The organism is Pelagibius sp. Alg239-R121 (genome assembly GCF_947331435.1).
Lineage (GTDB): Bacteria > Pseudomonadota > Alphaproteobacteria > Kiloniellales > Kiloniellaceae > Denitrobaculum.
In genome coordinates, this window is the sequence record NZ_CAMZOF010000018.1 from 1 (window position 1) to 57671 (window position 57671).

General features: G+C 53.1%; 50 protein-coding genes and 4 pseudogenes (1 of these 54 running past the window's edge). 31 read left to right on the top strand and 23 right to left on the bottom strand.

The window, feature by feature from the left end; translation table 11 throughout:
• The 3 genes and pseudogenes from QMZ18_RS35195 to QMZ18_RS35205 form a co-directional block, all read left to right on the top strand.
• The coding region (locus QMZ18_RS35195) for an RHS repeat-associated core domain-containing protein (protein WP_282611134.1) at positions 1-1224 on the top strand (1224 nt) is incomplete at its 5' end.
• Positions 1221-1607, top strand: coding sequence for a hypothetical protein (locus QMZ18_RS35200; protein WP_282611135.1), 387 nt, complete (start codon positions 1221-1223; stop codon positions 1605-1607). The genes QMZ18_RS35195 and QMZ18_RS35200, both read left to right, overlap by 4 nt.
• Before the next feature lie 7 nt (positions 1608-1614).
• Positions 1615-1932, top strand: a pseudogene (locus tag QMZ18_RS35205) (DDE-type integrase/transposase/recombinase); the annotation flags it as partial.
• A gap of 18 nt (positions 1933-1950) precedes the next feature.
• Here the strand turns inward: QMZ18_RS35205 and QMZ18_RS35210 are convergent.
• Complete coding sequence (locus QMZ18_RS35210; RefSeq protein ID WP_322097642.1) at positions 1951-2322, bottom strand: SprT-like domain-containing protein; 372 nt, start codon at positions 2320-2322, stop codon at positions 1951-1953.
• 537 nt (positions 2323-2859) lie between these two features.
• Between QMZ18_RS35210 and lpxA the strand changes: the two genes are divergently transcribed.
• On the top strand, positions 2860-3657 hold the full coding sequence (lpxA, locus tag QMZ18_RS35215; RefSeq protein ID WP_282611136.1) for an acyl-ACP--UDP-N-acetylglucosamine O-acyltransferase: 798 nt from the start codon (positions 2860-2862) through the stop codon (positions 3655-3657).
• Positions 3658-3784: 127 nt separating this feature from the next.
• Here lpxA and QMZ18_RS35220 read toward each other — a convergent pair.
• Positions 3785-3979, bottom strand: a pseudogene (locus tag QMZ18_RS35220) (integrase core domain-containing protein); the annotation flags it as partial.
• A 256-nt stretch (positions 3980-4235) separates the two neighbouring features.
• On the opposite strand from QMZ18_RS35220, the gene QMZ18_RS35225 reads away from it, so the two are divergent.
• The 4 genes from QMZ18_RS35225 (at position 4236) to QMZ18_RS35240 (ending at position 7986) form a co-directional block, all read left to right on the top strand.
• On the top strand, positions 4236-4973 hold the full coding sequence (locus tag QMZ18_RS35225) for a hypothetical protein (RefSeq protein ID WP_282611137.1): 738 nt from the start codon (positions 4236-4238) through the stop codon (positions 4971-4973).
• Between the two features lie 1109 nt (positions 4974-6082).
• Entirely contained in the window at positions 6083-6454 is a 372-nt protein-coding gene (locus QMZ18_RS35230; RefSeq protein ID WP_282611138.1) for a hypothetical protein, read from the top strand.
• A gap of 140 nt (positions 6455-6594) precedes the next feature.
• Positions 6595-7443 (top strand): THxN family PEP-CTERM protein, encoded by an 849-nt coding sequence (locus QMZ18_RS35235; RefSeq protein WP_282611139.1) that lies wholly within the window; start codon positions 6595-6597, stop codon positions 7441-7443.
• Positions 7444-7602: 159 nt separating this feature from the next.
• Positions 7603-7986, top strand: coding sequence for a helix-turn-helix domain-containing protein (locus tag QMZ18_RS35240; protein ID WP_282611140.1), 384 nt, complete (start codon positions 7603-7605; stop codon positions 7984-7986).
• 488 nt (positions 7987-8474) lie between these two features.
• Here QMZ18_RS35240 and QMZ18_RS35245 read toward each other — a convergent pair whose 3' ends face one another.
• On the bottom strand, positions 8475-9953 hold the full coding sequence (locus QMZ18_RS35245; protein WP_282611141.1) for a methyl-accepting chemotaxis protein: 1479 nt from the start codon (positions 9951-9953) through the stop codon (positions 8475-8477).
• Between the two features lie 567 nt (positions 9954-10520).
• Here QMZ18_RS35245 and QMZ18_RS35250 point away from each other — a divergent pair.
• Positions 10521-10670: a hypothetical protein gene (locus QMZ18_RS35250; RefSeq protein ID WP_282611142.1), complete on the top strand. Its 150-nt coding sequence runs from the start codon at positions 10521-10523 to the stop codon at positions 10668-10670.
• Between the two features lie 53 nt (positions 10671-10723).
• Here QMZ18_RS35250 and QMZ18_RS35255 read toward each other — a convergent pair whose 3' ends face one another.
• The 8 genes from QMZ18_RS35255 to QMZ18_RS35290 all read right to left on the bottom strand — a co-directional run bounded on the left by QMZ18_RS35255 (position 10724) and on the right by QMZ18_RS35290 (position 21240).
• Positions 10724-11425, bottom strand: coding sequence for a copper resistance protein B (locus QMZ18_RS35255; RefSeq protein ID WP_282611143.1), 702 nt, complete (start codon positions 11423-11425; stop codon positions 10724-10726).
• Between the two features lie 3 nt (positions 11426-11428).
• Positions 11429-13174, bottom strand: coding sequence for a copper resistance system multicopper oxidase (locus QMZ18_RS35260; RefSeq protein WP_282611144.1), 1746 nt, complete (start codon positions 13172-13174; stop codon positions 11429-11431).
• A 69-nt stretch (positions 13175-13243) separates the two neighbouring features.
• Positions 13244-13789: a cupredoxin domain-containing protein gene (locus QMZ18_RS35265; RefSeq protein WP_282611145.1), complete on the bottom strand. Its 546-nt coding sequence runs from the start codon at positions 13787-13789 to the stop codon at positions 13244-13246.
• A 1232-nt stretch (positions 13790-15021) separates the two neighbouring features.
• Positions 15022-15936 (bottom strand): cyclopropane-fatty-acyl-phospholipid synthase family protein, encoded by a 915-nt coding sequence (locus QMZ18_RS35270; protein WP_282611146.1) that lies wholly within the window; start codon positions 15934-15936, stop codon positions 15022-15024.
• A gap of 68 nt (positions 15937-16004) precedes the next feature.
• Positions 16005-16445 carry a MucR family transcriptional regulator gene (locus QMZ18_RS35275; RefSeq protein ID WP_282611147.1) on the bottom strand — a complete coding sequence of 147 codons (441 nt, stop codon included), beginning with the start codon at positions 16443-16445 and terminating at the stop codon, positions 16005-16007.
• A gap of 973 nt (positions 16446-17418) precedes the next feature.
• The gene (locus QMZ18_RS35280; RefSeq protein WP_282611148.1) at positions 17419-17790 is read right to left on the bottom strand and encodes a response regulator; all 372 of its coding nucleotides are present in this window, start codon (positions 17788-17790) and stop codon (positions 17419-17421) included.
• A 23-nt stretch (positions 17791-17813) separates the two neighbouring features.
• Positions 17814-20018, bottom strand: a complete 2205-nt coding sequence (locus tag QMZ18_RS35285) for an ATP-binding protein (protein WP_282611149.1) — start codon at positions 20016-20018, stop codon at positions 17814-17816.
• Between the two features lie 271 nt (positions 20019-20289).
• Entirely contained in the window at positions 20290-21240 is a 951-nt protein-coding gene (locus QMZ18_RS35290) for a sensor histidine kinase KdpD (protein WP_282611150.1), read from the bottom strand.
• Between the two features lie 561 nt (positions 21241-21801).
• On the opposite strand from QMZ18_RS35290, the gene QMZ18_RS35295 reads away from it, so the two are divergent.
• Positions 21802-22410, top strand: coding sequence for a hypothetical protein (locus tag QMZ18_RS35295; RefSeq protein ID WP_282611151.1), 609 nt, complete (start codon positions 21802-21804; stop codon positions 22408-22410).
• Between the two features lie 363 nt (positions 22411-22773).
• Here QMZ18_RS35295 and QMZ18_RS35300 read toward each other — a convergent pair whose 3' ends face one another.
• Positions 22774-23034 carry a hypothetical protein gene (locus tag QMZ18_RS35300; protein ID WP_282611152.1) on the bottom strand — a complete coding sequence of 87 codons (261 nt, stop codon included), beginning with the start codon at positions 23032-23034 and terminating at the stop codon, positions 22774-22776.
• Between the two features lie 522 nt (positions 23035-23556).
• Between QMZ18_RS35300 and QMZ18_RS35305 the strand changes: the two genes are divergently transcribed.
• The 5 genes from QMZ18_RS35305 (at position 23557) to QMZ18_RS35325 (ending at position 34571) form a co-directional block, all read left to right on the top strand.
• Positions 23557-23706, top strand: a complete 150-nt coding sequence (locus QMZ18_RS35305) for a hypothetical protein (protein WP_282611153.1) — start codon at positions 23557-23559, stop codon at positions 23704-23706.
• 108 nt (positions 23707-23814) lie between these two features.
• Positions 23815-24231, top strand: coding sequence for a helix-turn-helix domain-containing protein (locus QMZ18_RS35310; protein ID WP_282611154.1), 417 nt, complete (start codon positions 23815-23817; stop codon positions 24229-24231).
• A 344-nt stretch (positions 24232-24575) separates the two neighbouring features.
• Positions 24576-26660 carry a methyl-accepting chemotaxis protein gene (locus tag QMZ18_RS35315; RefSeq protein ID WP_282611155.1) on the top strand — a complete coding sequence of 695 codons (2085 nt, stop codon included), beginning with the start codon at positions 24576-24578 and terminating at the stop codon, positions 26658-26660.
• 872 nt (positions 26661-27532) lie between these two features.
• Positions 27533-33823 carry an RHS repeat-associated core domain-containing protein gene (locus QMZ18_RS35320; protein ID WP_282611156.1) on the top strand — a complete coding sequence of 2097 codons (6291 nt, stop codon included), beginning with the start codon at positions 27533-27535 and terminating at the stop codon, positions 33821-33823.
• Positions 33824-33827: 4 nt separating this feature from the next.
• A complete protein-coding gene (locus tag QMZ18_RS35325) occupies positions 33828-34571 on the top strand; it encodes a hypothetical protein (protein WP_282611157.1) in 744 nt (247 codons plus the stop codon).
• Positions 34572-34583: 12 nt separating this feature from the next.
• Here QMZ18_RS35325 and QMZ18_RS35330 read toward each other — a convergent pair.
• Positions 34584-34784: pseudogene (locus QMZ18_RS35330) on the bottom strand (IS630 family transposase); the annotation flags it as partial.
• A 321-nt stretch (positions 34785-35105) separates the two neighbouring features.
• On the opposite strand from QMZ18_RS35330, the gene QMZ18_RS37165 reads away from it, so the two are divergent.
• Both QMZ18_RS37165 and QMZ18_RS35340 read left to right on the top strand, forming a co-directional pair.
• Entirely contained in the window at positions 35106-35375 is a 270-nt protein-coding gene (locus QMZ18_RS37165; RefSeq protein WP_367575970.1) for a DDE-type integrase/transposase/recombinase, read from the top strand.
• A gap of 18 nt (positions 35376-35393) precedes the next feature.
• Positions 35394-35834, top strand: a complete 441-nt coding sequence (locus QMZ18_RS35340; protein WP_282611158.1) for a MucR family transcriptional regulator — start codon at positions 35394-35396, stop codon at positions 35832-35834.
• Positions 35835-36084: 250 nt separating this feature from the next.
• Here QMZ18_RS35340 and QMZ18_RS35345 read toward each other — a convergent pair whose 3' ends face one another.
• The 5 genes from QMZ18_RS35345 to QMZ18_RS35365 all read right to left on the bottom strand — a co-directional run bounded on the left by QMZ18_RS35345 (position 36085) and on the right by QMZ18_RS35365 (position 42219).
• Positions 36085-36537 (bottom strand): methyl-accepting chemotaxis protein, encoded by a 453-nt coding sequence (locus QMZ18_RS35345; RefSeq protein ID WP_322097644.1) that lies wholly within the window; start codon positions 36535-36537, stop codon positions 36085-36087.
• A gap of 285 nt (positions 36538-36822) precedes the next feature.
• Positions 36823-40050 carry a methyl-accepting chemotaxis protein gene (locus tag QMZ18_RS35350; RefSeq protein WP_282611159.1) on the bottom strand — a complete coding sequence of 1076 codons (3228 nt, stop codon included), beginning with the start codon at positions 40048-40050 and terminating at the stop codon, positions 36823-36825.
• 580 nt (positions 40051-40630) lie between these two features.
• The gene (locus QMZ18_RS35355) at positions 40631-40996 is read right to left on the bottom strand and encodes a helix-turn-helix domain-containing protein (protein WP_282611160.1); all 366 of its coding nucleotides are present in this window, start codon (positions 40994-40996) and stop codon (positions 40631-40633) included.
• A gap of 327 nt (positions 40997-41323) precedes the next feature.
• A complete protein-coding gene (locus QMZ18_RS35360) occupies positions 41324-41638 on the bottom strand; it encodes a hypothetical protein (RefSeq protein ID WP_282611161.1) in 315 nt (104 codons plus the stop codon).
• On the bottom strand, positions 41638-42219 hold the full coding sequence (locus QMZ18_RS35365) for a recombinase family protein (RefSeq protein WP_282611162.1): 582 nt from the start codon (positions 42217-42219) through the stop codon (positions 41638-41640). The genes QMZ18_RS35360 and QMZ18_RS35365 overlap by 1 nt, the downstream gene beginning before the upstream one ends.
• A gap of 342 nt (positions 42220-42561) precedes the next feature.
• Here QMZ18_RS35365 and QMZ18_RS35370 point away from each other — a divergent pair, with 342 nt between their 5' ends.
• The 9 genes and pseudogenes from QMZ18_RS35370 (at position 42562) to QMZ18_RS35410 (ending at position 50802) form a co-directional block, all read left to right on the top strand.
• A complete protein-coding gene (locus tag QMZ18_RS35370) occupies positions 42562-42807 on the top strand; it encodes a hypothetical protein (protein ID WP_282611163.1) in 246 nt (81 codons plus the stop codon).
• Positions 42808-43113: 306 nt separating this feature from the next.
• Positions 43114-44751 carry an FAD-binding oxidoreductase gene (locus QMZ18_RS35375; protein ID WP_282611164.1) on the top strand — a complete coding sequence of 546 codons (1638 nt, stop codon included), beginning with the start codon at positions 43114-43116 and terminating at the stop codon, positions 44749-44751.
• Positions 44752-44769: 18 nt separating this feature from the next.
• Positions 44770-46020, top strand: coding sequence for a diaminopimelate decarboxylase (gene lysA / locus QMZ18_RS35380; protein ID WP_282611165.1), 1251 nt, complete (start codon positions 44770-44772; stop codon positions 46018-46020).
• Positions 46021-46023: 3 nt separating this feature from the next.
• On the top strand, positions 46024-47190 hold the full coding sequence (locus tag QMZ18_RS35385; RefSeq protein ID WP_282611166.1) for a class II histone deacetylase: 1167 nt from the start codon (positions 46024-46026) through the stop codon (positions 47188-47190).
• A complete protein-coding gene (locus tag QMZ18_RS35390; protein ID WP_282611167.1) occupies positions 47165-47650 on the top strand; it encodes a GNAT family N-acetyltransferase in 486 nt (161 codons plus the stop codon). Before QMZ18_RS35385 ends, QMZ18_RS35390 begins: the two co-directional genes overlap by 26 nt.
• Before the next feature lie 4 nt (positions 47651-47654).
• Positions 47655-48212: a GNAT family N-acetyltransferase gene (locus QMZ18_RS35395; protein WP_282611168.1), complete on the top strand. Its 558-nt coding sequence runs from the start codon at positions 47655-47657 to the stop codon at positions 48210-48212.
• 5 nt (positions 48213-48217) lie between these two features.
• Positions 48218-49462 (top strand): MFS transporter, encoded by a 1245-nt coding sequence (locus tag QMZ18_RS35400; RefSeq protein ID WP_282611169.1) that lies wholly within the window; start codon positions 48218-48220, stop codon positions 49460-49462.
• 77 nt (positions 49463-49539) lie between these two features.
• Positions 49540-50289 (top strand): annotated as a pseudogene (locus tag QMZ18_RS35405) (IS6 family transposase); the annotation flags it as partial.
• Positions 50290-50514: 225 nt separating this feature from the next.
• Complete coding sequence (locus QMZ18_RS35410) at positions 50515-50802, top strand: DNA-binding transcriptional regulator (protein WP_282611170.1); 288 nt, start codon at positions 50515-50517, stop codon at positions 50800-50802.
• A 398-nt stretch (positions 50803-51200) separates the two neighbouring features.
• On the opposite strand, the gene QMZ18_RS37170 is transcribed toward QMZ18_RS35410, so the two are convergent.
• Both QMZ18_RS37170 and QMZ18_RS37175 read right to left on the bottom strand, forming a co-directional pair.
• Positions 51201-51305 carry a hypothetical protein gene (locus QMZ18_RS37170; RefSeq protein WP_367575971.1) on the bottom strand — a complete coding sequence of 35 codons (105 nt, stop codon included), beginning with the start codon at positions 51303-51305 and terminating at the stop codon, positions 51201-51203.
• Between the two features lie 21 nt (positions 51306-51326).
• Positions 51327-51491: a hypothetical protein gene (locus QMZ18_RS37175; RefSeq protein ID WP_367575972.1), complete on the bottom strand. Its 165-nt coding sequence runs from the start codon at positions 51489-51491 to the stop codon at positions 51327-51329.
• 489 nt (positions 51492-51980) lie between these two features.
• Between QMZ18_RS37175 and QMZ18_RS35420 the strand changes: the two genes are divergently transcribed.
• From QMZ18_RS35420 to QMZ18_RS35440, 5 genes are all read left to right on the top strand, one after another.
• The gene (locus QMZ18_RS35420; RefSeq protein WP_282611172.1) at positions 51981-52400 is read left to right on the top strand and encodes a rhodanese-like domain-containing protein; all 420 of its coding nucleotides are present in this window, start codon (positions 51981-51983) and stop codon (positions 52398-52400) included.
• A gap of 36 nt (positions 52401-52436) precedes the next feature.
• Positions 52437-54674, top strand: coding sequence for a methyl-accepting chemotaxis protein (locus QMZ18_RS35425; protein WP_282611173.1), 2238 nt, complete (start codon positions 52437-52439; stop codon positions 54672-54674).
• A gap of 58 nt (positions 54675-54732) precedes the next feature.
• The gene (locus QMZ18_RS35430) at positions 54733-55041 is read left to right on the top strand and encodes a hypothetical protein (protein ID WP_282611174.1); all 309 of its coding nucleotides are present in this window, start codon (positions 54733-54735) and stop codon (positions 55039-55041) included.
• 256 nt (positions 55042-55297) lie between these two features.
• Entirely contained in the window at positions 55298-55447 is a 150-nt protein-coding gene (locus QMZ18_RS37180; RefSeq protein WP_367575973.1) for a hypothetical protein, read from the top strand.
• 147 nt (positions 55448-55594) lie between these two features.
• Positions 55595-55747: a hypothetical protein gene (locus tag QMZ18_RS35440; protein ID WP_282611176.1), complete on the top strand. Its 153-nt coding sequence runs from the start codon at positions 55595-55597 to the stop codon at positions 55745-55747.
• 288 nt (positions 55748-56035) lie between these two features.
• On the opposite strand, the gene QMZ18_RS35445 is transcribed toward QMZ18_RS35440, so the two are convergent.
• The 3 genes from QMZ18_RS35445 to QMZ18_RS35455 all read right to left on the bottom strand — a co-directional run.
• Positions 56036-56209 carry an XRE family transcriptional regulator gene (locus tag QMZ18_RS35445; protein ID WP_282611177.1) on the bottom strand — a complete coding sequence of 58 codons (174 nt, stop codon included), beginning with the start codon at positions 56207-56209 and terminating at the stop codon, positions 56036-56038.
• A 760-nt stretch (positions 56210-56969) separates the two neighbouring features.
• Complete coding sequence (locus QMZ18_RS35450) at positions 56970-57173, bottom strand: DUF3955 domain-containing protein (protein WP_282611178.1); 204 nt, start codon at positions 57171-57173, stop codon at positions 56970-56972.
• A 119-nt stretch (positions 57174-57292) separates the two neighbouring features.
• Positions 57293-57671 carry the 3' portion of a PEP-CTERM sorting domain-containing protein gene (locus QMZ18_RS35455; protein WP_282611179.1) on the bottom strand. It continues 290 nt past the right edge of the window, so the window shows 379 of its 669 coding nt (coding positions 291-669); the start codon falls outside the window, past its right edge — the gene reads right to left on this strand; it ends in the stop codon at positions 57293-57295.

A 57671-nucleotide genomic window follows, 5' to 3' on the forward strand; every position in this document is an offset into this window, starting at 1 on the left:
ATGAACGGCCGAGTCTACGACCCGACCCTGGGACGTTTCCTCTCGGCCGATCCCAATGTGCAGGCGCCGGACGATACCCAATCCTTTAACCGTTACAGCTACGTCAAGAACAACCCGCTGAGCTATACCGATCCATCTGGGTTCTTCTTTAAAAAGATCTTCAAAAAGATCAAAGACGCCTTCTCAAAAGCCTTCAAGGCGGTTGGGAACCTGATCAAAAAGGCGCTACAGAACCAGTACATTACCTCTGCCATCCAGATCGGGATAAACTTCATTCCTGGCTTGCAAGGTTGGGCGACGGTGCTCATATCGGCGGCATTTTCGGGACTGGTGACACTCGCCAACGGAGGTGATCTCGGACAAGCGTTGATGTCGGCTGGGATAGCCGTGGCAACAGCTGCAGCTTTCCACGGAGTTGGCACAGCTTTCGCGAAGGTCGACACCAGCTTCTTTACGGCAGGACATATAGCCAAAACCATCGCTCATGGCGCTGTCGGTGGTGTTTCAAGCAAGTTACGCGGAGGTAAGTTCCACACTGGTTTTCTCTCTGCAGCTGCGGCCCAGTTCGCAGCACCTGGCATTGATCTCATTGGAGAAGGAGATACGAGTCCAGGTGCCGTTGCTGCGCGTACGGCTGCTGCCGCAGTTGTAGGCGGCGCTGTTGCCGAGCTCGGAGGTGGCAAGTTTGCAAATGGCGCCGTCACGGGAGCTATGAGCCGGTTCTTCAACGATGAACATGGTTTGAAAAAACTTGGATTGTTATCCGGAAAAGCTCGTGAAGACATTGGCTTTCTTGGCAATCAAATTCGTGAAAGACTAGATACAGAATTTGGAAAGCAATTGTTTGAGAGGTATTGGAAAGGTGAAGGGGATCTGACATTGTCTGAAGAACAGTTTCAAAGAATGATCGCGGCTTTGTCTCCAAGCGCACCAATCCTAGAAAGTGCTCATTTCAATACTGAAAACGGGGCGTTTCACGCCTATAAGCGCGACTTTTATGGGACTCAATATGACGAGTCCCTCGGGAGTGCCTGGGTAGTTTATGATAAGAATTACTCCGCAGTTGGATTGATTGATAGATACAACTTTCACATGAAACCTTTTGCCGATAGGCCAATAATGGGGCACATCAAAACCATGATGGTTGTAGCCGCCAAAGCACTGAATTCGAGCGAAAAAGCATTTAGTGTACGATACGGAGTAACGTTGGACGCACTACGATGAAGAAGGTACTAATCTTGCTATCAATTTTGGCAGCGTCATTGGGCGTAGCGACTTTTGGTGTAAGTTACTATCGAGAAGTACTTTTAATAAAACAATCTGGATTAAATTTATCTCGGTTTTCGCTCACGTTACTATCTCATGACGAGCGAACAATGCGATTAGGAGCGGAAGGCCGGTCTGTATTTGAGTTTGAATTACCTTCTAATTTTCGAGGACTCACGCGGTGCGGAAGAGATGGGTATTCTCAGGCAAAGAAAATAACTAATCTCAATGAAATAATGATAGCGGAAGAAGGGTGTTTTTACAATTTCAATAATAATGAAGGTTCAATATACAAATTTATTCTCACTGAAAGGAAAATTATTGTATTTGTAATTACTTGATTAATAAGGGAATGCACCGAATAAAGTGGCAACCGATAGACTGCCGTCCTACGGGGCAGCATTGCGTGATCTCGGCACGATGGAGAAACACGTTACTGGCGGACGGAGCAACAATCGGGCGGAAAATTCGTACCTGCCGATTCGACAACGAGAACGAAGGATGCAGGGTTTCAAGTCAACAGGATCGGTGCAGAGGTTTCTCTCCACCCACGCCGCCATCTACAACACCTTCTATGTCCAACGTCATCTGATCACTCGCAAGACAATGCGGCTTTTTCGCAGTGAATCGATGAATACCTGGCAGACCGTGATTGCAGCTGCTTGAGCCGCTCAGTTCAACCATTCAACTGCGACCTGCCTTCGTTAAGTTGACAGCATCTGAAAAACGATCTGCCCAGGGAATATCGAAAGCCTCGCCCAAGAGAGCCTTGGCGACCATCAGAAACGCGCTGCCAGGAATCGGATAATCGTTCATCCGGTCGCCAATCCGCTTGCCGCCAGGTCGTCCAGTGCTCGACGGCATCAGACCGATAGACTCCATCTTGTCGGCCCATTCTTCGTTGTGATAGCGGCCCCGGCCCGGGTTGCCGAAGTGGTGTTGCCAGAGGTGGCACATTTCATGGACAAGCGTTTGCAGAACCTCGATGACGCGCTCCTTGCCGAAGAACTCTGGGTTCATGGCAATCTCGTCGGTCGCGGTACGGTCTTCGGCCACGAAGGGTGCCGCGAGAAATAACCCATAACCTTCTTCTGGCGCTGCAAGGTGATCAGGCAGGGCGGCAGTTCCCCCGCAAAAAGCTGTTCGTTGAAGCTGTCGTATGCCCGCTGCAATCGCCCGTATTGTTTCGGGGTCGGGGGTGTCGATGATTCCGCATGTGCCATATCTATCTCCGCGTATTGTATCGTACGATACATAATCAACGGCAATCGGGAAAAGGCGGCGGGGAAGTGCGCAGACGAGGACCCTTCCCCTCGCAATTCAAGCCTTGGTCGGTGAGGACTAACCTCCTTTAGGGGGCAGCTGCTGGAGGGGCCGGAATCCTACGATAAGAGTTCCCTTCCATCTTAGTTGTCTGTCTGACCAACATCTGGAACAGATGATACCCTCAGAGCCAAACTATCCTTCCTACGTGTAGTTTCACGCGAAAGCAGGACGAACAATGGACTTTCGGTAACATCTGGTAACAAAACGCGATTTGTCATTCGCACATGCCGTGGTTACTCACCTTCCCAAATGCTATTGGAGGATACTGTGACTGACATACACGCCACAGCAATCGTTTCAGAGGGCGCAGAGATCGACTCTGGATGCTCGGTGGGACCGTACACCTGCATTGGTCCAAACGTTACGTTGGGTAAGAACAGCCGCGTTGGATCGCACGTAGTGATAGATGGATACACAGAGTTAGGAGAAAATAACACCGTGTATCAATTTGCGTCTGTTGGAGCCGCGCCACAGGACACAAAATGGCAAGGTGAACCAACTCGCTTAGTAATCGGAAATAATAACGTAATTCGCGAATACGTCACTGTTCAGCCCGGACTGGAACAGTTTGGTGGTATTACACGAGTCGGAAACGAAAACCTTTTAATGGCGTGCTGCCATATCGCACATGACGTAGTCATGGGTAATCAAAACTGGGTCGCAAACTCAGCAGCTTTAGCCGGGCATGTTGAAGTGGGGTCTCATGTGATTTTTGCCGGGCTAAGTGGTGCACACCAATTCTGCCGAATTGGTGATAATGCTTTCATTTCTGCTGGTTCAATGGTTGCGCAAGATGTCCCTCCATATTGTTTGGTACAAGGTGACCGCGCGCGGCTTAAATCAATTAACAAAATAGGACTGGAGCGTGCTGGGTTTACCCAAGAGAGGATTGTAGAAATCCAAAGAATTTTTAAAATGTTATTCGTGTCTAAAGAGTCTCTTGAAAAGAAGATATCGGATGTTGAGGTCAAGTATTCCGACTCATTTTATGCAAAAAAACTAATCGAATTCATCAAGTCCAGCGAACGAGGTATTGTCTCATGGCGTCGATCTAACAAGAGATAATCGCTTGAGCGCATTCAAGCTTTTGTCCCAATCAAAGTTTAGTCCGTTCAGGACAAAATCGGCATCAATAATAACAACGAATTAGGTGTGTGGGACCTGACTCTGTCTGACGTTTTCGGATTGTATTTTATCGCGCTGTTAGCTTCTGTCGAAGTCTCTCATATGGCGTTTCGCCTCCCAGGGCGGCATGAGGGCGCATAAAGTTATAGAAGGCCTCCCATTCGCTGAGTTTTTGTGCGAGGTCAACATCGCCTTTGTAATCAATGAGCTGATAGAACTCCTGCTGATCGGTCAGGCGTGATCGCACAACTTTTCCGTTAAGTGTAGCACAACCTATAATTTTTCTTGTTACTGATCAACGATTATCTATAATTGTACTCGGTGTCCCCCAAGACGCCGAAAATGAGTCTCTCTTTGACTCAATGTTGTTTTTGTAAACTAAGCAGGGCCGGACCTCGCACCGGTCCTGTTTTTTTGTAAGAGACCGTTTCTCGTCGGGATTAACAGACCCAACTTCGGGCCAGTTGGGGTTGATTCCGGCAGGGGCAGAAGCGAGCAATTCACGAAGGAAAGATGCAATGCGTGTCGATTCGCTTGTTGTTATTAATCTTAGCGATAATTTTGGCGGCACCGTACCCACTGAAGACCGGGAAGCTGCGCATGGGCTCTATACGAAACACACAACACGGACCGATGGCGGCAATCCAAAAGCTGCCTGGTGGATTGAGATAAACAACACAAAGGAAACAGGAGATAAGACCGAGTTCACACTGGACATTGACTACAAAATTATGGAGGGCGGTCCACTACCAAGCAAGATTGATGCAGGTAACACCGGCATCTACTTGATTTTTCACGCTAAAGAATCATCAGACCCAAATATTTTTGGTGTCGTGAGCCTCGGAAAAGCCGAGAAAAAATCCTTGCAGGCAAGTCGCTTAGTCGGAGCATTGGAAAAACTTCGGATCGAGAAAGTCCGAAAACTGTCCCTTATGGCCTGCAATGTGACCAATACCAAGACAGCGGCCTCAAGGAACTTCTTGGTGACTATCTGTAAAGAGTTCGAAAGCAGGTGGAATAGCTCCGACCGCCCCATGATAGCGGGGTATGACGATTACGTGTATGGCAGTAAATCGGGCAAAAAGTATTTGGATTCCGGTTCTAATGAACCAATGACCGGATCCGGTCACAAGCAGGTATGGGTCTGCAAATCTGGATTGCTAACCGGTGGGTACAAGCAAATTTCTCTCGAAAAGTCCGGTTGGTCCGACAAAGAGCACTTCGAAACAAACTTAAAGACGACAACAGTTTTATAAGAAACTGTGGCTAAGCGTATAAGGCAATCAATCACCTATTCGTCGTCACGCGTTATCTGAAAGAGTGCAGATCACATCAAATTCAATCGGCCCCCTACCTCTTCTTGATCGCCGATCATCTTCTGGCGCATAATTTAGCCTGTTCCGACCCACCAAAGGGAACGACAACATGTGTGGTTCACTCGATACGGCAAACCTCTCTTGGCAAGACACCGTTGACCTGGTGCGTCTGACGACAAATGAACCTTTATCGAGTCTTCAGCGGAAAAGACCGCTTTTCGATGCACAAGAAGACGAAGGCAACGGAAGAATGGAACGGAATCCCGATCATCCGAGACGGCACTTTATGTCCGCTTATATCGTTAAAGTCGGTCTTCCTCGGAATATTCACAAGCGCATCCACAATAGCAGCATGTGAGCGCGTAACAATAAACCATGAGTTTTGTTCTCGCCTTGAAGATGAGCCCTCTGCACTGGATACACTTCGTCAGCTCCTGACAATTTCCGAAATTTCCCGTCAACAGCCTGCTTGCAAATCCCAAGCCCAAACGAGTCTCACCACATGCTGAGCCACCCAACGATTGTGAGGCAGCCAGCAAGGCCAAGTCGAAGCTCATTGCCGCATGGAATGGAGCGTCGCCTGACTATTCTCATCACAGAAATCTACAGGGCTTGCGATCGTATACGTGACAACACCAACCGCAAGGCACCGATAGACTCAGTGATTAGTTAGGGGTGTCGTCCCGAACTGACTCACTCTTGTTTTGAAATTCAACCGACATAAGAATTCGTGGCGACGCGTTGGAAGCCTTCCGCAACCAGTGTCAGGGCCTAGGTTGGCAAAAGGACAAGTGATTCCAATTCGTTCTTCGTTCGATTGAATTGGAAAACATACACTTAAAACTTGTTCCAAAAATAGCGTTCTAATATTTGGTACGAAAAGTACAAAAATAGTTTTTGCTTAACAAATATAGTAAAAAATATCGATTGTATGATTTTTGTTGACTATTTTATTGAGTTTATAGATAACTTCGCGCGGTTTAAAGATCTGAGCGCGAGCAATGGCGAGTCTGGTTTGTAGGCAAAGAGTGGAGGCGAGCTTCGGCCGTATGGGGCGTCTGCTGTCCTTTCTTTCTGTCTTCTATGTCGCCGTTTTTCCTCATTCGGTGCATTCCTACATTCTCCACGACCATGCCAACGGCGAGCATGATCATCAGGTTGTCGTTCATCAAGAAAAGCTGTCCTTGAGTGAAGGCTCCGAGTTTGAACTTCCTGAAGCAGATCATTCCGAAAGCGAGCACGACGAAAACGACGAGGCAAGGGCGCACGAGGATTGCTCGTATCATTCTGAATTCACGCTGCCGGCATCAGAAGACTATATGCCTTCGTATGTAGTTACTTCGACCAGGACGTGGTTCGTCCTGCGCCTCTGGGCACACGCACTTTCTTCAGACCCGCCCCCACCCCGAATTCAATCCTGAAACTCAAATTGTGCGCCATAAGCCCATTGGGGTTTCCGCCGCTTAGTGGCGGAGACTCGAATGTCGGGCGCCGACTTTTGCAAGAATTAAAAACAACCCGAAGAACCCATACGGCTGTATGGGTAAGGATTGAATGTATCATGTCCAAATTTTTGAAATCCCTGAGTGGAGCCACTGTCGCTGCTGCGATTATTGCCGGTTCTAACCAGGCTGCTGCGGCACCTGTAACCGAGTGGGATTACTCGGTCACGGCTGGATTTTCTGGCTTTACTCCACGAGCTCCTGATCAGGAATCGGATCCGGATCGGGAAACTAACAGAGGCGTTGTCGGTGACGAAGATTCTTTTAACGGGCCAACCCGATTGAGGTGGGGCACTCCGCTCATATCCGAGAGCGACCCGCATAGCGCCCTATATGTCACTCCTGCCACAGGTGGCGACGGACATCGGATCACCACAAACGGAGAGGCTACGGAAAGTTTTACGCTGACGCACGACAACAGGCTTCTCCAAGGACCTTATGGTAACCTTGACAGCTTTCAACTGGAAGTTGGGCTCGAGTTTCGCCCGGACGGGGGGATAGTAGAATACATTCCGATAACTCTCGAATTTAGTTATCGTGAGCAACGCACAGCTGATTGTGAGATCAATGACCCCCTGTGCTTCGATGTTTTAGTGCTGGAGAATCCGGAAGAACTCGTGCAGTCATTCGTTCTCGACGGCGTGCTCTACTCGGTCGAGGTCTTGCTCGCTGACTTCGGGCCTCTATCGGACGAGGCTTGCGGACTTGCCGGTGCGGCCTCCGGATGCTTTGGGACCGCGACGCGTGAAACCGGGGATGAGGTCAGGGAGTATGCATCGTCGATCAGAGTAAGTTCTGATGCGATGGGCCCGACAGTCTCTGTTCCCGAGCCGGGAACTTTGGCGCTTTTTGGCTCCAGCCTGCTCTTCCTCGGGCTGGCACGCCGACGCAGAGTTCTTACGCGTTAGCAGCTTAGAGGCCTCCGGGTCAGGGCGTATGTTCGCGCCTTACCGGAGGCCTCTCCATTCAAACATGAAGATCCGTGTTGCGCTTCCGGCGTCGCTGCCACAATGGAAATTTGAACTGGCCGCGTCGGTGGCACAATCCTCAGCTATCGAGGTTTCATCATGCCACTAAAAGTCCATGAACCACTAAATGCTCAGATTGCGCAGCGTATACGTGCCCGTCGTCTCGCACTTGGCTTGACACCAGCAGACGTTGCCGAAGCCCTTGGCGTTTCTTTTCAACAGCTCCAAAAATACGAAAGCGGCGTAAATCGGATTAGTGCCGGACAACTTTACACTCTGGCCAATTTACTCGATGTATCGATCGACTTCTTTTTTCAAAATGGCGACGTTGATCAATTGCTTTGCAGCGGCATTGATCAAGATCTTGCCAGATCAAACCAATCGGCACATCTGATTCAGGCATATTATGCTATTCCACCTGCAAAGGTGAGTGGCAGCGTGCTCAGGTTCCTTTGTTCGCTCAACGATACCAAGAAACAGTAGGGCTCGAGCGTTCGCTCGACCTTTCAGGCAATACTATCGGTCTGCGAATCTTGTGGGCCTCTTTTTGATCGCAACGCTTCCGCTATTGCAGCTTTTCTTTGCGATACAGCCGTCTCAATTTTTCCTGGTTCGCCTGTCAGTGAAAACCTCTGGGTTCGTAGACTTCTTGTTTCCCAAAATCGAGGCAAGGAGGCACGTTATTGCGCAGAGCCATTTGATTGGGTTTTTAACCTAATAAGAACGTAATCCGGTTGATCTCTGCAACCGTCGTCCCTCTTTTAATAGGAGCGGTTGCACCTCGCGAGCAGAGCGGATTCACACGTTTTGCCGGCACCGACTTATGGAATCTTCGAAACATGTGAAGCCGCTCTATTTCAAATGGTTAGAGTAGTAGATTTACCGTGATGTTAAGGTTACCGTTGGCGCGCCCGTCTAACTGGATCCACTACAGGCCAATTGAAAAGAGAGGGCTTAAAGTACTTCCCTTATCAAGCAGCTCCGATACTCTCCAGGAACTCCTGAGTCTCGCCCTGCAGGAATTCAGCCTGCTTGGAAAGCTCATTGGCGGCAGACAACACATCGCTTGCAATGCGATCCGTCTCTGCCGAGATCTGTGAGACCTCAGCAATGTTGCTCGAAACTTCACGGGTCGCGGCGCCCTGTTCGTCAATCGCAGAGGATATGCCGGTAGCGACCTCGCTGATCTCCAAGATCTTCTGGGAAATCGATTCGTTTGCCGAAACCGCCACGCCGGTCGCGGTCTGGATCTCCGAGATCTGCTGCGAGATTTCTTCCGTCGCTTTCGCGGTCTGATTGGCGAGCGCCTTGACTTCAGCAGCCACAACCGCGAAACCCTTGCCGGCTTCGCCTGCACGCGCCGCTTCGATCGTGGCGTTGAGCGCCAGCAGGTTCGTCTGCTCTGCGATATCTTGAATCATGTTTACGACTTCGCCGATCTTCTGCGACGCTTCGACTAGTTCCTTGATCTGGTCGCTCGACTCTGCAGCGGCTTCAGTCGCAGTCTGCGCCATATTGGTCGCCTGAGCGATCTGCGCAGCAATTTCGGAGATCGAGTTGTTTAATTGTTCCGCAGCCGATGCAACAGCACCGGTACGACTGTCCGCTTGTTCAGCGTTGCCCTGCATCGAACCGGCGCTGGATTGCATTTCCGTCGCAGCGGCCGACACGCCGGCGACGATGTTCTGAACGTTCTCCGCCATATTGACGTTGCTGGTCACCACCGACCAGGACAGCAAAGGACCAATGTAGTCACCTGACTTGCTACGCAGAGCCGAAACCTGCAAGTCGAGGTTCTCATCTCCCAGTTTGATAACTGTCCGATGCGGTAGGTTGGAGGAATCCGCCAGCAGGTTACGTTGGTGCTGTGGGTTCTTGTGGAAGATATCGATGCACCTTCCCTTTAGTTCCGCAGCCGGCGCCGGCAGCAGATGATTCAACGGTGTCAGCGTCTCGATGCTGGTTTTGTTAATGTAGGTTATCTCGAGGGTTTCTCGGTCAGCCAGCATCACATTGATTGGCATATTGTCGAGCATTTGCAACAGGCGCGCCGTCTCTTCTTCCTTCGCGACCTGTTTTGTGATGATGCTCCAGGTGAGCATCGGTCCGACGTAGTTTCCCTTGCGGTCATGCAAAGCTGTCACATTGAGGTCCAGCCATTCGCCGCCGACCGTGATCCGCGTCTGGTGCGGCAGATTGGATGGATCCGAAAGAAGTTGACGCTGATGTGCTGGATTCTTGTGAAAAATGTCAATCGACTGACCAACAATTTCGTCGGCTTTTACCGGAAGCACCTCTTCGATGCTTTTCAACGCAACAAGCGACGATTTATTCGCGTAGGTGATGGTGTATTCCTCAAGATCACAGGTCATCACGCTTACAGGCATTAGATCGAGCATCTGCCCAAACATTTCGTTCGAGCCCGACTGTTTTTTGTTCAACGAAAACATAATCACTCCACTCCTACCACAGATTTTGACCACGTTAATTTGCCTCGATGTAAGGGGTGAAAGGCCTAATTTTTTACTAAATTCGGATAGTAAAAGCCGAAAATTGTGTCGCTGTTTTGTTCTAAGTTTGCGAATTTTATTATATGTATTTCAGATCAGGTTGTATTTTGACAAAACATACATGCGTATGTGCGTTAATTACTTGATTTGTGTTAGATTGTGAAAAATCGCAGGCAGGTAATGACCAAAACGAGGCTTGCTCATTTTTGTAAGACGCGCAGAATCCGCGCCGGTTTCTAAGCTCTTCGTCAAATTCACTCGAGGGAGCAGAGGAAATCCACTACTGGAGAAATTATGGATTGAATTCTCTCGCGAAAACAACGTTGATGAATGCTCGATATACGAGAAAAAAATTCATGATATGCGACTTTTAGGCCAAGCTTTAGACTGAGCGTGGTGCTTTTTTTTCCCGAACTTTTTTGAAAAAATACTTACCGGCTACTGTCGAAAACAAGCATATGACATTCAAGGCATTGATTCGCGGTTTTGTATAATCGTGAACACATCGTGTCATTGCTGCCCGGAAAGGGCTGTAATGCGGAAGCCAAACGGGACATACTGGCCAAAGCCGTGGTCGAAGGACAGGTGATCCGAGAGATCGTTGTTTTTGCACCTGCCAATCATCATGCAATGAATCTCTATGCGTACCACCTCTAGCAAATTCAGGTCCCGGCGGCGTACTAGGCGTATTAACCGCCGGGATTCATGTTTCAGAACAGGATGCGGGTTCCTATGACGAAAAAGACAGCGCCATCGTCTTCGCCGTCATCTCGTGCGAGATCAGCCGTTTCACCGAACGCTCGCTCGTAGTGCACACCGATGTAAGGAGAAATCGCGCGATCGATGAGGTCGTAGCTGAGGCGAGCGCCGACCTCCAGCGTCGGTCCCCAGGCCCCGGTTCCGATATCTTCGTCATCAGTAAAGGGCAGATCGACCTCGATGCTGGGCACCAGGGTGACGCGGTTGGTTATCAGGCCCTCATACTCCACCTCAAAGCGGGCTGACGGATCTTCGCCGAGAAACAGATCGGCATCGACCTCGAACCACTGCTTCGCCAGGCCGTGAAAACCGAGGACGCCATAGACCCTGTCCGGTCCGCCAGGGGTATCCACCCTGACCCCGGCGACCGCATTGAAGAAATCGGATATCGGCACTTGAAGCCGTGCCTGATTCTCCAGTGTCTCGAAGGCATCCTCTTCGAGCGAGAACTCCGCCTCGCTGCGCCAGACGAACTTCAATTCGTCCGTGCCTGCAATAGCATCAAAGTCCCAGGCCAGGACATCATTGTCCTCGCCTATCCGGTATTCAAGCTGCTCGCCTTGTATGCCCCAGAGAAACTGCTCCGCCGAAACCGGCGATGCCAGGAGGATTGCCGGCGCAAGCGCACCGGCTAACAACAGACGCTTCCCCATGTCTCATCCTCCGCTTACGGCTGCAGCAGAGGCTTGTTCGCCACCGGGGCCGCCTTCCACCACGACCTTTCGGAACATTCCGCTGTCGGCGTGGTAAGACAGATGGCAATGGAAGGCCCATTGTCCTTCGGCATCCACTTCCGTCTCCATGTAGACGGTGGTTCCCGGCGCCACGTTCACAACGTGCTTGATTGGATCTAGAGCGCCATTGCCGGTATCGATGATGGACCACATCCCGTGCAGGTGCATGGGGTGACTCATCATGGTCTCATTCACGAACTTGAAGCGGACACGCTCGCCGTATTGAAGCCGTATCGGCTCCGCATCCGAAAACTTGGTCCCGTTGATGGACCAAATGTAGCGTTCCATGTTACCCGTGAGCCGAAGCTCGATTTCCCGTGTCGCCTCTCGGTCTTCGTACAGCGGACTCTGTGCCTTGAGATCGGCGTAAGAGAGGAACTTTCCGCCGTTTGCGGCGGTCGGGGCGATTCCGCTGCCTGGCGCATAAAAGGGATCGCCGGACGCCATCTTCATTACTCCGTGCATGGAATGATCCATGCCTTCCATGGACATCCCTTTGCCCATGGCGTGTCCGCCAGCCATATTCGCATGTTTCATCCCACCGTGGCTCATCCCGCTGGGCATGCTGTGATCCATCGCTGCCATCGCGCCATGATCCATGCCCTCATGAGCCATCCCCATATCCGCCATGGTCAGCAGCGGAGCATCCCGCAAGGCGGGCACGGCCGCGGACATTCCGTCGCGGGGGGCCAGTGTCCCTCTTGCAAAGGCGGTCCGGCCCATTGACTCGGCAAAAACGGTGAAGGCCTTACTTTCCCGCGGCCTGACAATCACGTCGTAGGTTTCGGCCACCGCGATGCGAAACTCATCGACCGTAACCGGTTGCACGTTGTTGCCGTCCGCCTGAACCATCGTCATTTTGAGGCCCGGGATCCGCACGTCGAAGTAGGTCATGGCGGAGGAGTTGATGAAGCGCAGACGCACACGCTCGCCGGGTTTGAAGAGGCCCGTCCAGTTTTGATCCGGTCCCTTACCATTCATCAGCGCCGTAAATCCCTGAAGGTCTTCGACGTCCGTGGGCATCATCCGCATTTCACCCCAGGCACGACGGTCGGCGAGCGCCTCATCGAACCCCTTATCCTTGGCATCATCGAAGAAATCGAAAAGCGTGCGCTGCTTACGATTATAGTAATCGGGCATCATCTTTAGGTTGCGCATGATCCGGTCGCCAGAGTGCGGGTGCGCATCTGTGAGTTGGATGACGTATTCCCGGTCGTAACGGAATGGCTCCCGGTCCTTGGCTTCGATGATGATTGCTCCGTAGGCACCATCGGGTTCCTGAAAGCCGGAGTGGCTGTGGAACCAATAGGTGCCGTTTTGTACGATCGGAAACCTGTAGGTAAAGATCTCGCCCGGTGCGATACCTTCATAGCTGATTCCCGGAACGCCATCCTCCTGATAGGGCAGGATCAGACCATGCCAGTGGATCGAGGTCGCTTCCGAGAGATTGTTTTTGACATTGATGGTGACCTCTTCACCCTCCTTGAAACGCAGGACAGGTCCAGGCGAGGCGCCGTTGAAACCGATCCCCGACTTGGTAAATTCGCCTGTGCTCATCTCAATCTTATCGACAGTCAGGTTGTAAGTTTCAGCTGAGGCGCTGCCGATCAGGGCGAGTAGAACTGCGGCCCCGAGCACGCCCGCTCGGGGTAACTTCAAACTCTTCATCTCAATTTTCCTTTTGTAATGATCGTTGAGGGCGCGCGGTGCCCGGTTTTGGCCGCCGCGCGCGTTCACTCAATGCGTCAGATTGATTTCGCCCATCATTCCGGCGTCGTAGTGGCCTGGAACGTTGCAAGCAAACTCGAGTGTGGCGTGCACCGGAAAACTCCAGATGACTTCGCCACTTTCTCCGGGCTCGAGAAGGGTGCTGTTCGGATCGTCGTGCGTACCATGCCCCATCGACGCTTGCATCTTCCGTGCAACAGTCCAGTTGATCCGATCAGCTTCCAGCACGCCATGCTCGACCATCATCATCATCTCATCCTGATGCGCGGCGTGCCCCTCGGTCGTACCGATGTTGAATTCATGGACAAGATCACCTTCGTTTTTGATGACGAAGCGGACGGTTTCGCCTTCCTGTACGTCGAGACTTTCGGGTTCGTAGTAGTTGTCATACATCGTTACTTCGATGGTCCGCGTTGCGTCGGATGCAATACCTGGCGAGCCGAGGTCCGCGCTGCTACTGTGGCTGCCGGCGGCGAACACTTCAGTCGCGAAAAGGGGGATGGAAACAACCACCATGGCGGCCGTAAGGGTTTCGTTCACGAACTTGAAATTCATGTTAAATCCTCATGGAATTCGAGTGCAGTCGCTCTCGACGCGATAGGTCGAGTCCGGATTTCACTCGCTAATTTTCTGATGGGGAGCCCAACTGAATTCCTTTAACTCAGGAAAAACGGTTGGATTCAAAATACACCGATTGCATGTCTTGCCAGGGCGGCGAGCGACCTGCTCCCGAAGCTAAGAAAAGCAAACACCGAATGTCCTCAAGATCGAGGCGGCGGCGTCTCTGATTCGGGCCTGAGGCCGCTGATTAATGTATCTGAACTGGGCGCAACAACGTTAACGGACCAATCGACCGTGATCACGTCGGACATGTCGGGTTGGAACAATGAGCCGGAACAGTGTCCTGTCGTCGTATGGCACTCCTCGTGATCCTCATTCGCACGACGGTTTTGATCTGCGCAGTCAGGCCCTTCGCAGTCCGCATCGGCCAGGCCGAGAGGAATTTCCCCGTGGGTGGCTGCCGGCGCGTGATCGTGTGGGAACGAATAAGCCGTCGCGAGAGGCACGACGGCTAAGACCAGAATCGAAATAAAAACAATCATTCGCCGAATCATTTTCAAGATATGGGGCTTCCCCCAACTGGAAGGTCAAGGGCCTTCTTGCTATTTGTCCAGAGAATGCGCGTTGGCTTTTGGAGCGGCCAGAAAGGTGCGCACTCAAAGCTGCATACGGTATCAAATTGACGTTAAATGTTACGAGATTACAGACGGTTGTAACCTCACTAGGTTAGATGACTCCTGCCTTTCTTCGAGTAAATGTTTCTTATCTGCTCGCGCATTCGTTTGGTTGGAAAAACTCCTCCTCTCTGATGGTCGTCAAGATTGCTTCGCCCTTGGTGTCGTCGTCTCATCACTCAGTGAGTGCGCGGATCGAGGTAGTCACAATCACGCAGAAAACGGTGTTGTGAGGATAAAGCTGTAAAGCGCTTTGAGCTGAACCGCTCTACCTTGGCTGACTGGGTGGACCGTTCAGTGGCGTTGCTGGAGTCTTTCGCAAATGCAATTGGCGGCCATGTGATGGCGGGTCGGGCAATTCTCTTTGATTGCTTTGCGATTAAGTGCCGGTCACGCTCAATGGCGGAACGTCGAGTTTGCTGGGAAGTTAAACAGCAACTTGTCAGTGTCTTCTCGGGGCCGCCGCGGTTAAGTTGTCAATGCCAGCCAGTTACCGTGAATGCACCAATCCCGGTCCGCTCGGTCAAGAGCGGGATGCAGCCAAATCCTAGCCTACCAGTCCGACAGCAATGCCGTCTTTTCTTTCTGACAGAGAACCTGCAGCACTTGCAATTCGCCGCTGTCAATGGCTTTCACGCGACTGGCCCATAATTCGACGTCCGTCGCCACCGTTCCGACTAACTCTTTGTCTAGGCCCGTTTGTGAGGCTTTTTGCGCGTAATTGAACCAGCCGTCTATCACCCTTGCTCTAAAGGCTTTTGTGATGTCGGTTGCCTTACGGATGTTTATCTTTAGGCGGGAAAGAGCAATGTCATAGTCCTTAAGACTCCAGACATTTGGTGTTTCGGGCTCTGTCCTGATCCATTCAAAAAGGTCATCGCCGTTAGAGATCTCCTCCGGTTTCACGAAATCCGTAAACAAAAACTGGCCACCGCTCTTCAGGCTGTTACCCAGCCTGCGTAAGAGTTCGTTTTTGCTTCTGACGGCATAGAGGAATTCCTTTGAATAAGCGCAGTCGAAAGATTGTTCTTCAGATCTGAAATCGTCTGGATCAAAAACGGTTATCCGGGCTCTTTTTGCTAAACCGGTAGCGCTGCAGAGTTGCATGCCTGCCTCTGCCAAAGCCTGATCACTTTCAAAAGCGGTGACACGAACGCCGAAATGTTCTGCCATGAGGCGACTTGCGCCGCCGAGCCCTGCACCGACTTCAACGACATTCATGGAGGGCGATAGTTTTAGCGGCGCAAGCATCTCCAGGAGGTAATCCCAGTCGCCCGGAGATGAAAACCCCTCTCCCCAAAGTTCTTGGATGAAGAAAACTCTTGCTGACTCTCGGGAGATGTTGCTGATCCTTGTCCTGCCGGCGTCGACTTTCGCTCCGGGGGCGCTGGTTTCGTTCAACGATTCCAGCATGCGTTGGCGGAGGGTCGCTTGTGCCTTCTGGGGTACAAGCTGCGAGGCAGCCATGATAAACCTCCCTTTGCATAAACCTGTTAGGGATCAAGAGGGTTGGGCTTCAATCACTCCAGGACGAGTCAGTTTCCACGTTGCCGCGCCGGTCGCCTAAACTTGATTCCTAAGCCTATTTCTTTTGCGAGTTTGCTGCGCTTCTGGGAGTAATTAGGAGCAACAACGGGGTAGTCGGTTGGCAGATTCCATCGATCCCGATAGGCTTCTATGGATAGACCGTAGTTCCTTTTGAGGTACCGCTTCAAGACCCTGAGCTTCTTACCATCCTCCAGGCACACGATGTAATCGGGTGTGACAGATTTTGAGATCGGAACTGCTGGCCGTGGCCGTGATTCCGCCTTTGGTTGCGGATTAATGTTGGCGAGAGCACAGTGGACCTTTCTCAGCAGCTGCGGCAGCTCGTTCGTCGAAACTTCATTATTCGAAAGATGTGCGACGACCACATCGACCGTGTATCTCAAGAGCCCGCTTGCTTTTACTTCTTCGAATTCTGTGTCGTTGTTCATAGCTCGTTTTCCGCTAGGCACGTCGTCACTAGGGGTGGATTCACAAGGTTTTTCATCGTTTACTAACTGTAACATTATTTCAACACTCTGAATTATGTTTAAACAAGAAAACAATGTTTACATAATTTCACTAAATTTTCCTTTAAATTTACCAGCGCCGTTGGATTAATCCGCCAAATGAAGGCGTCGACAGCTTTGGGACAGAGGGCAGGTGATGTTTGATCCGCCAGCACCCTAGTGACGGCATGTCGGCGGATTTTTTTTGAGAGGCAGTTCCGCAATTTTCTTCTGTGCTTTCAGCAAACCCATGCGCTTTTCTGCATTTATTGCGAATTTGACTTGGTGCCAGTGTTTGAGGCGATATGTGTTAGCTCGCCTTATCAGAGGAAAACGATTTGCTTGATGAACACGCTGCATGAATTCTTCTGGGCCGTCGCGCGGAACAATCTTACAATTTTCAAGAATCCTCGGATCAGAAGCTATGTACGTCCAGGCCGTTTTTGAAACTGTGTCGTTGGCCAGTCGACCTATTTCGCATAGGAATTGTATTCGATCGGATGTTCCAAAATTTGCTGCAGTCTGATAGCTTCCCACAACTTGAACAGCGTGATGTCGAGTTCTTGCGCAACCAGTTCCTCGAAGAAGGCTTGATGCGGGGTAAGCTTGCTCGTCCAAGCGTACGTCCTTGAGGGGTAGGGTCAGCATGCCTCCGGGTCCGGGTTTGCCGTGCCCATCGGGCTCAGTGGCCGTCGAAAGCTCCAAACGCAGCACCGCTACGCGCCCGCAATAACCTTACTTAATATGCATCGGAGTCCACGTACATAGCGCAGATGGCAAAGGTGCTGACATAATTAATCCTCCCAATCAGGATGAACCGCAAAAAACGACTCAACGGGAAGAAATCTCGCGGTTCTGGTTCAAATCGAATTGCTTTAAAATTCTGTTTGTGTGCGATTGCAGTATTGTTTGTTTATCATTTCTTTCCGAGGCACTTTTCGACAGCTTGCAACAGTGCGTCATTGTCCAGGGGTTTGTAAAAAGTGGCGTTCGCACCGAATTTCTCCGCCATAGCGAGGAAGTCGAAATTGCCTATACGTGATCCTCCCGAGATCGCAATCACGTTCACATCAGGATTTTGTTTTCTCAGCTCGGTGATCGTTTCAAGGCCGTCTTTTTCCGGCATGACGATATCTGCGATGACGAGGTCGATTGGTAGCTTGCTCGCAATCTCCATTGCTTGGACTCCGTTACTCGCAGTTGTAATGTCATGGCCAGCGCGCGAAAGAAAAACCTCCAGCATTTCGCAGATCAGCGGCTCGTCGTCTACTATCAAGATTTTTGCCATCTCGTCCCTCCGCACATATAGCATCACTTCGAACTCTCCAGATTAACATGCGGAGCTGGATCCACCCCAGAATAGATTGGAAAGTAGATCTCGAAGGTGGTTCCGCGGTCGACGCACGTTAAAATTACAGTGACGCCTTCGTGTGCTTTTACAATGCCGTGCACAACGGCAAGCCCGAGACCGGTTCCTTCGCCAACTGGCCTCGTCGTGAAAAATGGGTCGTAAATTTTAGGGAGAATCTCATCCGAAATACCGCAGCCCTGATCAACGACGGATATGCGAACATGCGGACCCGGATTTAGTCCTAGATGTTGGTCCGCAAAGTGTTGATTGATTTCGACCTGAACCAAGTTCAGGGTTATAGTTCCCTTCCTATCCATGTGAGCCTGATAGGCATTGGTTACCAGATTTACGGTCAGTTGCTGAATTTGCGATTTGTCGGCGAGGACGGTCCCGCAGTTGTTTTCGATCTCCACATTCAGAATCATTGTAGATGGCAGGCCCGCCCGCAGCAGGGTCAAGGATTCCTCTACGGCCAGGCTAATGTCTATTGGGACGCGGTTTGCTACTTCCTGCCGGCTGAAAAATAGGATCTGATCTACAATCGATTTTGAACGATGCGCAGCCTTTTCAATCCTTGACACCAGCTGCGCCAATGAGCTGCCATCGGGCAGCTCTTTCAGAGCTATATTTGTGGAGCCCAGGATGACGTACAGCATGTTGTTGAAATCATGGGCAATGCCACCTGCGAGCGTGCCTAGGCTATCTAGCTTTTGTGCGTGTACCAGCTGCCGTTCCAATGTATGCCGCTGTACAAGTTCCTGTTCCAGATCTCGATTTGCTTCGTCGAGCTCGCTGGTTCTCTGCTGCAATTCGGCGGTGCGCTGCCGAACTTGGTGCTCGAGATGGTCGAAGGTGGTTCTGAGCTGATCGACCTCGTCGCCTGTTCTGGGTAGCGGGGTTAGAGCCGGACCGTAGCCTTTTCCAAGTGAGGCCATGGCGCTGGTCAGATTTTTAATTGGCCGAACCACTGTCAGTACGATAAGGCCGAGGAGCGTCACGGAACCGATGAGTGCTAGGATCAAGAGCGTCAGGATTGTCGTTCTGGCCTGATCAACTGCCTGTTCTGCGGCGTCGTCTGCTCCATCGCTGATTGCATCTGCCGTTCCGGCTACCTTGTCCAGAGCTGCGACAACGTTATCCGCATCCGCTTCAAGACGTTCGGCAAGTACCATGGTTAGGGTTTTTGCATCCAACATCGACTGATGCGTGTCAAACAACCGGCCCTTGCCATGTGCTAAGATGACCCAGTTCTCGAGCATGATTTCGAGATGAGCGGCATCGGCAATGTCCTCCTCAGATTCAGCCAAGTTCGCCAACACCTCGAGATGTGGCTTTACCTCCTGATAGGTTGTCAGAAAACTACCCTTTACCATCTCCAACTCGCCGGGCCTTTGCTCCGCAAGGTATTCGCCGGCAGTATCTTGTAACTCGATGATCAGTCGCTGCATCTTCAATGCTGCTTCGACGACGGGATAGTCTTTGTCGAAGAGTTTTCCGAGCACTGCGTTGACTGCTGCGCCGTCGGCACCAGCCTGCTCGAGTTTGTCGCCTTTCTCTTCCGCTTTTGCCATCTGGGCTTCGTTCTCTTCGGCGAACTCGTCAAGCGCGCTGGTAAGCTCAGAGCCCACGGCATCGAACGACATGAGCAATCTGAACCCCTCTGTCTCCAGTTCCAGCCGTCGGCGGTGGGCGGCGACCATCTGAACGGCGTGGTCGATGAATTCAGACTGTTCCTGGCGTGCAGTCTCCAGCTCATCGAGAAGCGATTCATCCTCTACTAGACTCTGTAGTTCCAGATAGGTATCTGCGAATCGCTGATTTAGGGAATCAAGCTCCTTTGTCAATGGATCGATGTCTACGATATCCTCGTCCGCAATGACTTCTTCGGCGACCTTGGTGGCTTCAAAAATGAGAGCAATAAGGTTGTCCGAGGTTTCGACTGTCGGTGCTGCGACGTCAGATATGTTGCTCAGAGTGCTGTTGATCTTGTCGATGAAATAGAGGCCTGTCACACCAACCAGAACGGCGATAATGGAGATTGCCCCGAAACCGGCGACCAGTTTAGTAGAAATCGAAAGGTTCCCCAGGGGACCACAGGCCCTATTGAACAGAAGATGGCCTCGATTGTGTATGAGTTCTTTGGAGGCAGCGTTCTCTGATGACATTTAACTTCCTCAATGAAAATTCATGGAGGTTTGATAGCCCACCGGTCGTGTTTTGATCAGTAAAATCATGCGCAGAAAAGCGTTGCGGGTGAGCGAGGGCAATTCTCGAGTGATTGTCTGTTTCCATTAGACGCCTTATCGACCTGTAGGCACATTATTGAGTTAAGGGTTGGAGTTGGTGAATTGCCATTGCGAGCGAACCGATGTCGAGCAGCATAGGCCTGTGCTGACACGGCTACTTTTAGGGTGGTAGAATTCGCATCGTGCAACACTATGCGAATCCATTCAAATCTTCGCAAACCACATACGGCAACCGAACCGTCACGATCGTACCTTGCCCAGGTTCGGTATCTATGCTGAGCGTACCGCCTTGAACTTCTGCAAGCCGCTTGCTTATAGACAGTCCGACGCCCAGTCCACGATTGTGCTTAGCATGCATTGAATCGGTAGCACCGAAGAGAATGAGGGCAGCCTCGACTTCTTCCCGTGACATCCCGGGGCCTTGGTCGGTGATGCTGATCGATACACGTTCGCGGTCTTCTTTCCAGGCAGCTATTGCAACACTTTTCCCGTTGCTGCTAAATTTTATCGCATTTTCGAGCAGGCTGCAGAGGATCCATCTAAGCCAGGCTTCGTCCGCTCGAACTTCCGGACAGTTCCGTGGGATCGCCGTCTTCAGCCGAATGTTTCTGCGTTTGGCATTGTGAGTGAACAGCGTCAGCACTTGGGCGACTGAGTTACGTAGGCACAGGTTCCCAATATCAAAATTCGCTTCTTGAAGCTCGACCCGCGAAGCCTCGAGCATGCTTTCCAAATGTTTGAGAAGGTGCCTGCTGCTTTTGATGATGCCGTCTAGGTAACTATCGTAGCGCTCATCCCCAAATGGTCCATAGATCTTCATTTGCATCATTTCAGCCAAGCCCATGACACCGGTTAATGGTGTGCGCAACTCATGGCTCATGTGGGACAAGAACGCGGCCTTTGCCCGGTTGGCGGCATTTGCCTGCTTTTTCGTCTCTCTCAACTTGCGTATGAGAACTTCTTTCGCAGCAAGCTGTTTTTCCAGTTCGTTGTTCGCTTGGTCAAGGATACGTCGTGTGTTGAGAAGGTCGTTCATCGTTTCGTTGTAGGCCGTTGCCATGGAATGTGCTCCGGCTATTTCCATTGAAACCTGCTGGAACGAGCCTCTTAAAAAGCGGGAGTGAAGTTCTGTGGCTATCATAATTGCGAACCTCCTACTGCGTTTGTTTTGTCGCTATGAATTAAACAATATAAGCTGTTTAAACGTAAAAAGATAATCTTTTGTTAATGCCGAAGTGGATTTTTGGTTGATTTACTGGGGTTTTATTCGGATAGGTTGAGGTTTGGCTTATCACGCGTAGATCGATGGTGGTATTATTTGATCTGCCGTAGGTTTCATCGAACCGTTGAAGGTTTTAACGCACGAACCTGATGCGTTAGTTTAAATCTGAGGATGAAGCTAGTTGGAGCTATTCAGGACTTGATGAATTAGGGCGTACTGCGCGAGTCTTTAGTCTTTTCACGAAAGCGGTGAAGGAAATCCGTTCTATCACTTCTGACCGCTAGGTTGAGGTCAACCAATTTTTAACCCCAGAGTTTAATTGTGTAAATCTGTTGACTAAAACGATGTAGTACGTTTAATTGTAAGTGATTATTCGTTTAATCGAATAGTCTTGGCGGTGCAACGTTGCGATCGCTAGCGTATGCAGTCACCAAACTAGTCATCTCCAAATTACTCGCGACAATGCCGGTATAAAATCAAATGGCAAAAAAAGGAAGATCCAAGCCGGGCGCTTCATCTTCTTCCAACCGTTCCCGTGAGGATTGGTTGCTGGAAGTCGCATCGGAGATGAAAAGCTGGTTTGATGATTTGGGTTTTCCTTTGCCTGCCTTTGAGGTTCGTACAGGTTTTCCGAGTGCCGGCCGGCGCAGCCCGAATATCACAGATTCCTGGGCTCAGGATGAGGGAGGGACCTATGTAGTCTTTGTGCGCCCTGACCGTAGTGACGGGACCGAGGTGGCGGCTGCACTTGCTTTTCAACTTTGCCGGATTGCGGTAGGTGAGCGCGATCGCCATGGATACCTATTTCGCCACCTTGCGATATCGGTCGGTCTAAAAGGAACCAAGACTGAATCCCCGCCAGGTACCCTATTCAAGGAACTGGTGAAGCCCGTACTGAAAAGTGCTGGGGAGTTGCCTTCTCCCGAAATCTCACCAACAGATAAAGACAGAAAGACGAGTCAGACAACGCGTATGATGAAAGTGTTCTGTGGAGAGTGTGGCTACGTAGCACGTGTTTCCCGGAAGTGGCTTGAAGAGGTCGGCCCGCCGCTCTGTCCACTTCACGGCCCAATGACGCCGGATAGCTGACGAATGCCCTCTTCGTACGTCCGCTGAAGCGAGCCCGAGAAAGTACTAATTCGGGATCGTACTCGACAGAGCGGCTGTTCCGCCCCCATAGCCAGGTGCGCAAATATGACTGAGTCGCTCTTCTCGGCAGAGTTAGACCAGGCGATGCCGACATCCATGGTCAATATGGCGTCTGAAACTGGCTTGACCTCGTCCTGCCGGAGCTGGTTGGGTGGATGCAGGCAACGGTGGTATTGTCAGTCGTTGAAGAGTGCCACTGATCTCCTACTACTATATTCTGGGTGTGGACCAAGGCATCCGCCTCGGACAGGTCATGGCAGCACAGACAGATTTCGCCGTGAACCAGGGGCGTACCGCGGTTGGCTAGGCTGATCGGCCAGGCGTAAAGACTCGGGGATGTGTCTTTCCAGCTCCTCGAGGAGGGCGCGCCCGCTGCTCGAAACCATAGGCATCACCAAAGACTGTCCCGGCGTTAACGCCCTGGATTTTTGCAGAGGCGTGCTCAGCGTGTTCGTACATCATGAGATGCTCGACGATTGAGACTTTCATCTCTCGCTGGGTGGGCGTGTCGATAGCCTCCTTTGCTTCGAACAGCAGGTAGTCGAGACCGTAAAGGCCTTCCACCCGTAATTTGGACCATATTCCCGGGCTGTTCGTCAGACGATAAGTTTCATAAAATCTCTATATAATGTTTAAACGATCAATATATGTTTGAATATTTTTTAAAAGTTTAATTCTTTAATCACTTTTTTGAGGTTACCTTTTCAATTGAAAGGAGCTCAAAAAATATGATCACGAACCAATTTGTTAGGAGGTTCTTGCTTCTGTCTGCAAGGTGCTTTCCATTAGTAGCACGAGCAATTGATCAAGCCTTCCACATGGGCGCGTTCCCTTCGCTCAGCGCAGCGTTCTGGCTGAAGAAGTCCCCAAGAATGAGGCGACCTGACGCACAGTTTGCCAGTATTAGACGTGACCGAAGGTCACCAGGGCAAGGAAGGTCGCAGACACAAAAAAGGACAGGGCTCAATCCATCTTCGCCTCGCTGGAACATCCAGAAATCCGGCTTTGGATTTTCCTTGTGCTCGAAGCTGGCGACAAGCTGCTTGCCTTATAGGCCTTCTTGAACTTCAAACCAGGAGTAGCTTCATGTCGAAAACCAATCTTAATCTCGTCGTATCCCTCATTTACGACAACGGTACCGACAGGATCACCTATCGCCGTGTTGGCATCGTCTTTCAAGACAACGAAAAGAATACGGCGCTAACGATCTCAAATTCATCTTGGACTTTCCCATAGGGGTCACCGAACTCTTTGCCTTTCCCTCATCGAAGGCCGGTCAGTCTGGAGACAATACCGATTCCGATCGACTCTGAAGACGAAGTCAAATGAAGCGAGAAAGAAGTCATGAATTCGACTAAACAACACACAACATGGACAGCCAAGCACAATGCCGCCCTTGGTCAAAACATCCGGAAACATCGGACAATTAGCGGCCTGTCCCAAACGGCGTTGGGCGAAGCCATAGGCATCACATTTCAACAACTTCAAAAGTACGAAAAAGGTGTCAACCGCATCACCGCCGCTCGTCTTTATCAGATCGCTTTGGTTCTAGAATTGGACCTTGATAATCTATTTAGAGGAGACGTTTTCCGAGAGAGTGCGATCAAGTACCCCTCAGAAAGTATGCTCGAGATGACCAGGGCTTTCGAGCAAATCCAAGGCAAAAAGGTCCGAATATCACTCCTACGTCTCATTCGGTCAGCTGCTTTGGCGAAGTTAAGCGCCCCGCTTGGAGCAAATACCCAATCTGTTTTGCGTTGATCGGCTGAACCGAAGGGCTGTGGATCGTATTTCCAAGAGACTTATGTAAAAATCACTATCAGTTGTTCTAATATAAAAATAAAAAACTATATTTTCCGATAAAACAATTTTTATATAATAAAAACTTATATTTTTTTATCACGTTAATAATTATTTTGTATTTTATACATAGTTTATACTTAGCATAAGGCACTATTATGATCTGTGATGGGTGTATTATGGCTTGAAGTAGATCGATTTACTATGAGTTATAGCTGTGGTTAAGGGTGTCTGCATCAAACGTCTACGGCCTGTTCTGCACTATCGATCTTATGGAAACACCGTTCCGAACGAGGAAGTTACTCATGGGTACAAAAGAAACTCAAAGTGAGAACACGAGTCCACAAATCAGCCAATCGAATGGTAATTTTGGACGCAGTAATCCCTTTACCAAGTTGAAAGTTGGGCAGAAAATCGGTCTGGGGTCCGGGTTGGTGCTTGCATTTTTGGCCATTGTCAGCGCGCTCTCCTACGTTGGGCTTTCCGGTGTGAATAGTCAGTTCAAGGAATATCGTAGCCTAGCGCGCCAAACTGCGCAGATGGGCCGTATCCAAGGCAATTTGCTATCTGCACGCCTGGGCGTGAAGGATTATATCATCAAAAATTCGGAGCAAGACGCTGAAAAAGTAAGGCATCGAGCACAGGCTACAGAGGAAATCATTCGAGAGTCTGAAGCTCTGTTTCACGGCAGTGATCACTTTGCAACGATACTTGCTGCGGAAGAGGGAATTGCTGACTACCGCTCGTCTTTCGAAGAGGTGACAGTTCTGGTCAATAGGCGCAATCAGCTTGTGGAGCAACTCAACAGCATCGGTCCCGAGTCCGAGCGCACACTGACCAAGATCATGAAGAGCGCATTCGAGGACGGCGATGCAACGGCTGCATTTCACGCCGGTATCTCTCTGCGACACTTGTTGCTGGCACGACTCTATTCGAATCGTTTCCTGGTTGACAACAAACAGGCAAGTGCAGACCGCTCAAATCAGGAACTCAACGACTTTGAGCGCACTGTCGAAAAAATGACGACAGAAATACAAAATCCTACGCGACGCAACTTAACGAAAAAACTCGTTAAGCTCGCAGGTGATTACAAAGCGACTTTCGCTGAAGTAAGCGACACCATCTCCAAGCGAAACAACATCATAAAAAGAGTTTTGGACGTAATCGGCCCCAAACTGGCCAACGAATTCGAGCAGATCAAACTCGACAACAAACGAGAACAGGATACTCTGGGCCCGCAGGCGACAAAGGACATAAATAGTGCCGTGTTCACTGTTGAAATTATTGCTGCGGTTGCAATAGCACTAGGCGTTCTCCTAGCCTTTTTCACCGGCAGAGCGATTTCACATCCGATCGTAGAGATGACGAACGCTATGGGCAAATTGGCCGAGGGCGACAATACAGTTGAAATTCCGGCCCAGAACCGCGGCGATGAGATCGGCGCAATGGCTGCTGCCGTGCAGATCTTTAAGGAAAATGCGATTGATGCAAACCGTCTGCGCGAAGAACAGGCTCAGGCCAAACAGCAATCCGAGGAAGAGACGCGTCAGGCGACACTCACGATGGCTGACGATCTCGAAGCTAGCGTGAAAGGTGTTGTCGAGGGCGTAGCCGGCGCTGCAAACGAAATGAAAATCACGGCCCAATCATTGTCGGCCGCTTCCGAACAAACCAGTAGCCGGTCGACGACGGTTGCCGCCGCCTCGGAAGAGGCAACGGTGACGGCACAGACGGTGGCAGCAGCAGCCGAAGAATTGTCAAACTCGATCCAGGAAATCGCACGTCAGGTAGAGGACGCAGCAAACGTATCCTCGAGCGGTAAAGACCAGGCGAAGTCTACAAATGCGACGGTCATGGGCCTAGCCGAGGGTGCACAGAAAATTGGCGATGTTGTGAACTTGATTAACGACATCGCCGAGCAGACCAATCTGCTGGCATTGAACGCCACGATTGAGGCCGCCCGGGCCGGAGAAGCTGGTAAGGGCTTTGCTGTGGTAGCGTCCGAAGTCAAGTCTTTGGCAAACCAGACTGCGAAGGCAACCGAAGAAATCAGCCAGCAGATTGGCACCATGCAGGACTCCACACAGCGGACCGTCAAGGAGATTGAAACAGTGGTCGAGGCCATGTCAAAGATCAGTGAGATGACAACAGCCGTAGCCTCAGCGGTTGAACAACAAAATGCCGCGACGCGAGAAATTGCTCAGAATATTCAGCAGACGGCTTCAGGCACTCAGGAAGTCTCCTCGAATATCGTCGAAGTAAATTCCGCGGCTCAGCAATCGTATGAAGCGGTCGGTAATGTGCTAGAGGTGGTGAGTGCACTGACCACACAATCCGATACCCTGCGCAGCGAGCTCGAGCAGTTCTTGCATAGACTTCGGTCTACTTAGCTCAATCCGAGTAACTGGACTACGAAGTTCTGGATCACGGTCAGGGCCAAATGTGCCATCAATTTTCACGGAAATGCCGAGAGTAAGATAGTCTGTATTGCTCAAGTCAGTTAAATTGAAAAAAGGGTACCGAACAATTCGGCTCTCGCAACGCACGGATTTTCTAACTCTCGGCATTGCCTTAAGAACGGCGCTGTATGGCTTGAGGCCGGTCAACAGTGAGCCGTCAAGGTCGCTGGATAACGGAGGCCTTCGCCAGTTGGCGCTGTTCCAGAGGTTTGAGAACTGACTGTAGATTGCTTCCACAGGTCGGGGAGCAACTCAGCGGCAAGCAACTAACTCTACGTGTCTGAATCTGCTCCACTCAGTGATGTTTTCCCTGCATCTTCAAGCGATGCTCATTGTCGAGTTGTGAAAATAGAAATTCAACCATAGCAAGTTATTGATTTATAGTTGCTTAGTTGTTTTATCCACAGATAATTATCTCTCTGGTGGTTGTTGATGGTTGCCGGTGACATTTTTGTGATCTAACCTAAAGCTGTAAATGCGAGTCGGCGCAATTGTCAAAAAGATGAAGAGGCGTAATGGGTTACGCTTTTGTTTCGCAATCTTTGCGGGATGCTTTCTTGCGACCTAACGGAAGAGGTCTCTGCGGCGGGTGCAAAAATGCGGTGTGTCTGGCTCGTTCGGCGGTGCCGGTTCCTTTGGGAGCCGGCTTTTTTGTGACCTGAAGCCTTTTTCAGGCTTCGGTTTTGTTTGTCTGCGTGGTTTTGGGGGAATAGCCGATGCTTTATAGCGTGTTGCGTTCGATTGAACGTACCTATTCGAGGACACGTTCGAGGCAGCATTTGCTAAGCACAACGCGTTCGGATGTGGCAGAGAATACTGTCCAACGCAGCCCGCTTTCGGTACCTCGTCTGCTGTCGTTTGGGTCTAAAACCGTTGCGGGGCAGAGGGGCTTGCTGCTCTCGGCGGTTACCGCGGTGGGGTTGTTGATTGCCGGCGGGCCGACCGCTTTGGCGCAGACGACAGTGGCGGGTGTGACCCCCGGGTCTTTGGCGGTTGACGAGACCGGCGCCGCGAATTACCGGCTTCCGATCGAAGTCCCGCCAGGCGTCGCAGGTCTCTCTCCAGATCTGTCGCTGCTCTATCGCAGTCGTAAGAAGAACGGCATCCTCGGCGTGGGCTGGGTGCTGGACGGTGTCTCGGTGATCGAACGCTGCAGCCGCACTACTGCTCAGGACGGCGCGCGGGGTGGCATCGACTATAGCGCGAACGATCGTTTCTGCCTGGATAACGAGCGCCTCGTATCTGTAGGCACAGGCACCTATGGAGACAACGGCACAGAGTACCGCACTGAAATCCAGTCCTTCTCCAAGGTCGTGTCCAATGGCACGGCAGGAACAGGCCCGTTGTCCTTCACAGTCTGGACCAAGTCGGGCCAGATTCTGGAGTATGGCAACACGGCTGATTCCCGTGTCGAGGTGCCGGGACAGTCGGATGTGCGTTACTGGGCGCTGAACAAGGTCTCGGACCGTTTCGGCAACGAGATGACCTTCAGCTATGCGGAAGACACGACTGCCACATCGGCCACCGAGAACACCCACAAGCTTACCCGCATCGACTACGGCGGGAATACCTCTCAGAGCACGAGCGCGCAGGCCTCTGTCCAATTAACTTACGAGGCCCGGACCGATACGCGGGTCAGCTACGTTGCGCAGGCCCGCAGTCAGCTGCTGGAGCGCCTCAAGACGATCGACACCTACGCAAAGGTTGGCGTGACCGACACACTGGTCAAGCGCTACAACCTCGCCTATACCCCCGGCGATGCCACAGGCCGCTCACGCCTGACATCAGTTACAGAGTGTGACGGCGATCTCGCAACGCCGAGCTGCTTCGAGCCCGTCAGCTTTACTTATAGCGATTTGGTGGTGGGCACTGCGGCCTTTAGTCTTGATTCCGCTCTTAATCTTCGGGATGTCATTGAAGATAAGACAAAAAACCTTCGTCGCGGCGAGTTCGTCGATGCCGATGGCGACGGCCGAACGGACTGGGTTCGGGCCTATAGGGATGCTGGTGGCACGGCAAAACAGGCCACTTATTTAAATGACGGTGCGAGCTGGGTCTACACGCCAAGTCTCAATCTTCCCGACGTCATCGTTGATAGAATCGATGAGCTTCGTCGCGGCGAGTTCGTCGATGTCAATGGCGACGGCCTGGTGGATTGGGTCAGAGCCTACAGAAACGGTGCCGGTTCGGCCAAACAAGCCACTTTCCTCAACAACGGTACGAACTGGGACTATACGCCGAGCTTCAATCTTCCCGACGTCATCGAAGACAAAGTCGATAATCTACGGCGCGGCGAGTTCGTCGATGTTAATGGCGACGGCCTGATCGACTGGGTGCGGGCCTACAAAAATGCCGCTGGTTCGATAAAGCAAGCCACCTACCTGAACAACAACGGTACGAGCTGGGTCTGGACGCCGAGCCTCAATCTTCCCGACGTCATCGAAGACAAGTCAAAGAACCTTAAGCGCGGCGAGTTCGTCGATGTCGACGGTGACGGCCTAGTCGACTGGGTGCGCGCTTACAAGGACGGAAACGGCTCCATCAGTCAGGCAACTTGGCTCAACAGCGGTTCGGCCTGGATCTACACGCCGAGCTACAATCTTCCCGACGTCATCGAAGACAAGAGTGCAAATCTTCGTCGCGGCGAGTTCGTCGACGTCAATGGCGATGGACTGGCCGACTGGGTCCGGGCTTACAAGGATGGAAATGGTTCCATCAATCAGGCGACCTGGCTCAACAGCGGCACGGGCTGGGTACTTACGCCAAGCTACAATCTTCCCGACGTGATCGAAGACAAGTCAAAGAACCTCGAGCGCGGCGAGTTTGTTGATGTCAATGGTGATGGTCTTGTGGACTGGGTCCGGGCCTATAAGGATGCCGCCGCTACGATCAAGCAGGCGACTTGGCTGAACAGTGGCAAGGGTTGGGTTTTTACGACCAGCTATGACCTTCCGGACGTCATCGAAGACAAACCGAAGGATCTAAAGCGCGGTGAGTTTGTCGATGCCAATGGAGATGGCCTTGCTGACTGGGTGCGTGCCTATATGGATTCCGCTGGCACCATCAAACAGGCAACTTGGTTGGGTTTGGCAAAAACACCCGACACGCTCATCTCTGTCACCGGCAGCCTGGGCCGGGTCGCAAGCGTCACCTACAAGCCTCTGACCGATGATACGGTCTACAGCAAAGACAGCGGCGCGCTGTTCCCTGAGCGGGATATCCAGGTTTCGGCCCATGTGGTCTCGCAGATCAGCCGCGATGACGGCCTCGGTGGCCAGAAGGCAACCGACTACACCTACGCCGGTGGACGCTATCACGATCAGGGCCGCAGGTTCCTGGGCTTCCGGGAGATGACGGCGACCGATGTCCAGACCGGTAATGTCACCACCACGACCTACGAGCGCGACTACCGCTACAGCGGTTTCGTTAAGGAAAATAAGATCGCCATCGCCAATGGCGCACTGCTGGAAAAGACCACCTATACCTGGGCCTCGACCGAGACAGCGGTTACCGGTCAGCCTTCAATTGTATTTCCTCATCTCGCGCAATCGACGACCGAGCGCTACGAGATCAATGATGGCGACGGTAACTCCCCGCTGATCTCCGAGACGGTCGCAAATACCTTCGACAGCTACGGCAACCCGACGTTGATCGTTGGCACCACCACGGGCTACCCAGCCGCGGGCGACACTGAGACCTTCACCACGACCTCGACCAACACTTTCACCAACGACACAACGAACTGGTTGATCGGTCAGCGCACGCGGACCGAGGTCGCGAAGTCCCGCTACGGCGGCAGCGCCGTCACGCGGACCATGTCCTGGGTCTACGATGTTACCACCGGCCGGGTGACCCAGGAAGTGATCGAGCCCGATACATCCACGCACAAGCTTACCCGCGACTACAGCTACGACGTCTTTGGCAACCTGACCGGCACCACGATCAGCGGTGGCAATATCGCGACCCGAACCACCTCGGCAGCCTACGACAGCAACGGTCTGCTGATGGTCAGTGCAAGCAATGCTCTGGGTCATGGCGAAAACCGGACCATGGACGCACGCTACGGCGTTACCACCAGTCAGACCGATCCCAATCTCCTTACCACCACTTGGCTCTATGACGGCTTTGGCCGACGGACCAAGGAACTGCGCGCCGATGGCACGGAAACCCAATATAATTACGAACTCTGCAGCGGCGCGGGAAATCCCTGCACGGCGCCAGCCGGTACGATCTATCTGATCGAAAGCCAGGATTTCCTGACGGCGGGCCAGACGGCGATTAGCGGCAAAAGCATTACCTATTTCGACAAGCTAAACCGGAAACTCCGGAGTGAAACCGAGGGCTTTGCCAACGGTTCGAAGATTCACGTCGATAGCAAGTACAATGTCCGCGGCTTTATCGAAGAGGTCTCACGGCCCTACTTTGCCGGAACGGCTGCCGCGAACATCAAGTGGACCAAAACCTTCTACGATGTGGTCGGGCGGCGGCTCAACCTGATCGAGCCGGACAACCGCTACTTCACCACCAGCTACGACGGCTTTAAGACCGTCAACACAAACCCCCTGTCCCAGGTCGAGGATCGGATTACCAATGCACTAGGGGAACTGGTCTCCAGCCGGGATCACCTGAATGCGGTCAGCAGCTACAATTACGACGCGTTCGGTAATCTGATCTCCACCGATGTCGAGGGTCTGGTCACGACGATGACCTATGACATACGTGGCAACAGGATCACCATGGACGATCCTGACATGGGCTATTGGACCTATGCCCACGACGTCCTGGGGCAGTTGCTGACCCAAAACGATGCCAAGAACCAGATGGTCACCATGACCTACGACAAACTGGGGCGCATAAGCACCCGGGTCGAGGCCGAGGGCACCACCAACTGGACCTACGACAACGCCATGACTGGTGTTGGCAAGATCCATCAGATCTCTGGCCCCAACGGCTATCTCCAGGTTCAAAGCTATGACAGCCTGGGCCGGTCCGATCAAACCACCCGGACTATCTCCGGCTCGGTCTATGCGACCTCAATGACCTACGATGCCGCAGGACGTGAAGACACTCGGACCTATCCCTCCGGCTTTGCGGTGCAGAACAGCTACAATGCCAGGGGATATCTCGCCTCGGTCTCCGAGGTTCTCGGTGGCACGACTTATTGGCAAGCCAACACGGTCAATGCGGAAGGCAAGATCACGCAAGAGACCCTGGGCAACGGCGTGGTCACGGACCGGAGCTACGACCCGGCCCGGAACCTGGTGCAGTCCATTACTTCGACCTCCGGCGCGAACACGGTCCAGGACCTGACCTTTGTCTTTGACCAGATGGGCAATTTGACTGAGCGCAGGGACCTGCAGCGGGATCGGACAGAAGACTTTACTTATGACAATCGCAACCAATTACTGAGCGCAACGCTGAGCGAGACCTCAACCACCAATCAGCTCGGCACACCGACCACCTACAGCTACGATTTGATCGGCAACATCACGAACAAGTCTGATATTGGTAACTATCTCTACGGTCAGAACGGCGCGGGTCCGCACGCAGTGACGACGGCGGGTTCAAACACCTACAGTTACGATGCCAACGGCGGCATGATCTCTGGAGCCGGCCGCACGGTGGCCTGGACGTCTTTCCGAAAACCTCAGCTCATCACCGACGCTCTGACCGGCAACCAGACGTCCTTTGTCTATGGTCCTGACCGGGCGCGTATTGAGCAGAACGCGCTCACCAACGGGCTCACGACGACCACGACCTACATCGGCAATACCTACGAGCGGCGCAGTCGCCTCAGCCAGCCGGACGAACTGGTGCACTATATCCGCGCCAGTGACACCGTGGCGATCTTCACCAAGATGGACGATGGCAATGCGTTGACTGACAAGACCCGTTACCTGCATCGGGATCACATCTACTCGGTGGAGAGCATCACTGACGAGACAGGCACGGTCACTGAACATCTCTCCTATGATGCTCACGGCAAGCGTCGGAAAACGGATTGGCAGGCGGGTCCACCGGTCGCGCAGCCAAACGAGACACCCAGAGGTTTCACCGGCCACGAGCATTTAGATGGCGTCGGACTGATCCACATGAACGGCAGGGTTTACGAACCCACACTCGGGCGCTTTCTGTCACCGGACCCATATGTCCAGATCCCGGAAACACCCAAGGGCTTTAACCGCTATACCTACGTCTTTAACAACCCGCTCAGCTTTACTGATCCGTCAGGGTTTTTCGCCAATGACGCCGGCTTTAATGGAGAGGGTGATATAGGCCAGTCCTGTTGTGGATTTGGAGATTCTGCTAACGATGGTCATGACGGAGGAGGCTCTGATGGTGGCTTGGCTGAAGCCGGGACAGGTAAACAAACGAATCCGTCTAGCACTTCTAAATCAAGTCGCGGACACACTGGATACGATGCCAGCACCGATCATTTGGGACTCCACGAGCTTGGAGGGTTAAATAATTTCGGATGGGCCGACACTTATATAGGGCCGTACCCGTACTCCGATCAGTTTGCAGATTTCGCTACTGAAGTGGCCAAAGGTATAGGTTATGACGAAATAGGTAAAAGGGTTGACCCGCCTAAGAATCAACATGAAGAGAAGGCGCGAACTTTTGGCGCCACTTTGAGTTCTGTATTTTCTGGAGTATTACCTGGAAGAGTCCCATCATCTAAGTATGGCAATACTAAAGCATTGCCAAATCAATCAAAAATTGCTGATGTTGCCGAAGATATTTCCCAACAAGTCCGGGAAGCTCTAGGATTAACAGGAAAAAGACGGGCGCAAAATCCCGCTGATGCTACCTATCCAACAGAAAGAGCAGCGCGGAGAGCAGCGTTTCGAGCGAATAATGTACCAACATCCAAAGCAAACAATTACAGCGTCACTCAGGAATACGGCTCACCTAACCTTTCGGGTCCAAAAAACCGGCCATCTCAGACTATCGACACAGAAGATGTAAATGGTAATCCAGTTTCCATTCCCAATCATCGGAATGGGCATAAGTTTGAAGACAATAATACGTACGAAGCGCCACATTATCAGGGACCAAAGGGTGAGCACTTCAACTATGATGAATTGAAGTAAGAACATGCAAGCTTTTCTTGATCGCCAATCTGTGGAGTTAAACCGGATACTAGGAGCCAAGAATCTGCTGGAGTGTGATTCTCTTTGGGTCAGAATCAAAGCTGCGACAGGCGATAAACATTCTTCGTTAAGAAGGACTCAGAACGCCGTGCGAAACCTGTACCCCGAATTGGATACTTACGTTTGGCGATATGGCAGTCGAAATGCCGGAACTTCAAAAATATCTGAATACAAGAGGAGTTTTGGCGACTTTCCGAGCTTAAAGCATCAAGTTGTGTATAAGAAAGATAGATCACATGAAAACTTAATCAACTCAAGTATAAACGGTAATGTCTTTGTTAAGGCGTACTCAGATATCGCTAACGCAAATAATATTTCGAATTTAGATATTAAAAATTTGGTGGAATGGTCGTATTTTGGTCGCAGGTCTTTATTTTTCTTTGTTGAAGAAGGATCTGAGGGGAAATTGTCAGAATTTGAAGATTTTTTGTTCCAAATATTTTGTAAATACCATGTGACAAAATTCGATTTTGCAAGTTGTATATTACCCTCAATTCAAGCTGGCGGGATTGTTAGTCTTGTTGTTGAAGATTTCGACACTGATCGATCACTAGTATTATTGGACAGTAAAAGTCGCTTGCCCAAGATATTCGAGGATCTGTCCGCAAATCAGCGCGAGAACATTGTTGATTCAAACTATTTCACCAATTCTAAGATGAACGAATTTTCGTTACCATTGATACGCTAGCGCATTTTTCGATCATTCGCGGTCATATCCTGTGGCCGCAAAGTAGTTTTGGCATTCGGCTGGGGCGAATGTGTCGATTTCTCTGGCGATGACGTCCCAGAGGTCGTTGATTTTTCGCGCGGCAGCTTTCTTGAGGAACGCCTTGAGCTTCGAGAACGCCATCTCGATGGGGTTGAAGTCGGGACTGTCGGGCGGCAGGAAGTACAACTTGGCTTCGTCCGCTCGATAGCCTTGCGCACAGCAATCGGGGTTGTCACAGTAACCCCGAGGTGACGACTGCTACGCTATCATTAGCTGATGAACAGGGTCTCATATTGTCGCCACCGATTTCCGTCCGGGGTCATCCAGCAGGCTGTCTTGCTCTATTTCCGATCCCCCCTGAGTTTTCGAGATGTCGAAGACCTTCTCGCCAAGCGCGGAATTGACGTTTCTTATGAGACGGTTCGACGCTGGTCGCTGAAGTTTGGTTTGTCTTATGCCCAAAGTCTCAGGCGGATGCGCCTGCAACCTGGTAAACGCTAGCATCTCGTCGAAGTGTTCGCATCCATCAATGGTAAGCGCGTTTATCTCTGGCGGGCCGTTGATAGTGAAAGTGAGGTTCTGGATATCCTGGTTCAATCTCGTCGTAACAGAAAAGCCGCGCTGAAACTTATGCGCAAGCTGCTCAAGTCACAGGGGTTTGTGCCCGATCAATTCGTCACTGAAATTGCCTGTGCCCATAATGGCCTCCTTACCTCAAACTTAGGGAAGAAGGTGTCTATGAATCTAGGGGCTATTCACTATCGGGTAGGCCATGCTTTATGAACACAATGAGGAAGCCTTATGAGCGAAAATGACTTAGGTCGGTCTGAACTTCTTGCACTAACCGGTGAAGTCGTATCGGCGTATGTGTCCAACAATTCCGTTGCCAGAACCGATCTTCCGGGTGTGATCACCAACGTTTTTGAAAGCTTGAGTGGGCTTGTCAATTCTACCGGTCCTGAGCCCACGCCGCCGACACCGGCTGTGTCCGTCCGAAAGTCTGTCACCGAGGATTACCTCATCTGTCTTGAGGACGGGAAAAAGTTCAAAATGCTAAAACGGCATCTCCGTACCGCCTATGGCATGACGCCAGAAGAGTATCGGGCGAAATGGAATCTGTCGGCTGACTATCCAATGACGGCTCCGGCCTATGCCCGCGAACGCCAGAAAATCGCTAAAGAAAACGGCCTTGGGCACAAGCTCCGCGCAAAAAAACAAAAGCTCGGTGACACTCCGGCATAAGAAAGTGTGTTGCCGCATTCGGCCAGAGTAGATCCATTCTGGCACATGACCTCTGTTAGGGCTATGCGTAAAGATCAGGCAAAAGAGCTCCGAGAAAAACGCGATCAGAGCACCCTAATCCGCGATCTCATGGCCCACTACGGCCTCTCAAAGGCCATCATCTACAGATATCTCGATAAGATGATCGACCAATAAACCGACTTCTTACACATGCTCTACAAAAAGACCTCTAGCCAGCACTTGATGTAGATTACGCCGCTTTGACCGCTGTCAGGAACTTATCCACTTCGTTACGCAGCAATTCGGTTTGCTGTGAGAGTCCCTTCGAGGCATCCAGGACTTCGCCTGCGGCATTGCCGGTCTCGACACTGGCCTTGCTGGTCTGGTAAGCGAGGTTTTTGACCTCCGAAGCGACGATGGCAAAGCCCTTACCGGCCTCACCGGCACGGGCCGCTTCGATCGTGGCGTTCAAAGCCAATAGGTTCGTCTGTTCGGCGATGTCGTTGATCAGGTTGATCACCTCGCCGACTTTCTGCGACGCCTGGACCAGACTTTGGACTTTCTGGGTCGCCTGCTCGGCTGCATTGACTGCCGCCCTCGCCGTGCTTGACGAAGTGGCGACCTGGCTCGAGATCTCCGTGATGGAAGCGGAAAGCTCTTCCGACGCCGCAGCCCCAGTTCCGCCGTTTGCCCAACACCCCATGTCTCAGCGCTACCTTCAAGCTTTAGCGTCGAGGCTATCTACGCAGTTCATTCAACAATTTCGCGTGCAGTCACTCCCAGTTAAACTGTTCGGAGACTTTTCCGATGGCTGTCAAACGGCGTTGCCAAGTTGTTTCCCGGTTGTGAGCTGAGTATGCGTTTCGCATGAACACCTCAACGTCAATGCCGGCCAACGACCTACCGGTGTTTCTACGCGACGTCTGGAACAAGGCCTGAAGCCTGCCGACGAGATCCGCCGGCGCGACCTGCCGGGGGATTTCTTCGCTCAGGCCGCGTCCCGATCCTGCTGCGGCAGGAGGCCGGCAATCAGGGCGCGTGTTTCCTCGCCGCCCTCGAAGCTGATGTGCACGCCCTTACGCGAACTTTCGACGACCGTTGCCGGTATCTTTTCCGACAGGTTGCCGATTTTGACGGTCAGACGCTCGCCAACCGAAATTTCACCCTCGCAGGTGAGCAACGCGCCACCAAGGGAAAGATCCTTGATCTGCCCACGGGTGTTGACGCCGTTACCTTCGAGCGTAATCGGCCAGCTTCCGGCCTGCCGCACATCCTTGCGCCGGTTGCCGACGGCAGATTCTCGAAGCTCCTTAAGGACTTCTCCCATCTGTCTGTCCAGGTTGTCGATGTTGGTAAGGGTTCCTTCGGCGCTGGTCATCACGTTTTGCGAATGATCGCTCACCTGCTTGGATTCCTCGGAAACATCGGATATCTGCCCGGACACTTCGGACATGTGGCGAACGGTGGACTGGACCGATTCGCTGATCTCCTGGGTCGCCTGACTCTGCTGCTCCACGGCTTCGGAGATGGTCTCGGAAATGCTATTCACTTCCTTGATCGTTTCGCTGATCACGCGGATCGCCTGCACGGCGCCCTCGGTTTCGGTGCGAATGGCTCCGATCTGACTGCCGATCTCTTCCGTCGCCTTGGCGGTCTGCGTGGCGAGGTTCTTGACCTCGGAAGCGACCACGGCAAAGCCCTTACCCGCATCACCGGCCCGGGCGGCTTCGATCGTGGCGTTCAGCGCCAGCAGATTGGTCTGCTCGGCAATATCTTGAATCAAACTGATGACATCGCCGATCTTCTGCGCCGCATCGGCCAGTCCGCCGACGGTTTCATCGGTCCGGGTTGCTTCCTCCGCCGCTTTTTGGACGATGCTGGAAGACTGTCCGACCTGACGGGTAATCTCACTGATGGAGGCGCTGAGTTCTTCGGCAGCAGAGGCAACAGTTTGAATGCTCTCGCTGGCTTGGCTGGCTCCGTCGGCAACGGTCGACGCGCGCTGGTTCAACCGTCCAACAATCTCACCCATTCCAGATGACGACTCTTTCATGTCTTTGGCTTGAACGGTGGAACTCTCGACGGCGGCCTTCACTTCCTTGTCGAGCCGTTCGGAGATGGTAAGAAGCTCGGTTTTCAGCTTTTCATCGTTGGCTCGTTTACGCTCTTCCTCCTCGTCTCTCATACGCCCGACTTCCTTGGCATTGGCCTTGAAGACCTCAACGGCTTCTGCCATATCGCCGATTTCGTCCTGACGCCCGATGGAGGGCACTTCCGTCTCCAGATCGCCGTCCGCGAGTTCTTTCATGGCAGAGGTCATGCGGTTGATCGGACTGGTCACTCTGAAGATCACAACCCATGCAGACACAGCACCGACCGCCAGTATGGCAGCCAGAAGGATAACGTCGAATATGAGAGTGCTGGTGGCGGCGCTCTGCGACGATTCCGCGAGCGAACCCGTGACGGCACTTACTGCTGTCTGAATCTTCAGCAGACTGTCGATAGCGGTTGTCGCGGCGGCGATCCACTCAGGACCGGCCATGGGATAGGCCGAGGTCGAGGTCGCCTCATCGTAGCGTTCCTCCCGGACACTTTGATAGATTTCGAAAAAACTCGCCTGCACCTGCGATACTGCCAGCTTGATTTGAGCCGGCAGCGCAGGATTGCTGGCAGCAAGTCGAGTCGCGTCCCAGGCGCTCTCAACCCGGCCATTATACCTGGACAAAGTTTGAAGCTGTGCGGCGCTGATTGGAGCGCGTGCGCCGATGATACCACCCATGATGGCACGTTCGCGGCCGGCGTATTCGGCCATGCCCCAGACATTGTGGCGCAGTGACACAAAGACACCGAGCAACGAATCGACCTCGGCAAAGTGCTCGACCGCAGCCAGCATCAGGTTCTGGCTCTGCACGATCAACTGAGACGCCGCAGGGACCCAGGCAGAAAGAAGTTCCTTGGGGCGCTGCTCTTTAGCCTGCGAAAGCGCGCCATCCGCCTGACTCCGCAGAGCGACGATCTGGGCGTATGCTTCCTTCACCTCGGCAATCAGTTTGTCTTTGCCGTCGAAATCCCGCCACGCCGACAACTGCTTCATTGCTGCGTCGAAAGCCTGATCGGCATTCTGCCGTCGGGTCCTAATTTTTTCCAGGGCGGCCTCACCAGCCACTGAAACGGACTGGAGAGCGCCGTTGGTGACTCCTCGTTCGACCGCCCAGTTTCCCGCGGCCTTCATCAAATTGTCGGTCAGCTCCTGCCCTTCCAGGCCAACTCCGTGGGCGCGCCAGGAGGCGGAAACCGCAGCGTCCAACGCGAGTAGTGTATCAATCGCCGCCGTCGCGGCATCGATCCATTCAAGCGCCGTCATGCCATAGGCCGCGCTGTTGGTCCCGGCTTCATAGACCGCTTTACGTGTTGTCTGATAAGAGCCGAAGAAGTTGCCTTCGGCCTCTCGAATGGCTTCGACGATGGTTGCCGGCGTTCCCGGCGCATCTGAAACACCACGCACGGTATCCCAGGCGGCTTCGACCTGCCCACGGAACCCACTGAGTTTGCGAAGCTGCGCCGCCGTCATGCGTTTTTCGCCGGCAACCAGACCGCCGATGATCGCGCGCTCACGCCCGGCATATTCGGACATGACCCAGGAAAAGTGCTTCAGCATGGCGAGCTGGCCGATCTGATCACCGCCCGTTTGGACTCTGGAAACCGCGACCCGCAGATCCTTGCTCTGCATAATCAGGCCGGTCATATTCGAGACCCAGTCACTCAGGGCATCTGCGCTGCGGTCCGCTTTATCCTGACCCAGGGCCACATCGATTTTCTGACGGAAAGCGACGATATTTTTGTAGGCTGCTTCCGTCTCTTTGCTCAACGCCCGCTGATCCGCATAAAGATCGTGAGCCTGAATCTTCTCCATAGCTTCCAGAAAAGCGGCATCGGCTGTCTTACGTCGCGAAGCGATCTTGTTTCTGGCTTCATCGGAGGCAGGCTTCACATTAGCCAATGCCGCGTTTGTCGCGCCGCGCTCCACGGCCCAATTGCCGGCAGAGATGACAAGCAGGTCGGCCAGAGCATTGCTGTCGGAAATCTGCTCAGCAAGCTGCCGGTCGCTTATCGCGGAAAACATGGCCGAGGTGGCGAAGGATGCAACCGCAATAATCAAAATTGAGCAGATCGCGATCAGGCTATTACGGATAGTGAAAATACGTGCGGACTTCATAACAATTTCCCCGAGAGAAACAAAGTAAGTCTACACTTTCGGTAAATTTCGCTTTCAAATAGTAAATGTCGGTACTTATTTTTCAAATACACCAGAAGAGACTAATTAATTGTAATCAATTATCTATTAACAGGATAGTTCATCACTTAAATAGTGAATTTACTTACTTGTAATGTGCCAATTTTTAGAAACCAGGGGCGCCACTCTTTCTCCTCGGAGCAAAAGCTTCGTCACGTGTTGCCGCTGCGCGGTTACCCGGCTTCGCTTCGTTCGCCGGTGTCGCGATCTGGGCTTCCCATTCAGCGGTAACCGACACTGCTCGATCTGTCGAGCAATGCAACGAAGCCCTGCACGATGTCAATGAGATTAGCCAACGTCATCTTGACGGTGTTCGCACTCGACTATCGGACCTGCAAAAACTCGAAGCCGCGCTTGTTCACCTGGTTCATGAATGCGCGCGCTCGAAGTGCCCTGCCCTGAAACAACTGTTCGCCGACTAGTTGGTTTAGTAAAGAGAACTGAATGCTGCCCTTCACCGCAACGCATAAAATGAATTAGAAGGGCTCTTCCGCTTACTGGATTATACCGTCCGGGTTTCGTCGAGCACGCGAATGAGTCCGTAAATGCTCTTCTTGATTTCAGTAGAAGATATAGCTTCGAACTGGCGCGCCAACCGAGATACCTCTGTCGGCCTTTTCGCATCCTGTGCAGCGCCCTGCTTATAGCCGGCGAAAAATGCCTCGATGTTGGTCTCAAGCACGGCGGCAAGCTGATAGAGCCGGCCGGCGCTGACCCGGTTCTTGCCGTGTTCATATTTCTGCAGCTGATGAAACGAAATCCCGAGCTGGCGTGCAACCTCCTGCTGCGTAAGGCCGACTTCCTTGCGGAGGATACGTATTCTGGCTGCGACGTGCGCGTTGATCGAAGTTTGAATTTCTGAAGACATGTCGGTTCCACCTTGCGCCTGATCGTTATTTCTGGAGCCAGAAAAATGCGTATCAGCCGTTCGTTATAAGTTCAGAGGGCGATTCACGTTCATGACTCTTCTCCGTCACGAACGGTCGCTCTCACTCCTATGCCAACCAGGCCGCATGAGCTTATCGCTCGTTGTGTCGCGGCTCGGATCAAAGCATCAGTTCGGTGGCACGAATCTATGGAAGTCGCATGTTCACAACACAACGGCTGGGTATGTCCCGGCGCGTCTGATTGCAATCGTATTCATAATTATGCAAACAATTTGTTAACGCTAAATTCTCATGCCGGCCGACGCGCCTCAAGAGCCCGCGGCGCGCATCTTCAACGGTTCTTCGTCCCGCAGGTGGCTATCGTCGTCCGGTGCCCAGGTATCCGGATCCGGATACCACGACTCAACGACATGCCGATCCTGAAGCAGCAAGTTGATCGACCGCGAGCCGCAGGCGCTGCAGACGATCTTCTCGCGCAGCTCCCGTACGTTCACGAAGGGCGAGAGGGCAGGGCGGTTGATCAGGTCATTGGGATCTATGTGGTTCTTGTGGCGGCAATCTTCGCACCAGGCGCTTAGAATGATATTGGCGTCTGCCATCGCGCCGAGGGTCCAGTAATCCACTATGCGGACCTTTCCTTGTATTCAGCTATCCGCCGGGAGATCGTTGACTTGTTCACGCCTAACACCTCCGCGACCTCTTCGTAGGTCGGTAAGCTGCCGTCCTTGTGGGGTGTCTCCAGCAGCTTTACAGCCATCTCGACCTGTTTATCTCCGAGCTTTCGCTTGCGGCCGAATTTGGTGCCCTTGGCCTTGGCCGCCTCCAGTCCGCGCAGGGTCCGCTCGCGAATGAGATTCCGTTCCAGCTCGGCGAAGGCGCCGGCGATTGGAAAAATCGCCTTGCCGGTCGCGCTGCTTGGATCGATACCGTCCGATAGGGATTGAAAGGCAACCCCTCGCCGTTCCATGTCCTGAATGAAGTCCAGCAACTCGACCGTCCTGCGGCCGAGACGATCCAGTTTCCAGACCACGAGGGTATCGCCTTCGCGCAGGCGGGAGAGAGCCTTCTCCAATTCTGGTCGGATCACCCGGCCGGACGAGATCTTCTCGCTGTAGACCTCGTCGCAGCCTGCTTCCTGAAGAGCCTTCAGTTGAAGATCCAGATTCTGCTCATGGGTCGATACGCGCGCATAACCGATCTTCATGTTGCATAACTCATTTTCCTTCTTACAAATGCAACATTATATATGCAACCTACTTTCGCAACAACATAAATCGCAGCTTTCTGCCGGAAATCGGTTTCTCTGCAAGCCTTGCGAAAACGACCGATTACGACTTAGAGATATTTCGCAAAGATTCCTATTGCGAGTGCCAGAAACGAAATATACCCTCATAGGTGCAGTTGGCATTTTACAGCGAGATGCTGATTGGCGAAAGCAGCCGGACCTCAGGAGCCTCCTAGGTCTGGCTTCTTTTGGCACGGGCTCAGGGACTAGCGGGCTGATGCCGGGTTGGGAAGAATCCTACGCTAGCAAAAGCGACCGTTAATGATGAGCGCAGCGAAGGTAGGAGCAGAGCTGATTTTGTTGAAGAAACTCTCGGATCGTTACAGCCCCTTTTTCCTGACGGCGCTACAGGCGTTCGCGGGGGTAGTGCTGTTTTTCCTGATGTTGTGTCGGAGCGAACAATCTACGGCCTTTCTGGAGCTGATGGTGGCAATGATCATCGCGGGCGTGCTGGTGTGCGAGCTTGGGAACAAATTCTTGACGAATCCGTTCGCAGACGACCGCTAAAAGTCACGCACTTAGGAGACACGCGTCAGAGGCACTGGAAGCGCGCTTCTGTCCGTTCATGAGCACGACGTTAAACAAACAAATCACCTGAGAATGACCAAAATGCAAGTTGCTGAAGAAATCGCACGTGACCGCAGTTCTGTGTCGCGGCCTCCGGCAGAAAACCTAACGCCGAAGGTCAAACGCGTTTTGGCAACCTTGGAACTGACGGATCGGGAGATCGAAATTCTACGGCCTGCCAAAATCGAACATGTTGCTTGGAATCCCGAGACGCCAGTCGATGATCTGCTGGATTCGGGGGTGAGCATGCTGGTGACCGAGCATTTTCCGCCTGCTGAGACGATTGCGCGCTGGCGTTCACGTGCCAAGGGGCCGTTGATCGTTGCCATTCTGCGACATTCGGTGTCAGCACCGGTCGTGAACAAGGAAGATGTGGTCTATGACAACTTGATCTGCTGCTTGTTCGACCGCAAGACGTTCCCGTTGCACCAGGCACTGTGCCAAGCCGAACATGCGCGTACTTTCGAGGCACGGTATTTGCCCGCGCCTTACATTCAGGCCACCGATCCGGCCAAGGGCAAGCGTGTTGCAGTTGTTGGGGCAGGGATTGTCAGCTTGATTGCAGCGCTGGAATTCGCGCGAGCGGGTTATGCGGTCGAGGTCTTCGAAAAGAGCCCTGATCCAAGAGCGCTTGGCGACTGGCGGCGGATGGGATGCACGCACGGAGGCGAGAGCGTTCGCATGTTTTCGCTGACCGAATGCGACATCTATCAGGACCGCAACAGCGATGGGCAGGGTCGCGTGAATGGTTTTATTGATACAGGCCTAGAGCGGATGGGCTGGGGCCTCGGGGCCGAGAGCGAGTTCGACGCGGAAGACCATCAATGGAAATCCGAGTTCCGGGATGTGCCGATTTTTCTGGCAGAGCATTACAACGAGGATGTCTTTGATCTGAACCACGAAAGCTATCGGCTGTGGGGCGCGATGATGGAGGCCACGCCGAATCTGTTCGAGGGGGTTGATCTGACCGAGGGATTGTTGCGAATCTGCCGGACCGAATCCTACCACGACAAGCAGTTGCGGCGGCAAAAGCATGTTCGGGCCTTTGTGCGCGAGCTTGACCGAGAGTGTCTGATTGAAGCCTACCCGGCGCTGGCGACGGGTTGCGCGAATGACGAGATCTTTGGTGGCATCGAAGTGGAAGGCTTCACACTGAACATCCAGCGTTTCGTGCGCCACGTTCTGACCGAGGCCGAGGCGCTGGGCGTCGTGTTTCATTGGAGCTCACCCGTTGCACGCATCGAGCGGCAAGGCAGTGTCATTGCAGGCCTAGTCGTGGCCGGAACGCTTCGGAAGTCGGATCATTACTTTGTCTCGCCCGGTCCTTATGTTCATGGTCTGCTGGACCCAACGCAATCGCGCGGGTCGGTACACGGCATTCTCGGGGCCTGGATTTCAGTTCCGAATGTCGCTCCTAAGCTTCAACGGTCTATGAAGATCGCGCGCGAAGGCCACATCGCAAGCTGCGGGAATATTATCATTAACGAGGACGATGCGGGTAACGAACGGCTCGTCTTCGGGTCAGGTTTTGGCTATCTGGGCCAGCGTCCGGAGAACATTGACCACGCACGGTTAGCGCGGCTGTTTCATTCGATGCAAGATTACGTCGGACAGCTTTTTCCTGAGGCGCTGGAAATGGCGCGGGCCGACGGATCGCTTGAAGCACAACGCAAGTATTGCATTCGGCCGTGGACCCCGACATGCCTTGGCATTTTCGAAATACAGGAGGCCGAAACAGGCTGTTTGGTCGTGGCGACGGGCCACAATACAGGCGGCTTTTCGCAAAGCACAAGCGTGGCCAAGGCCGCCCTGGCCGCGATGCGCGGCGACGTGCACCCTATGCACAGTCTTTATGCTCCTAAGCGCTTTCGCTCGTTCTGGTAAATGATCGGACAACGACGTATGACAACACCTCGCCTTTCTGACGACCGATTTCGCGCCATCGCAAACGAGTTCGGGACACCCTGTTGGGTCTATGACCGAGAGGAGATCGACAAACGCCTCAACAGGCTACAGGCGATGGAGGGTTTTACCAAGATCCGGTATGCACAGAAAGCTAATTCGAACACACACCTACTGCGGCATCTGAAGTCGCGTGGGGTTGTGGTGGACGCGGTGTCGCTGGGCGAGATTGAGCGCGCGGCGGCCGCGGGCTATGCGCTAACGCCGCAATCGGACGACGTGGTTTACGCGTCAGACATTTTGGATCATGGCGAGATGGCGCGGATTTCCGAAACGGGAATCGCGGTGAATGCAGGCTCGCCGCAGATGCTGGAGCAGATCGGATCGCACAGCCCCGGCCATCGGGTCTGGCTGCGGATCAACCCCGGTTTCGGAAGCGGGTTCAGTCGCAAAACAAACACGGGCGGCGAGTTCAGCAAACACGGAATCTGGCACGGTGATCTGGCACAGTGTTACCAGATGATCGAGGACTATGGGTTAACTCTCGTTGGATTGCACATGCATATCGGATCGGGCGCGGAAGAGGCCGTCTTGCGGCGCGTCTGCGAGGCGATGGTGGCCCAAGTCAAGGCGTGCCCTTTCGATCTGGAAGCGGTGTCGACCGGAGGTGGTTTGCCCATCACGCACCGCGCGGAGGACGTGGAATTCGACGCGCCGGCCTATGGCCAAGTCTGGAGCGCGGCGAAGTCCGAAATCGAGGCGTATTTGGGACACAGGATCGAATTGGAGGTCGAGCCGGGGCGCTACGTCATTGGCAACTCGGGCTATTTGCTGAGCGAAGTGCGTGCCAAGAAGCAGATGGGCGAGAACCAGTTTGTCTTGTTGAACGCAGGGTTCAACGACCTTGTGCGTCCGGCGATGTACGGCGGCTATCATCAACTCAATATCATTCCGCGTAACGGAAACGGGCGTCCGAATGCGACGCGTAAGACAATCGTGGCGGGGCCTTTGTGCGAAGCAGGTGATGTCTTTACGCAGAATGCGGACGGGGTGGTTGAGTTCTGCGATCTGCCAGAGCCGAGCGTTGGCAGTCTCGCGGTGTTCTCGGATTGTGGGGCCTATTGCGCGAGCATGAGTTCGAATTACAACAGCCGGACCCTTGCGCCTGAAATCCTGGTCGAGGGCGAAAGCCAGCGGATCATTCGCAAGAGACAGAATTTCGATGATCTTCTAAGCCTGGAGGATGTTTGAGCCTTGGGGCTGGGCGCGCATAAGACGGGGTTCGTCTGGAACGAGCGGTTCATGTGGCACATCACCGGGATCGCGGCAGGCGTTGTGCCGGCTGGCGGTTTCGTGGAGCCAGGACTGTTCCATATCGAAAATGAAACAGCCAAGCGGCGCATTCGTAACCTTTTGGATGTGTCGGGACTTTTGGGCCAGCTTGAACAGATTGAAGCAGAGTCGGCACAGCTTCAAGACCTGCGGCGCGTGCATACAGACGCCTATTTGGAGCGGTTTCAGGCGCAGAGTGCGGCGGGCGGCGGCGAGGTGGGCGAAAAGGCCGTTGTGGGACCTAACTCATGGGAGATTGCGCGGCTTGCGGTGGGCGGATGCTTGCGAGCCGCAGATGCGATTCTGGACAGGCGCGTTGCCAACGCCTACGCGCTGGTTCGGCCCGCAGGGCACCATGCTGAGCCTGACCAGGGGCGCGGGTTTTGCCTGCTATCGAACGGATGCATCACGGTAGAATATCTACGGGCTGTGCACGGTGTTGAACGCATCGCGATTGTCGATTGGGATGCTCATCATGGCAATGGAGCGCAGAAGCTGTATTACGCGGACGAACGGGTGCTGACAATCTCGGTCCACGAAGTGTCAAATTTCCCCGTCGATTCTGGCGAATTGGCCGAAACCGGGCAGGGTGAGGGCGCGGGTGCAAATATCAACGTGCCTTTGCCGCCCGGAACCGGACACCATGCCTATCTTGCAGTGGCGGAGACGGTGATCGCGCCTGCTTTATCCCGATTCCGGCCTGATTTCATCTTGGTGTCGAGTGGTTTTGACGGCTCGCTCTACGACCCGCTGGCACGCCAGATGGCGATGTCCGAGACCTATCGCGCCCTGAGCGCGACTGTCCGCGCCAGCGCAGAGGCATTGTGTAATGGGCGATTGTTAATGCTGCATGAAGGCGGATATTCGGAATTCTACACGCCGTTTTGCGGGCTTGCCGTGCTTGAGGCGCTTTCGGGCATCCGGACCGAGGTGGAAGACCCGTTCCTGGCCCATTTGAGCAAACCTGTGCATAGCATCCGAGACGAGCAAGCGGCAGTTATCGAGGCCGCTGCCGCGCTTGCTGCACAGGTTCCAACCACCACACTGAGACGAAAGAATACACATGATACATCAAATCAACGTTCGTGAAGCCACGCCCGATGACATTCCCTTGATCGCGGAGCTGATCCTCGATCTTGCGGAATACGAAAAATTAGCCGATTTGATCTCCTACAACCATGAAGACATTCGCAGGGCACTGTTCTCGGATAGCCCTGATGCCGAAGTGCGGATCGGCGAAGTGGATGGAAAGCCGGAAGGATTTGCCTTGTTTTTCCACAATTACTCAACCTTTCTGGGGCGCAGGGGGCTTTATCTGGAAGACTTGTTCGTGCGGCCTGAAGCGCGCGGCAAAGGACTCGGCAAACGATTGTTGGTCGAGTTGGCGAAAACGGCCAAGGCGCGGGATTGTGCGCGGATGGAATGGTTTGTATTGGATTGGAACGTGCCCTCTATCGAGTTCTACAAATCGCTCGGCGCGCAGCCGATGGAAGGCTGGAAGATCTTCCGGCTGACCAGTGACAATATCAGTGCCCTTGCGGGATTGTAGCAAGTTGCATGCGGCCGAGGTGCCATTGCCGGCTTTCCGTCCGATCCGTCGGGCGCGGTCGGATGAATTCGAGGCGCTGGCGGCGCTTGAACGCGCGGCCTTCACAATCCATGGGACAGCGTTTTATCCGCTGGCCGATATTGAATGCGCGCTGGAGCACTTCGAAGGGTTGCAGCGCAGGCTGATCGAAGAGGGCCACTATTTCGTGATCGAAACTGAAACAGGGACTCTTGCTGCTTCGGGCGGCTGGTCACGAAGCGAGCTTGAATACTTACAAGCCTCGCCCGCGCCGGATCGGGGCAAAACCGGCGTTGTGCGTTGCGTCTTTGTCGCGCCGCCCTTTGCCGGTTTAGGCCTGGCTAGGGACGTGATGCGCCATGTCGAAGTAGATGCAATGTCAACGGGCATGGCGCAGCTTACGCTGACGGCGTCAAAAACGGCAGAGGCTCTCTATCGGAAGGCCGGATATTCTGCGGACACACCACTGTATATTCGTCTGCCGAATGGAAGCGATTTGCCGCTATTCCCGATGAGAAAGCAACTTGGCCTTTCAGAGGTGTAAGCCCTGTGTATGACATAATGATCTCCGCACGCAACACACGGCTGTTTTATGGCTGGTATATTGTCGGCGCTGTTTTCCTACTGTCGGGAACGGCGGCGGGACTGATCTATGCGTTCTCGGTCTTCTTTGAGGAGATCTCACACAGCTTTAACGCATCACGGGCGGAGGTGTCGTTGATTTTTTCGGGGGCCGAGTTCGTATGGTTCCTGTCCGGCTTTTTGGGTGGCTATCTGGCTGATCGTTTCGGCCCAAGGCGCGTGGTCCTGGGCGGGGCGCTTCTGATGGCGGCAGGGCTGTTTTTGGCCAGCCAAGCGACGACGCTTGCAGGAATCGTGCTGGCCTATGCCATTGGCGTGGGCATTGGCGGGGGGTTCATCTACATACCCGCGATCAGCCTTGTACCACGTTGGTTCAGGCGGCGCCGTGGTTTGGCGAGCGGCTTCGCCATTTGCGGTGTCGGGGCTGGGACCTTTGCCTTTCCCATCTTGGGGAAAATCCTACTGGACCGCATGGGTTGGGACGGCGCGCACGTGGTGTTTGCTGGCATTGCGGTTGCCATTTGCGGAAGCATGGCGTTTTTCCTGATCACATCGCCTGCAACAGTGGGCCTGGGGCCGGATGGCGATCCGGTGAGGCAGGACGAGGCCGGTGCGCCGGCAGTCAGCGGCTATACCCTGGGCGAGGCAATCCGCAGTCGCGCCTTTTGGCAGTTTTACGTGGCTTGTCTTTTGACCTCGGCAGTGATTTTCACAACCTATGTGCATCTGATCCCGTATGCGATTGATCATGGGAATGATCGCACCGGCAGTGTTGCGCTGTTGGGCGTTGTGGGCGTGGCGAGCATCGCGGGGCGGTTTCTGTTTGGTGGGCTTTCGGACCGGATCGGGGGCAAGCGTACAATCAGCCTGATGTCATTCGGTATGGCCGCCGCGGTGGCCTGGTGGCTACTGAGCCCGCCGAGCCTGGGATTCCTATACGTTTACACGGTCATATTCGGCGCGTTCTATGGCGGCTACATTTCTGTACTGCCGGTTCTGGCGATGATCTTTTTCGGCGGGCGGCATCTGTCGACAATCATCGGCGCCCTGTATACCTCGTGGGGGGTCGGCGCGCTGATTGGGCCGACGATGACGGGGTATTTCTTTGATGTGACGCAGGATTATTCGACGGGGTTTGTCACGCTCATCATCTTCCTGTGCGTGGCTTCCGCTATTTCATTCTTCGTTCGGGATCACGCGGAAAGCTTTTAAGGGGTTGGTTGCGGGGGAACGCTCTTTCGTTATCTCTCAGATCTGGCTTCAATGCGGCGAAGAGGCATTCCAAAAGCCGTCATTTCAGAGGAGAGGTCGTGTTATGGGCAGTTCGCTGGTATTGCCGGTATGGGATCAGCTACCGCGATCTTGAACAGATGATGGCCGAACGCGGCGTGCGCGTTGATCACACCACGATCTACCGGTGGGTTCAAACCTATGCTCCTGCAATGGAAAAACGGCTGCGCTGGCAATGGCGCCGACCAGCTTCGGGCAGTTGGCGGGTCGATGAAACCTACATCAAGGTCCGCGGAAAATGGACATATCTCTACCGGGCGGTGGACAAATTCGGCAACACCATCGACTTCTATCTCTCTCCCACACGGAATACCAAGGCGGCGAAGCGGTTCCTTGGCAAAGCCTTGAGAGGTCTGAAAGACTGGGAAAAGCCCCATACAATCAATACCGACAAGGCGCCGACTTATGGCGCGGCCATTTCCGAGCTGAAAACCGATGGCAAATGCCCCGAAGAAACCGAGCATCGCCAGGTGAAGTATCTTAACAACATTGTCGAGGCCGATCACGGCAAGCTGAAACAGCTGATCCGGCCGGTGCGTGGTTTCAAAACGTTGAAGTCCGCCTACGCGACAATCAAAGGGTTCGAAGTCATGCGTGCCCTGCGCAAGGGTCAGGCTGGCATGTTCAATTTCTCAAACGATGTCCTCGGTGAGACACGTATTGTCGAGAGAGCCTTCGGTATCGGTCCATGTGCCCTGTCTGAGGCGATCACAATGCTCGAAAACCATCTTCAGGACGCCAAAGCTTAAGTAAGAGCCCCGGAAGGGGCGGAATATGTCCAAATGCAACATTTGCAACAGAGCCCCAGTGTTCCTCCTCGCTATTTACGGTAAGGGCACTAAGGCAAATCTCACCAAAGCAGAGAAGAACGAGCTCGCCAAAGTCTTGCCGCTTATAGCGGATGCATACAGGAAAAGAGCTCGTGAGGCGGCGCGAAAATTAGCGCGACGCAAGAAGCGAAGAAAGGAATGACAATGACCTTTGGTAAAGAGCTGATCGACAGCGCGAATGAAGCTTTGAAGATAGCGAAGGCCGAAGCGAAGCCCGCGGGTGTTTTTGTGCCGGAAACCGTTGACGTGGTGGCGATCCGGAAAAAACAGCGTCTAACGCAGAAGGCGTTTGCTGAGCGATATGGTTTGTCGATTGGAACTGTTAGGGATTGGGAACAGGAGCGGCGTGCTCCTGACCGCGCAGCCTTAGTGCTGCTATCGGTGATTGATCGTGAACCAGACGCCGTTGCTCGCACGATATCGGGAAAATAAAAAGGCCGCGATGTTGATAGCCGAACATGCGGAAGCCGGATCTTGGGAACCAGGTCCGGCTTCTTTCGTTATGGCTACTGGGAGAAAGAGGGCAGCTGCGGCCCGGGATGAAAAGCCACCTCACAAATTCGAACGCAGAAAGGCCAGATGATCCATTTAGAACATCTGGCCTCGCGCTTTTAAGAAGTGAAGACACATTCTGACCAAGGAGCAAATCTCCACTGATTAGAGTATTTCAGAGAAGGTTTATCAAAATCTTACCTGATTTCTCAGCCCAACATGCAGCTTCGTCCACGCAGGGCCAGTTCGTCGATCGTGCAGCAAAGGGCAGGGGTGCGGATCCAGCCTCGCTATATCTGACGATGGCGGCCGTGCTGGCTGGACAGGCTGTCTCGACGTTACGCAGGTCGGAAAAGCCTGACGGCCAATCCTACGGCAACCAGAGCGGCGCCCAGGGCAAGAAGCAGAAATCCGATCGGAAGGAAAAGGCTTTCCTGCAGCACGCCTTCGGCGTCGACGTAGCCTTAGAAGATGTTCTCGAGCAACAGCGAGATCGCGCTGGCGACGAGGGCAGCAATGCCGGCCATCTGAATTTTGGGTCTATCGGCATAAAGGAACGCGAGGTCCCACAAGACTGGTTGCAGATCGCAGAGGGTTCCTGCCACCAGAATTCTAGGTAAGACGGCCATAGGAGAGCCAGACAAACAGGATATGAAGCGCCGCTCTGCCTGCTTGTCCGCCAAACGAACCTCTGACGGACACGAGAAGTCCTGTCCGAAAGGTGGATAAAAGATGCGAAAACGGACAATTTGAAAGGCGGACAACCAGACGGACGACAAGCCCCTGAAATTCAGCGTCGAAACACAGCGCCCGCGCAGGGGGCTTCAATAACCTCTTTTCTCTGAAAATTCAGGTGCGTATCTGATCCGGTGTGGGACTTCGCGTTCCTTTATGCGGACGTACCCAATGCTCGACTCAATCATCGTACCCGAAAATCGTTCGCAGCGCCCAGTTCCCTAATCTTGATGTGACTTCTCGCATGAACTTAATGATTTGTAAACGAACAATGTTTAAACATATATATAGTTGTATAAACAAATTCCGACGCGCGATCACAGATGACTGTCTTCCAGAGACAGTGTGCGGTGGTTTTTGCGCGAGAAATTGGAGAGCGCTAAATGAAAAACATTCTTACTAAGTTCTTATTCGCTGTTGCGATTCTCGTCGCGCCAGCAGCCGCCAACGCTGCTTTCGTAGCCCCGGACACAATCGAGGGCACTACAATGGTGAGCCCGGAAGAAGCCAAGGCCCTGTACGATCGCGGCGTCCCCTTCGTGGATGTGCGCGGCGATGCCGATTTTGATGGCGGCCGGGTCCCGGGCGCTTACCACATGCCGCTCAAAAGCAATTTCTCCGAGGAAACCCTGGTCGCTGAACTCGGTGGCAAGGACAAGGAGATGGTTGTCTACTGCAACGGCGTGAAATGTGGACTCTCTGCGAAGGCATGCGAGCAAGCCGTAGCTTGGGGCTTCACCAAGGTCTACTACTTCCGCGAAGGTTACCCGGGTTGGAATGACGCCGGTTATCCCGTCGAATAATTTTTTCTTCTGTATTCTTTTCCGGGGGCCATTCCTATGCTTCTGAGAACACGTATTGTTCTGGCAGCCATGTTGTCTATGGGCACGGTCATTGCCGGCCTTTCTATCGGTCAGTATTTCCTCCTGAAGGAAGAGCGGTCCCGGTTTGAGACGACGGCGATCAATGGAAGCGAGAAGCTCTGGAGCAAGATTGCAGGCGAAGCACTCGTGCGCATGCGAGGGCTGACCAAAAACGTCACGCGAAATCGTGACGCTTTGTCGGCTCTCGCCGCGGGAGACGATGAGGCGTTGAAGGATGGCTTGATTGGCACCTTCAATCGGCTCGCCACCTCGGGAATTATTGACGGCCTCGTCATTACGGATATTGACGGCGCTGTCAGAGCAGTGTTTCCGGAAGACGCCTTCGACGCCTCCAACCAGACCTTAGTCGCCGAATCGCTTTCGAGCAATAAACAAACAACGGGGCTGACGCGATTTGCAGATGGCAAATTGGCCTATGCTCTGTCCATGCCGCTGCTTGCCAATCGGAAGAAGGCCGGAGCGGCGATGTTCATACGGCTTCTCACGCCCTTATCCGAAGAAATGAAGCAGAACACCGGTGCGGAGATTTCGATCTTCCCGTCGAGCTCCGATGCCGCTATCACAACCTCCGACGAGTTCTTGGATGCCGTGACCCCCGATCTCGATCTGAGACAAGAACGCGCGCTTGTACCCAGCGAGTTCACGGACCGTTATCTCGAAACCGCCATCTTTTCTATAACGGGATTTAATGGAAGCAACCTGGCGCACGTCGCCGTGACGTCCGACGTTACAGAGTCCGCCAACCGGAAAGCCCTGGTCGAATGGGTGACCTTCGGTAGTGTCCTTGCCGTCGTCATGTTGGCCGGCTTGCTTTTATTCTTTTACCTGCGCAAACAGTTTGGAAAACTTTCTTACAGCGTTCACGCATTGGAGGCATTGTCCAACGGACAAATCCCCAAGGTGCCAGAAGTAAAAGGTAAGGACGAGATTGCAGCGATCACGCACGCTCTGCAACGCTTTAAGGCACAAACCCTCAGGATGCGCTCTTTTGAACAGGAACAGCACAACTTGAGGCAAGAGGCTGAAGCAGAAAGCCGTGGCCGTATTGAGCGCATGGTATCCGAGTTTTATAATTCGGTTCAGGTTATCATTGAGTCGGCTGCCAGTGCGTCTGATGACATGCAAAATGCGTCGGATACAATGAGCGGAAATGCTCGTGACACCGGTGAAAAATCAAAGACCGTGGCACAAGCAAGTGAAGACGCGTCTGGAAATGTCCAAACGGTCGCAAGCGCCGCCGAAGAATTGTCGGCTAGCGTGGAAGAAATTGGCCGCCAAGTCTCGACTTCGTCCGAGGTCGCTAAGCAAGCTGTGCGTGAGGTCGAGTCGACGGATCAACGCATGAAAGAACTTTCAAGTGCGGCCGACAAAATCGGTCAGATCGTCAATCTGATCCAGGACATTGCGGAACAAACAAACCTTCTAGCCCTCAATGCAACCATCGAAGCCGCCCGCGCCGGAGATGCCGGAAAAGGGTTTGCCGTGGTAGCGAACGAAGTTAAGAACCTGGCAAATCAGACCGCAAAAGCAACTCAGGACATTTCTACTCAAGTTAGCGACATGCAGGGTGCTACCGGCCATGCGGTTGAAGCGATCCAAGGGATTGGTACGACGATCGAAACAATGGTCAAAGCCACCGAAACCATTTCTTCTACGGCGCAGGAACAGGGTCATGCGACGCAGGAGATTGCTGCAAGTGTCGCCCGAGCGTCCGATGGCACTCACGAGGTTGCCGAGCAAATCGGCGCTGTCGCAAATACAGCGAAGCTCACAGAAGAGCAGTCTCAGGCCGTCTACAACAACGCTGTGGACTTAGCGGACAAAGTCAAGAGGTTGAAAAGCGAGGTGACAGACTTCCTCGACCGGGTGAGAAATGAAAGCGGCGAAAGAAGGCAATTCACAAGAAAAACTCTCTCCGTTTTGTGTAAGCTTGTTGTGGACGATGCCTCCCATTCTGCAACCCTGGTAGATTTCAATCCCGTTTCGGCAAAAGTTTCTGTCTCGGCGCCCGTCGCCCTAGGCGCAGTGATGAAAATTCATTGTGACGAAGTGCACTCAATAGAATGCACTGTTTCAAAAATTACTGATGATAACGCCATTGTCGTTGACTTCACTGGATCAGACGAAGCAAAGCACAATTTCTTAAACTATCTGAACTCAAGGTCCGACAGCATGAAAGAAAACGCGGCGTAAATTTTGCGCATGCGTTTTGGTGACGTGTTGCGCCCTTCGACGGGATCTGTCCCAGGATGTGATCATTGAACGCTTGAAAGGTCGTGGCCTTTCTGCACTCTGGTATGCGTTCTATTTCAGCGTGGTATCAGCCTTTCATTTGGGTTGGCGTGATCTCAACGTCGGCACATGGATCGCGCGCCTGCACCATCTGGCGCTGAAGGTGGCGTCCTCGGATGAGTTGAACGCTGTATTTTCAATAGTTAAAAACTGGCCGGGCATCGAGATAGAGTTTTCACCAGAATTTTCAGGTAAAGGCCCAAAAGAGCATTTCATAATCCTTGAACCGGGCGGAACGCGTCTAGAAGTGTCTTTTGATCCCAGATGAATGAAAAATCCTAGTGCTCTCTGTCGGTCATCCAGTGTCAGACTTCTCCACGCTCTCGCGGCGAAGCCCACATTGTCCTCCCAGGCCCGCTATAGCCAAGGGGCGGCACCGCACTCTTGTCATAGACAGCTCGGGCTTCCGGCTTCATGGCTCAAGCCATTCCATGAAGCGTGAGGACAAGAGGCGTCGCCACTCAGGCTGACGGAAACTGCATAATCTGGTTGATGCCGAAACTGCGGAGATTGTCGCTGATGAATTGACGGCGGCTGATATTCATGATGTCGAGGTAGCGCCTGACCTCGTCGATCGCGTGGTAGACCCAGTCGGCCGCCTCCACGGAGATGGCGCTTTCAGCAGCAGTTATCTGCGAGCCCATTTATCGCGGCGCTTTCAACCGCCGCCGTAGACCGAAGGGATACTCCCACCAGGTCAGTCGGAGCTGACGTCGAAGAAGGCGCTGGATCTTCTGACGTCCCGCGGCCGACATATAGAACTCATCAGCTGTAAAGGTTGGCGTGCCTGGCGACGGATCAACAAAGTTGGAAAGCGCGAGATGGTCGAGACAGCTTTCGCGTGGTTGAAGAGGAACTTCGGCTTCCGACTGCAGTCCCAATCGGAAGCGGCACTAAAGGCGGAAGCCGGGCGTATGGTCATGGCCCTCAATATCATGACCAGGCTTGGCATGCCTGGCGCTGTGAAACTCTAAAGCGAAGGAGATCGGGAAAGACGGTTGAAGTATTTCATGCAACAAACCCGGAGTCGAACAAAAGAAAGGAAGAAACGTTCTTGGTACCGTTCAGGTCTATCTGAAATTGAAATGATTGTGCCGTTGGCGATCTTTTGCGCTTGCGCCCTTCACATAGCAACTCGGTTGTGCGGAACGCTACTAAGCTGGACAGGTTGTACCCTCGGCGCCACTTAGAATCGCCACGCTTCGTATTCTTGACCAAGCACTGGAAATTCGGCGGCGATTGCCGGGGCAACGGTGTATGGCTTAGGCCGCAAAGACAACATCGACCCGGCCCGGTTTTTTGGTCCGTCGCGCGGGACCGACGACGATTTGTACGTCACGGCCAAGCTTCGTCAGACATTCGAGCATCTTCGCTTGGCTAATGCCCCGGAACCTGCCTCTGCTCATGTCGGAAACCTTGGCTTGCGACAACCCCATGACCTTTGCCGCTTCCTTCTGGGTCAGTTTCTTTTTTTGATGATCCCGCCAATTGTCACTGCGGGTTGCGCTTTGACCAACATTTCCTCGGCATCGGGCAAGCCAAGATCCGCATAGACGTTATCCGAGCTTTCTTCTATCTCAATCGTCTTTGCCCTCCTTTGACGAGTGTTTCCACATCCTTCAAATTTGCGTTTGCCGCCGCCTTAGCGGCCCGGCCCTCATACCGCTCGCGCCTTGTTTGGTGCTTCGGTTTTGCCGTTCGCACTGGCTAGGCCGCAATCAGTCTGTGCTGTCTTATCCACGTCTCTCTTTCCTTTCATCAACGAAACCCCTGGAAGGGAGGGGGGCGACGAAAAGGGGACGTGTGCCGCTGCCAAGGCCTGGTCACCGCGTGCGGCCGGAACGCATTAGACGACCGGCCCTGGCCGATTGAACAGGTGACTGAACTCGGCTAAGCGGAACCGTCGCCACCCGGACTACCGGGGATTTCCTATAAGCACCGTGGCCGGCGCGATCGCGCCGGGCTTCAATGAAGGCCGCAGGCCGCTCCGAGAGGGATAGTCACCCGAATGGGCCGAGACTTTAGGCTCGGTGGAGCTTGGCGAGGAACGAGCCTAGCGGAATAAAGCCCGGCCCCCTTGCGGGGCCGAGCACACTCACCTTCGTTCGGCCACGTCGGCGCGCTCTCTTCGGCCTGGCGGGGAGTTGGCCGCATCTGACGATGACGGACATGCTGGCTGGACAGGTTGTCTCGCCGTCATGCAGGTCGAAAAACCCTGGCGGCCAATCCTGCAGCAAACAGAACTGCGCCCAGGACCAAAAGCAGGAATCCGATCGGAAGGAAAAGGCTCTCCTGCAACACGCCGTCCGCGTCGAGGTAGCCATAGTAGATCTTCTCAAGCAACAGCGAGACCGTGCCGGCAACGAGAGCGACAATACCGACGATCCGGAATTTAGTCATATCTTGATTCTTACCGTTGTGTTGGTCGGTCATGTAGACTGATTTTAAGGCACCAGGAAGGCCGACCGCCTAACATGGGATCGAGCGAGCCTGGATTGATCCGTCACCCAAAGGCGGTATCAAATAGCGTTTTTGAGCGCCGCCCTTCGCTGCAAAAACTCTTTGCGGCGCCTCGCGAAGCCAAGCCCCGCTAGACCAAGCCCCAACAGAGCGAGCGTACCGGGCTCAGAAATAGCTACACTATGGGGATCGGAGATGGTTCCGGCCGTGGGCCTGACGATGTTGTTCCGCATTTCTCCTCCAACAAAACCCGGTGAGCAATCATCACAGACACCGATGTCAATCAGTGCGTTTCCGAAATTCGCGCTAAGACTCGGCAACTGAAACGTGAAGTCGAAGAATAGGGGGGCCGAGAATGGCGCTGAAGCCAGTCCGGTTACAGCAAATGCACCTCCTGGAAGGTTACCTGCGGAAGATGAGAAGGTCGCACCGGCTAGA

Coding starts and splice junctions, on each gene's coding strand:
- QMZ18_RS35295 (WP_282611151.1), top strand. CDS start 21,802: ATGGCAAAAAAAGGAAGATCCAAGCCGGGCGCTTCATCTTCTTCCAAC.
- QMZ18_RS35275 (WP_282611147.1), bottom strand. CDS start 16,445: ATGAACAACGACACAGAATTCGAAGAAGTAAAAGCAAGCGGGCTCTTG.
- lysA (WP_282611165.1), top strand. CDS start 44,770: ATGACAACACCTCGCCTTTCTGACGACCGATTTCGCGCCATCGCAAAC.
- QMZ18_RS35345 (WP_322097644.1), bottom strand. CDS start 36,537: ATGGGGTGTTGGGCAAACGGCGGAACTGGGGCTGCGGCGTCGGAAGAG.
- QMZ18_RS37175 (WP_367575972.1), bottom strand. CDS start 51,491: ATGGCCGTCTTACCTAGAATTCTGGTGGCAGGAACCCTCTGCGATCTG.
- QMZ18_RS35280 (WP_282611148.1), bottom strand. CDS start 17,790: ATGGCAAAAATCTTGATAGTAGACGACGAGCCGCTGATCTGCGAAATG.
- QMZ18_RS35255 (WP_282611143.1), bottom strand. CDS start 11,425: ATGGGGAAGCGTCTGTTGTTAGCCGGTGCGCTTGCGCCGGCAATCCTC.
- QMZ18_RS35450 (WP_282611178.1), bottom strand. CDS start 57,173: ATGACTAAATTCCGGATCGTCGGTATTGTCGCTCTCGTTGCCGGCACG.
- QMZ18_RS35270 (WP_282611146.1), bottom strand. CDS start 15,936: ATGGCTGCCTCGCAGCTTGTACCCCAGAAGGCACAAGCGACCCTCCGC.
- QMZ18_RS35340 (WP_282611158.1), top strand. CDS start 35,394: ATGAGCGAAAATGACTTAGGTCGGTCTGAACTTCTTGCACTAACCGGT.
- QMZ18_RS35440 (WP_282611176.1), top strand. CDS start 55,595: ATGGTCGAGACAGCTTTCGCGTGGTTGAAGAGGAACTTCGGCTTCCGA.
- QMZ18_RS35310 (WP_282611154.1), top strand. CDS start 23,815: ATGAATTCGACTAAACAACACACAACATGGACAGCCAAGCACAATGCC.
- QMZ18_RS35390 (WP_282611167.1), top strand. CDS start 47,165: ATGATACATCAAATCAACGTTCGTGAAGCCACGCCCGATGACATTCCC.
- QMZ18_RS35265 (WP_282611145.1), bottom strand. CDS start 13,789: ATGAATTTCAAGTTCGTGAACGAAACCCTTACGGCCGCCATGGTGGTT.
- QMZ18_RS35240 (WP_282611140.1), top strand. CDS start 7,603: ATGCCACTAAAAGTCCATGAACCACTAAATGCTCAGATTGCGCAGCGT.
- QMZ18_RS35410 (WP_282611170.1), top strand. CDS start 50,515: ATGACCTTTGGTAAAGAGCTGATCGACAGCGCGAATGAAGCTTTGAAG.
- QMZ18_RS35235 (WP_282611139.1), top strand. CDS start 6,595: ATGTCCAAATTTTTGAAATCCCTGAGTGGAGCCACTGTCGCTGCTGCG.
- QMZ18_RS35285 (WP_282611149.1), bottom strand. CDS start 20,018: ATGTCATCAGAGAACGCTGCCTCCAAAGAACTCATACACAATCGAGGC.
- QMZ18_RS35365 (WP_282611162.1), bottom strand. CDS start 42,219: ATGAAGATCGGTTATGCGCGCGTATCGACCCATGAGCAGAATCTGGAT.
- QMZ18_RS35305 (WP_282611153.1), top strand. CDS start 23,557: ATGTCGAAAACCAATCTTAATCTCGTCGTATCCCTCATTTACGACAAC.
- QMZ18_RS35260 (WP_282611144.1), bottom strand. CDS start 13,174: ATGAAGAGTTTGAAGTTACCCCGAGCGGGCGTGCTCGGGGCCGCAGTT.
- QMZ18_RS35420 (WP_282611172.1), top strand. CDS start 51,981: ATGAAAAACATTCTTACTAAGTTCTTATTCGCTGTTGCGATTCTCGTC.
- QMZ18_RS35355 (WP_282611160.1), bottom strand. CDS start 40,996: ATGTCTTCAGAAATTCAAACTTCGATCAACGCGCACGTCGCAGCCAGA.
- QMZ18_RS35425 (WP_282611173.1), top strand. CDS start 52,437: ATGCTTCTGAGAACACGTATTGTTCTGGCAGCCATGTTGTCTATGGGC.
- QMZ18_RS35290 (WP_282611150.1), bottom strand. CDS start 21,240: ATGATAGCCACAGAACTTCACTCCCGCTTTTTAAGAGGCTCGTTCCAG.
- QMZ18_RS35350 (WP_282611159.1), bottom strand. CDS start 40,050: ATGAAGTCCGCACGTATTTTCACTATCCGTAATAGCCTGATCGCGATC.
- QMZ18_RS35325 (WP_282611157.1), top strand. CDS start 33,828: ATGCAAGCTTTTCTTGATCGCCAATCTGTGGAGTTAAACCGGATACTA.
- QMZ18_RS35200 (WP_282611135.1), top strand. CDS start 1,221: ATGAAGAAGGTACTAATCTTGCTATCAATTTTGGCAGCGTCATTGGGC.
- QMZ18_RS35225 (WP_282611137.1), top strand. CDS start 4,236: ATGCGTGTCGATTCGCTTGTTGTTATTAATCTTAGCGATAATTTTGGC.
- QMZ18_RS35375 (WP_282611164.1), top strand. CDS start 43,114: ATGCTGGTGACCGAGCATTTTCCGCCTGCTGAGACGATTGCGCGCTGG.
- QMZ18_RS35445 (WP_282611177.1), bottom strand. CDS start 56,209: ATGGGGTTGTCGCAAGCCAAGGTTTCCGACATGAGCAGAGGCAGGTTC.
- QMZ18_RS35245 (WP_282611141.1), bottom strand. CDS start 9,953: ATGTTTTCGTTGAACAAAAAACAGTCGGGCTCGAACGAAATGTTTGGG.
- QMZ18_RS35315 (WP_282611155.1), top strand. CDS start 24,576: ATGGGTACAAAAGAAACTCAAAGTGAGAACACGAGTCCACAAATCAGC.
- QMZ18_RS35370 (WP_282611163.1), top strand. CDS start 42,562: ATGATGAGCGCAGCGAAGGTAGGAGCAGAGCTGATTTTGTTGAAGAAA.
- QMZ18_RS35230 (WP_282611138.1), top strand. CDS start 6,083: ATGGGGCGTCTGCTGTCCTTTCTTTCTGTCTTCTATGTCGCCGTTTTT.